This is a genomic window from Mesorhizobium sp. ORS 3428 (assembly GCF_001854785.1).
GTDB lineage: Bacteria > Pseudomonadota > Alphaproteobacteria > Rhizobiales > Rhizobiaceae > Mesorhizobium.
The window spans coordinates 1-44,618 of sequence record NZ_MDFL01000142.1 but is presented as its reverse complement, the minus strand read 5'-3'; the positions used below and the strand labels follow the sequence as shown (position 1 = coordinate 44,618).

Genomic DNA, 44,618 nt, shown 5'->3' with positions numbered 1-44,618 from the left:
TCAAGAAATGCGCCTGGAATGATGACTATCTAATCCACGCCCTGACCCATATGCGATAGCCCTGCCTCGTGGGGGGGAGATACCCGGCAGGGCGGAGGGGGGCGCGAAGGATCGCGGCCCTGTCAGAATCGCCTGATAAGCTGCCTGTCAGAAGGCCCCGACCTGCGCTAGACTTGCGCAAACAGGAAGTGCCGGCGCCATGATCGTCCAGGCCTGCATCAACGGCGCCCGCCCCGCCGATTTCCATCCGGCCCTGCCGCTCGACGCGCAGGCCATGGCGCGCGAAGGCGCGGCCTCGATCGCCGCAGGTGCGGCCGAACTCCATGTCCATGCGCGCGGCGCCGATCGGCAGGAAAGCCTGGCACCGGAAGCGATGGATCGGACGGTGCTGGCACTGCGCCGCGCCTGCCCCGGCACGCTGATCGGCGTTTCCACCGGCGCCTGGATCGAGAAGGACGACAGGCGCACCCTCAAGGCCATCGCCGGCTGGAATGAATTGCCCGACTATGCCTCGGTCAATCTCAGCGAGGCGGCGGCGCCCGAGGTGATGGAGGCCTTGCTGAGCCGCAGCGTCGGCATCGAGGCAGGTCTGGCGTCGATCGGCGATGCCCTGCGGCTGGCCAGCCTCGACCACGGCAGGCGGGTGCTGCGCGTGCTGATCGAGATTTCCGAGCAGGAGCTGGACGAGGCGTTCTCGGTCGCCGAAGGGATCCAGACGGTGCTGCAGCGCGAAGGCATCCACCGCTCCGTCCTACTGCATGGCGAGGACGCGACGGTGTGGCCGTTCGTCGAGCGGGCGGCGGGGCGGCGCTTCTCAACCCGCGTCGGGCTGGAGGACGGCAAGGAACTGCCGGACGGGACGGTGGCGGACGGGAATGCGGCGCTGGTGAAGGCGGCGGTGGGGATTTATCGCAGGGCGTGACTTGGTTCCTCGCCCCCACGAAGTGGGGGAGAGGTGGCTCGGCAAAGCCGAGACGGAGAGGGGGAGCGCCCTACGAAGGCCCCCTCTCCGGCCGCTTCGCGGCCACCTCTCCCCCGCTTCGCGGGGGCGAGGAAAGAGAGTTATTGCGTGTCCGCGTGGGCCCTGATCTCAGCGCGCTTGTCGTCGGACACCACGGCGAGGTCCAGCACCTTCTGCAGGCCAGCGGCGTGGCGGAAGTTCGGCTCGGTCTGCACGCCGCTCTTCACCGCATCGACGAAGCGCTGGTAGTTGGAGGGCACCGTGCCGGCGTCGAGCTCCTCCCATTTGGCATCCTCGATATTGGTGCCGACGCAGGCCTTCAGCAGCGAGCCTTCCCGATTGTGCACAACCTCGATGGCGCCCCTGTCGCCATAGATGCGCAGCCGCAGCTCGTTGATATGGCCGGTGGCCCAGCGGCTGGCATGCACCACGCCGAAAGCGCCGTTGGCGAAGTCGAGCGTCATGGCGAAACTGTCATTGGCGTCGAGCTGGTATTCGCCGATGCGGTTGCCCGGCGCCTTGTCGAAAGCGCGCAGCCGGCAGAACACGTGGTCGATATCGAGCGCCGCGCCGTAGCTCGCGAAATCGAGGATGTGGATGCCGACATCGCCGAGCACGCCGTTCGAGCCGTGGCCGCGCGACAGCCGCCACAGCCATTTCGGGTCGGTGCGCCAGTCGCCCCAGAATTTCGACACCAGCCAGCTCTGCAGGTAGGAGGCCTCGACATGGCGCACGGTGCCGATCTCGCCCGCCTGCACCATCTGGCGCGCCTTCTGCAGCGGCGCGACATTGCGGTAGGTGAGGTTCACCATGTTGACGATGCCGGCGGCTTCCGCCGCGCTGGCCATCTCGATGGCCTTGCCGAAATTCTCGGCCAGCGGCTTCTCGCAAAGCACCGGCTTGCCGGCCGCAATCAGCGCCATCGTCGTCGGGTGGTGGATGCGGTCGGGCGTGACGTTGGCGACCGCGTCGAACTCGTTCCAGTCGAGCGCCGCCTCCAGCGAGGTGAAGCGCTTCGGGATCTTGTAGTTATCGGCGAACTCGCCGACGCGGGCCGGATCGACATCGACCGCGCCGACAATGTCTACGCCCTCGATGGCGCTGAAGCGGCGGGCATGCTCCTGCGCCATCCAGCCGGTACCGAGTATCAAAAGCCGCATTTGCTCCTCCGAGCGAAGTGTTCGGTTGAAATTCTGYGATGCGAGACGAAGAACCGTTTAAGTTTTGTTTGTCGCAATTCCGGACGGAAAACCGCTGCGCACTTTTCCTGAAATTGCTTTAGCGAAAGCCGCCCTCACCCGGCTTGTGGAGCTTGCCGCCCCGCTCGACGATCGGCTCCAGCGCTTTCTCGACCGGCACGTTCGGCGCGTTGAGGATTGCGGAGTTTTTACCCTGCGGGTTCACCRCCCATTTCACCGCGTTGCGCAGCACCTTTTGCACGGTGGCGTCGTGATAGGTCGGATAGGTTTCGTGTCCAGGCCGGAAATAGAAAACATTGCCGGCACCGCGCCGGTAGGTGAGCCCGGAACGGAACACCTCGCCGCCTTGGAACCAGGAGATGAAGACGGTCTCCAGCGGCTCCGGCACGGCGAACTGCTCGCCATACATCTCCTCATTCTCGAGCTCGAAATACTCGCCGATGCCTTCGGCGATCGGATGGCTGGGGCTCGTCACCCAGAGCCGTTCGCGCTCGCCGGCCTCGCGCCATTTCAGCGTGCAGGGCGTGCCCATCAGCCGCTTGAAGATTTTCGAGAAATGACCGGAATGGAGCACGATCAGCCCCATGCCTTCGAAGACGCGGCGGGCGACGCGATCGACCACCGCGTCGGCCACCGCGCCATGGTCCTTGTGGCCCCACCAGACCAGCACGTCGGTCTCTGCGAGGCGGGATTCCGGCAGGCCGTGCTCGGGCTRCTCCAGCGTCGCGGTCGAGGCGGAGATCGCCTCGTCGGCGTTCAGCGCGTTGGCGATGGTCGCGTGCATCCCTGCGGGATAGATGCCGGCGACCACCTCATTGGTCCGCTCATGGATGTTCTCGCCCCAGACGACAGCGCGTATTGTCATGGATAGCCTCGTGAATGATTGTGAGGGTGGAGCCGCCCGGCGGTGATTCATAAAGGCTTCGGCGGGTATTGGAAGCGGTTTTCGCCCTTCGCCTTCGCCAAGTCGATAAAGCCCAAAGCGCTGGCGGGACGGAACGCCAACGTCAGCCGGAAAGCTTCCTGCCGAAACAAAGACATAGACCCTTATGCCGCCAAACTGATTCAGCCTCTTGAACCAATTGGCAAGTTCCTTTTCCCATGCGCAATATTGGCCATGGGCGAAGTTCTTGCAGGGGTAACGATCTTTGCTTGTCTGGCCGGGGCCGCGCTGGTCAGCCTGATGATCTATGAGCGCTTTCCCGCCCATCACCGCCAGGAAGACACCACCGCCGTAGTGCGGCTTGCCGCGAACCTCTTCGTGGTGATGTCCTCGCTGGTGCTTGGCCTGATGATCAACTCGGCCRAGAGCTCGTTCGAAACCATCGACCACAACGTCCATAGCTTCGCCACGGAACTGATCCTGCTCGACCGCTCGCTCAGGCAGTACGGACCGGAGACCGGTGCCGCGCGCGCGTCGCTCACCGCCTACCTGCAGCGGCTGGTGGACGCTGCCTCGGACACGCAGAGGACGCCGGCGGTCGCCAACCGGCTGTCGGAGCTGCTGCTCAACCAGGTCGGCGACCAGCTGACGGCGCTGAACCCACCCGAAGCGAGGCATGCCGCGACATTGCAGGTCGCGCAGCAGCAGCTTCAGAAGGTGATCGAGCAGCGCTGGGTGCTGGTCGAACAATCCGACGGCACGATCCCGGTGCCGCTGATCGTGCTGCTTGTCGCCTGGCTGATGCTGATCTTCGCCAGCTTCGGCTTCCGGGCGCCACGCAACGGAACCATCGTCGCAACGTTCCTCATTTCCGGGGCGCTGGCGGCCGCGGCAGTCTACCTGATCCTGGATATGGACACGCCCTTCTCCGGCCCGATCCAGGTCTCGCAGGCGCCCCTGCAAAGAGCGCTGGCGGAACTGACGCAGTGAGAGATCACGGCCGGCTCAACATATCGACCAAAAACTTCGCCGCCGCCGCCGCTCCATCGGCGCGGACCGAGCGGGCGACCTCGCTTGCGCGGAGGCGGGTTTCTGGCGCCAGGGCCGTTGCCAATGCCGCCGACAATGACTGCGCTGTCGGCGTCGGGCCGTCATGCGCGGCGCCTATGCCGAGCTCGGCCACGCGCCGCGCCCAATAGGGCTGGTCGCCGATCTGCGGCACCACCAGCTGCGGCGCCCCTGCCCGCGCGGCGGCGAYGGTCGTGCCGGCGCCGCCGTGATGCATGGCTACGGCCACGCGGCCAAACAGCGCCTGCTGGTTGACATCGCCGACGGCGAAACAGTCGTCGCGGTCGTCGATCAGGCCGAGTTCGGCCCAACCATGCGCGATGACCGTGCGAAGACCCCTGGCGCGGATCGCCTCTATGGCCGGGCGCGCGGCTCCCTTGGCGACCGCTATCGAGCCGAAGCCGACATAGACCGGCGGCGGCCCGGCTTCGAGGAACGCTTCCAGTCCTTCAGGGAGCGGCCGTTCGTCCGGCAGGATCCAGGCGCCTGTCTGCACGGCCTCGATCAGGTCCGAGGGCAGCCATGGCCCCAGCGCCGGGTCGCAGGCAAGCAGCACGGGATTGCCGAAGACATAGTCGCGGACATTGTCCAACGCAGCCAGGCCGAGCGACGCGCGGAGGCTGTTGATCGCGCCGCCGAACAGCGCGTTCTTGGTCCGGATATCCATGTCCCACAACAATCGATTGTCGGTTACGCCGGCGGGAAGCGGATGGCCTGGATATTCAAACGGCCCATGGTGCGCCGACGGCAGCCAGATCGGACAGAAGGTGCCGAGGATGTAGCGCATGCCCCGTTGCTCCGCGACCAGCCGCGCGGCAGCAGCGGACGGAAACAGGCCGCAGGCGACCACGGCGTCGCAGCCCTCGGCGGCCGACGAAAGCGCATCGTATTGCCTGGCGACGATCTCGGCCGCCTGGCCGGAGATGAGCTCGGCCCGGCTCTCGGGCGACGCCGAAGCTMTGCGCCGCATCATCTCCTTCACCCATTCGCGCACCGAGGCGAAAGCCGGCGCAAAGGGCACGCCGGCGCGGGCAAGAAGTGCCGCGAACTCATCGTCGCCCGGCGCGCTCACCCTCACCTCGACGCCCAGCGCCTGCAGCCCCGCGCCAAGAGCGGCCAACGGCTCGACATCCCCACGAGAGCCATAGGTCGACAACAAAATCCGCATTCCGCAATTCCCTTTCCTAAAAGATGAGGCCAAGGGCAGCGTTCATACGACATGGCGGGGGTCTTGCCGCAAGTCCGGGGGGCGCCATATATGCATTCTGGGAGGGGAAGGTATCGCCGCGCTGCGGCAAATCCCACAAGTCGATGTTTCCGCCGCCGGCAAGGCCGCCGGCGCTCCGCAATCCCGTCGCTGGAGGTAAACTCCGGACTCGTCGGCCATGCCACAAGCGCGGTCACGACAAGAGGCGTTTCCACCCCGATCGGCTTCGCGGCCATCCTGTCGGTCGTGGCGCTGCTCACCTTCCGCTGGTCTCTGGGCCTGGCCAGCGCGCTCATCATGCTCGGCACTGACCGCGGCAAAGGACATGATCCGGCCGAAGCGAAAGAAAGTTGTGCCGGCCTGAAATGGATCAGCCGTCGCGGCCTTCCTGAGCGACCTGAGTGAGCGACCTGGTCAGGCGCGGCACCACCACGAGGCGCGTGACCTTGCCCCTCTTGTAGGCGGCGAGGAAGCGCTTGTAGTCCTTGAAGACGACGCAGCCATTGGATTCGGCGCGGCCGCCGCRCAGCATGTAGGTGTGGGCGAGCAAGCCGTCGCGGCCATATTTGTTCTTGCCGCTGGTCGGCGTCAGCCGGATCGCCTCGACGCCGTGGAAGCGCGATTCACGCAGCGACAGATTGTAGGTGTCGGGCGGCGTCGGGCCGACATTCTTGCGATTGACGAAACGCGGCTGGTCGACCATCGAGCCGAGGCCGGAATGCGCCTCCAGCCGCGAGCCGTCCGGCATGTAGACGGTCTTGGCCGAGATGTCGTAGACGGCGACGCCATTGCCCATCGAAGGCGCGTTGAACAGGTTCCTGAAGGCATTGCCGAGGCCGCCGCGCTCGGGCGTGTCCGGCTTGGCGTAAGCGAGCATCTCGGAAGGCTGGGCCTTGCTGCGCTTGGCAGGCTCGGCGTCCAGCGGCTTCGAGCCCTGCACGCCCGGTAGGGCCTRGTCGGAGCTCCTCGGCGAGCGCGGCGCTTCGGCAGCGTTGGTCGCCGCCGGCTCCGGCCTGGCAGCCTCCGACCTTGCAGACTGGGGCTTCGCCGGCTGGGCTGCCTGCGGCTTGGCCGGCTCTGGCGTCACGGCCCTGGCGGCATTCTTTTCCGGCGTTTCGACCGCGCGGTCGAGGGCCGTGCGCGGCCTCAAGCCCGGCACGGCGATGCTGTCGGGCAATTCATTCTGCGGCGGCAGCGAGGCGACCTGCACTTCGCCCTGGTCCGCGCCGGCCTGTCCGGCTGCCTCGGCGTTCGCCGCCGAGAGCGCGGCCGCGGCCGGAATGTCGGCCGTCTCGTCAGGCATGACATTGGCCAGCGCGAGCGCCAGTTCAGATGCACGCTGGACGTCGACCGGGTTTGAGCCGAAGCGCGCTTCGGCCGGGCTGCTCAAGATCGGGCCGCTGTCGGCCGCACCGCCGAAGCGGCTCGCCGACGGCAGGCTCGCAAGCAGGACAGGCGCATTCTCGGCGCGACGGAAGGCTTCGGCAAGTTTCTGCGGCGACAGCCCGGCGCGCTTGATGACGCTGTCGAAACGGTCGGCGACGTCCGCCGCGGAGGCCATGACCACGGCATTCTCATGCGCGGCGCCGATCTTTTCGAACGCGACGGTGTCCGGCGCGGCCGGCTTCAGGCGCGCTGCCTTGCCGTCATGGGTTGTGGTGGAGGAGGTCGGAGTGAAGGGAGGCGGGTTGGAGGGAGTCGGGGTGGATGAGGTTGCGGTGGAGTAGGCAAATCTGGTGGCGAGGCCGAGACAGCCGGCATCGCATCTGCCGGTAAGCGAGCCGGTTTTGTYGGCGGCGATCGCGGCAAGGCGCGGCGACCAGGTATTGGCAAGCTTGCGGCGCTGGTCGGCGAGCGCGATGTTGCGCGGCGCAAGCAGGCTCTGCGGCAAACCAGTGGAAGCGGCGGTGAGCGAGGTGCCCACCGAACAAAGGCCAGCCATGGTCGCGACCGACCATAGAACGAGCGCCCCGCTGATTGCGGGCACAACGACCCAGCGCTGGCCGGATCTCTTCGAAGTTGAACCCCTCTCTGGAGTGTCACCCCGGTACTTCAAACGCAAAAACGCCATACGACCACTCTCAATCGGCGTRCAGGTCTGCGGACCTGGCACCCGTCACGATCACAGCTCGCCTGGTGCCCCCTGCACCTTCACGCGTCTGTTGCCGATTGATTCAAAAGATGGACAAAGATGGTTAACCAAACCCTCCACCAGCCGCCGAAACGACGACCGTCCATACGAAAAAGAGCCCTCCATGGTCTCCGCCACGGTAAAATGCTCTCCCTCGCCCGCTTTTGCTGCCCGTTTTTGCGGGCCGAGTCAAGCAAACGAGAAGGCTTAACCCTTTCGGGTAGGGCGCCAGCTAAAAGCCGATTGAGGTCAAAAAACGGCAGCAAGGGCCTGCCGCGCGAGGGTGCGACATCGCAGCCCGAGGGGAAGCGCCGCGCGAACTCCGGCGCAAGAAGGAAGCGCCCTGCCGCCGGATCGAAAATCGACGGCAGGGCCGTCACCCCAGCTCTCGGGCCAGCATCCTGCGGCCTGCAAAGCGCGCGGAGCCGTTCAGCCTTTGAATCGCCGAACGGCTCCAACTATTTGTTTTTGCGCGATTCCGTGCGCTCCGGCAAACGTCCTGCGGTCACCGCGTCTCGTCCGGTCCGTCGGCGACGCCCACATGATACCGATAGACCATTCCCCAGCCCTTCCAGCCTGTGAACAGAAGGATGATGACGACGATCAGCGACAGAACAAGGCCGACCGGTTTTACCGCTGCCTCGCCATGAGCATATCGCGTGTACCAGTTGTAAAGCTCGATCAGGACGACAATGACGTTGCCGCCTGCGTGAAGCCATACGTCCCGAAGGCTGCGGATCTGAGCATCGCCCAGTATATCTGTCAGGCCGGCAAGAGCGGCCAGCGCGGCCATGACCAGACCTGCCCCGAGGAGCCAAAGCGAGGCGGTGACCCAGGCCGGATTGCCGGTTCGCCAGAAGACAAGGTCGCAAACGAAGGTCGCGACGAAGAAGGCGATCGGGAACGGTATCAGCATTGCATGGACAGGATGGCCGGCAATGCTTGCCGTGCTGTGCGGATTGTGGCTCATCGTTTGGTGGGTCATCGTAATGCCTCCCGGAGGCGTGGCGAGCGCCGCCTCAGGCCACAGCACAACTCAATCACGGGCTTGGCGGCAAAAGCCGGATATATGCAAACTCCGGTTACCTGCGATTGTTCCATAACCGAGCACGCCCGCGCGGGCGCATCAAAGGCGCTGCAGCAACACACGATATAGCGGCATATGCAGTTGTGCGCCCGCGGCCGAAAACGATCGGAAACAAGCAATTATGTGCTAGGCTCGCCAGCGTCCAACCGAACGCGAGTGCTGGCGATGCTGGAGACGGACAAGGTGTTTACCGGCTCGGTTCCGGAAAACTACGACCGCCACATGGTGCCGTTGATTTTCGAGCCATACGCCGCCGATCTTGCACGACGAGCGGCGTCCTTCTCACCCGGCGCTGTTTTGGAAACCGCTGCGGGCACCGGGGTTGTCACCCGCGCATTGGCGCCGAAGCTGCCCCTCGGCGCGAGCTACATGGTGACCGACCTCAACCAACCGATGCTCGACTACGCTGCCTCGCGACAAGGTCCCGACGGCCRCATTCAATGGCGCCAGGCGGATGCCCTGGCGCTGCCGTTCGAAGATGCGGCCTTCGATCTCGTCTGCTGCCAGTTCGGCGCGATGTTCTTTCCYGACCGCCCCGCTGCCTACCGCGAGGCAAAGCGGGTGCTGAAGCCCGGCGGACGTTTCTTGTTCAGCGTATGGGATCGCATCGAGGAGAACATATTCGCGGATGATGTGACGAACGCTCTCGCGCAGATCTTTCCGGAGGATCCGCCGCGCTTCCTGGCTCGCACGCCGCACGGCTACCACGACAGGGAGATGATCCGCGGCGATCTGGAGAGCGCGGGCTTCTCCCGCGTTGCGATCGACACGAGAGCCGAACAAAGCCGTGCATCCTCGCCGCGCATTCCAGCAATCGCCTATTGCCAGGGAACGCCTCTTCGCGACGAAATCGTGGCCAGAGATGCGGCCAAGCTGGAAGCCGCAACCGACTATGCCGCATCGGCGATTGCCGACAGACATGGCCGCGGCGAGGTCGCCGCCAAAATCCAGGCGCATGTGATCGTGGCTGTGGCCTAGAGCGCTTCAACTTCGTGCAAGGCGCCTGTCCGCCAAGCCGGGGACGGGTTTCGTCTTGCCGCTGAGCCGCGCGCCCAGGGTGAGCGCCCGCGGAAAATTGCGAACGACCGCCTCCATCAGTGCGGCGCCGCCGGGGCCAAGGGCCAGCCGGGCGATGCCTTCGGCGGCAAGGACCCGTGTCGAGAACAAGTCTCTCCAGGCCGCCTCGTAGCGCCTGCCGGCCGCTTCGCGCCCCGCCTGCCCTTCTGCCGCTTGGCTGAGTTCCTGCGCCAGAAGCCAGCCGGACTGAAGCGCCATCGAGATGCCCTCGGCGATGATCGGATGCGACTCGCCGGCGATGTTGCCGGCGCGGAAGATGTCACATTCATAGCCGGCGCGGATGCCTGGCCGGATCGGGCCGGCGGCGAGCCACGCACCGTCTCGGCGGGCGTCCTCCAGCGCGTCCCGCGCGCCCCGGCATGTCGTCCTGATATGAAGCTCGACGGCCTCGGCCGCCGAGACATGGCCGCCGCGCTTGGCGGCCAGGCTGGCGCGCAGCCGGGTGAGCATGTCGCGCCTGATGCAGCATGAGATGGACATGCGGCCGTGGTCGGCAAGCACCATGCCGCCATAGCCGCCGGGAAAGGTCAGCAGCGGCATCAGGTCGGGCGGCAGCGACGAGTTGGTGAAATGCGCCTTGAAGCCAAGCAGGTCCGGGGGACGGCTGGATTTTTCGAGTTGGCTCGGCAGCGGCCCCGGCTCCCACGAGCCATGCGCGGCGACGATCACCGGCGCACGTAGGATCATCTCCGCGTCGCCGGAGCTCCCGCTTGTTGCCTGGATTTGCACCACCTGGCAGTCGCCGTCGCGTGCGATGGCGACGGCGCGGCAGGGTTGGAAAACCTCGGCGCCGGCCGCGCGAGCCGCATCGAGCAGCAGGGTGTCCAACACGTCTCGGCCCAGCGCGCGGCCGAAGCCGTCTTTCGCAGCAGGCCCGGATCGCGCGCCCGGCATCGGCGCCTCGATGTCGGCGTCGCCGGAAAACAGCCCGACCCGGCGGATTTCAGGCCCGGCCTCGGCGCGCCAGGCATCGCCGATCTCCAGCCGGTCGAGAAGGGCAAGGTTGCTTGCCGAGATGTATTCGCCGCATACCTTGCGGCGCGGAAAGGCGCTCTTTTCCACGATCGCCACGGCCCAACCGCGCTGGGCAAGCGCCAGCGCCGCTGACGAGCCCGCCGGACCGGCGCCGATGACGATCGCGTCGTGCGTGGATGCACGGCTCATGGCGTATTTCCGGCCGGCATCTGCGCAGCGCCGACGAAGACATGGGAGAAAGGACCGGCGCGCCGCTCCTCCAAGGGCCTGCCGCCGGCGGCGCTCCAGAGGTCGGAAAGCTCCGGGCCGCGGAAGCCGGCGCGCACGCTCTGGGCGGCGTCGTGCCGGGTCACGTCATTGGCGCCGATCACAGCAAGAAGGCGGGTCGCGGCCAGCGCGAAGCCCGCCCGCAGCGGTTCGGTCGCCACGATGAGCGGAGCCTTGCGCCGCAGCAGCGTAAAGAGACGCAGCAACCCCTCGTCGTCGAAATGATGCAGGAACAGGTTGACCGTAATCGCGTCGAAGGACCTGCCCTGCGCCTGCTCCGCCCAGTCGAAGACGTCGGCGGTGACGGTGTCGACCGTCCACCCCAGCCTGGCGAAATCCGCGACGAGCGACGGCGTGACGAGACCGACGCGGTCGAGCATCGTCAGCTCCACGTCCTGCCAATCGCTTGCCATGCGCCGGGCCACCTTGAGCATGAAGGTGCCGTCGCCGGCGCCGATTTCCAGGATGCGGCCGGGCGGCGTGGCGATGAATTTCCGCAGGAGCGAAGCCATGATCGGCGCCTGGAACATCAGCGCGTTGATGCGGGCGAGATCGCGGCGCGAGCGCTGCGCCCGGAGGTCGTCGGCACCGAGCTCGTCGAGGACTTCCGGGATAAGGCTGCGTTGAGCGAGCGCATTCATGAGACGGTCCTGAACAGCATGGTCTCGGCCGTCAGCCCGGGTCCGAACGACATGCCGCAGCCGAGCAGACCGCCCGGCGCCTTGAGCATCTTCTCCATCACGAACATGATGGTCGGCGACGACATGTTGCCGTATTGGCGCAGCACCTCGCGCGACGGCTTGAGCGCGGCGGGCGCGAGGTCGAGCGCCCTCTCTACGGCGTCGAGAACGGTGCGCCCTCCCGGATGCACGGCCCAGAGGTCGATCGCTTCCGGGGCCCGACCGTCGAGGATGGCGTCCCGGTTGTCGCGGATAGCTTCCTGGACCGCTGCGGGCACCTTGCCGGAAAGCACCATGTCGAAGCCGTGGTTGCGGATATCCCAGGTCATCAGTTCCCGCTGCTCGTCTGCGACGGCGCAGCGGAAGGAGTGGAGCTCGATGCCGGGCGGCTCGGCGGTGACCAGTGCCGCGGCGCAACCATCGCCCCAGAGGCAGAAGGACAGCAACTTTTCGAGCTCGCTGGTTTCCCGCAGATGCAGCGTGCAGAGCTCGATATTGACCAGCAGGACCATGGCCTGCGGATCGGACCGGACGATGTGGCGGGCAAGCTTGAGGCCGTTGAYGGCCGCGTAGCAGCCCATGAACCCGATCATCGTGCGTTCGACGCCGTCCGGCAGGCCGCAACGTCGAACCAGATCGAGGTCGATGCCGGGCGCGGAGAAACCGGTGCAGGTGGTGACGATAAGGTGAGTGATGCGCGATGCCTCATCACCAAGTCGCAGTCCGTCGACGGCCTTTTGCGCCAGAATGGGCGCGGCTTCGCCGAACATCGCCATTCTGGCGGCCGTTCCGGGAAAGGCGCCGCGCTTGAAGGCGCCGGCAAGGTCGGCTGACGGCCCTTCGGGATCGCGAGCCGGGGCAAAGCAGGAAAAGCGTTGCTCGATGCCGGCCAGGCCGGCCATGCGTTCGAATATCCTCCTGCGATCGCCGTCCAGCATGGAGGCCGCATAACGCAGGTAGAACTGGTGGACTTCGTGCTCCGGAACTGCCGTCGCGATCCGGTTGATGTAGGCGTTGACAGRCATATTCCGTCTCCTTGGGCGTCGGACACGGGAGAACCGTGGCGCTGCTGTCGGAGGATTTTTGCTCATTGCAGCCCTGCGCCTTTCGGGCGCGCAGCGCGGACGCGGGCATTGAGCGTTGCCTGTTCGATAACGTTTTGGAGGCCGATTTCGTCCCAGGACATGGCTGGACAGGCATAGGATCGGCATCAAAACAGCGTGGCCTCGGCTGAGACTCGATGCCGYGCCCAGGGGGCGCCCAGGGGGGATCACGGGCCTGCGACTTGCAAAAGCGGGACTTTGGCGTCAGCCTGAGAGCGCAATGGCTCGACTGTCGCCAAAACACCTCCTGGTCGTGTTCCTCGCGGTCTTCTTGACCGCAGGTTTCAGCCTGTCGGCCGCGCAGGCCAGCGTCATGTCGGCCAGGATGGCGGGCGAGCACACCATGGCGAGGCCTGCCTCCGAGGGCATGGGCAAGATGGCCGGCGCCATGGACAGTGACTGCAAGGCGTGCCTCAAGGATTCGGACGGCAATACCGGGCCGATGCATTGCCTACCGGATTGCATCGCACCCGTTCTCGCGGTTCTGCCGCAGGGTCCGGTCATGGCGATCGTGCCGCGGATGCAGCGGCCATCGGCATTGCCCACCCCGTTGCTGCGCGGGCGAAGTTCCCTGCCCGACCCATCCCCTCCCCGACCCACAGATTTCGTCTGACGCCGCATCGGCTGCGCAGCAGCTGATGCGGCGTCTGATCGTCCGCGTCGCGCGCCGTCGCGCCGCGGACGCGCACGGCAATCCGGCTCATGCCGGAATATCCGTCGTCGATCGAGATCGCAGAGAGAAAAATGAATTCCGGTTCCAATCGTTTCCTGTCGCGCCGCGGCTTTCTCGCCGTGGCGGCGGGAGCCGCTGTGTCGCTGCCGTTGCGATCCGCCCGCGCGTCCGCCGTCGATCAACGCACCCTCAGGGCCGCGCCAAGCCAGGCGCAATTTGCCGGGCCCGATCGCGCGCCTACCCCGACCTGGGCATACAACGGCACTGTGCCCGGTCCGGTGCTGCGCCTGCGGCAAGGCCAGCCGGTTCGCATCACCGTTGAGAACGGTTTGGCCGAGGACACCACGGTCCATTGGCACGGGATCCGCCTGCCGAACGCCATGGACGGYGTGCCCGGACTGACCCAGCCGCCGATCGCGCCGGGAGCGAGTTTCACCTATGAGTTCACGCCGCCCGACGCCGGCACCTTCTGGTACCATCCGCATGCCGACAGCCTCGTGCAGCTCGGCCGCGGCCTTGCCGGCGCGCTGATCGTCGAGGAGGCAAAGCCTGTCGCCTTCGACCGCGACGTGCTCTGGTTCCTCTCGGACTGGCGGCTTACCCGCGACGCCAAAATCGCCGGCGGCTTCGGCAACATGATGGATGCGGGGATGTCCGGTCGGGTTGGCAACACGGTCACGTTAAACGGCCGCGTCTCCGGTGCGGAACCCGTGAGGGCCGGCGAGCGGATCCGGCTGCGCCTGGTTAACGGCGCGCTCGCCCGCATGATGGCCCTCGGCTTCGAAGGGCATCGTCCGACGATCATCGCGATCGACGGTCAGCCCTGCGAGCCGCACGAGCCGGAGGGCGGCCGGCTGCTGCTGGGCCCCGCCATGCGCATCGACGTCGTGCTCGAGATGCAGGGCGAGCCGGGACGTCTGTATGCGGTGACCGACGATTTCTACGACGGCCTTGCCTACACGCTGACGCAGCTGCGCTATTCCGGGGAGCCGCCGCTGCGCGCTCATCCTGCCGATGCGCCGATCGCGCTGCCGCTCAATCCGCTGCCGGAACCCGACCTGACATCGGCCGAACGCCACGAGCTGACGCTGCAGGGCGGAATGATGGGCGGCGGCATGATGCAGGGCATGGGAGGCATGGGCGGAATGGCGATGCCCGGCATGAACGGCGGCGCCGTCTGGGCGATCAACGGCATGTCGATGACGGGCGACGGCGACGCCCATATGGAACCCGCCCTCACCTTCAAGCGGGGACAGAGCGTCGTACTCACGCTCAGCAATCAGACGGCCTGGTGGCACCCGATGCACGTCCACGGCCACAGCTTCCGGGTGCTTTCCCGCAACGGCGAGAGCGTGCCGCACCGCCAGTGGCAGGACACGGTTCTTATGCAGCCCAAGGACAGGGTCGAGGTAGCGTTCGTCGCCGACAATCCCRGCCGCTGGATGCTGCACTGCCACGTCGCCGACCACCAGATGAGCGGCCTCATGACCGTCTTCCGGGTGACCTGATCCCTTCGCCTAGCAACCCTCAAAAGGAGAAATGACATGAAACTGACTTATGCCCTGACCGCCATCGGCCTCGTGATCGCAATGCCGCTGCCGACACTCGCCGCGACAATCAATGCGGTGATGTACAAGAACCCGCAATGCAGCTGCTGCGAGGCCTATGCCGCCTATCTCGAACAGAACGGCTTCAAGGTCGACATCAAGCCGGTCAACAACCTCTCCCAGATCAGCAGCGACGCCGGCGTGCCCGCCGACCTGGAAGGCTGCCATACGATGATGGTCGACGGCTATGTCGTCGACGGCCTGGTGCCTGTCGAGATCGTCAAGAAGCTCTTGGCTGAACGGCCGGCCATCGCGGGCATCACGCTCGCCGGCATGCCGACCGGCGCGCCCGGCATGGGCGGCGAGAAGGACGGAACCTGGACCATCTATGCCTTCACCAAGGACGGCAAGGCGCCGACCGTCTATGCGACGAAGTGAGGCTGGCTGGCAAAGATTGCGAAATTTGCTGTGAGGAAAGGGTAAAGCCGCATGTTCATCATGGCAAGGCAGACAGCCCCCCTGTCGCGGCGCCCTCCGCATGCTGCTCATCGCTCGCCTGGCGGGATGGTTCCTTTTCAATCCCGTCACTCGGGAAGCGGCGGTAGTGGCCGGCGAAATGTCCCAGGACCAGCTCGACCAGCGGATACACGACTACATACTGGCGCATCCCGAAGTGCTCATGGAGGCGCTGCAGATCGTGGATGTCTGGAACCTGTCCGACGGTTGCGGCGGGAATGGCTAACTGCTGCGGGCCGGCGGGCTGGGCCTGACCGCCTTGACGCAAATGCGTGAGGAGCTAGTTCCCCTTTTTCGACGATAAGCATCAGCGAAAAGCCTGCCTTCGCCTTCGCAAGGATGATTGGCGATGATGGACGGTTCAAACAGCATGTGGATGATGGGCGGCATGGCAATTGTCTGGGTGCTGGTGATTGTTGCGCTCGTGCTCGCGATTGCCGCGCTCRTCAAATACCTTCGGGCATGACGATCTGCACCCGCGACCTCAAAACGGGAAGCGCGAGGGAAGCATCAGCTCGCCGGGTCCGGTCCTGTTGGAGGTGCCGCAATGCTTGGAAATGCGCTGAGAGGCRCAGGCGCTTGAGGGCTCACGGTGACCCATCCGCTGGTGTGCTCAATCCCGCTTGACCTTCCAGCCACTGGAAGCCTTAGCTGAGCAAAAGGATCGCCTCGCGGCGTCCTTCCCAATCACGATCGAGGAGAAAAGGATRCATCGACGCGGCTTTCTGGCAGCGGGTCTCGCGACGGTCCTGTCGAGCTCGCGCGCGCTGGCGCAGATGAAGATGGACGGCATGTCGGACATGCCGGGCATGGACATGGGCGGCCATGCGGGTCATGACATGGGCGCCATGACGCATGGCCCCGCCGCGCTGCCCGAAGGTGAGGCACTGCGGGCATTGCCACCGCTTGCCAACGAGGCGGGCCGGCGGCCGGGTCTGTTCAAGGCGAGGCTGATGGCCCAATCCGCCACGGCGCGTTTTGTCGCCGACCGGGACACGTCGATCCTCGCCTATAACGGCATGAGCCCGGGCCCGATGATCCAGGCTTATGAGGGCGATAGTGTCGAGATCACCTTCGCCAACCGGATCGAACGCGAGCAAAGCACCATCCACTGGCACGGCATTCCGGTGCCGGCCGACCAGGACGGCAATCCGATGGATCCGGTTGCGGCCGGTGCCGACCGCGTCTACGCCTTTGAACTGCCGGAAGGCAGCGCAGGCTCCTACTGGTATCACCCGCATCCGCACGGCCGGACGGCCGAGCAAGTCTATCGCGGCCTTGCCGGCGCCTTCGTCGTGAAGGCGAAGGACGATCCCGTCCCGGTCGAATATGGCGACACGGTTCTTATGTTGACCGATCTTCGCCTTGCCGCCGACGGCTCGATGCCCGACAGCACCATGGCCGACCTGATGAATGGCCGCGTCGGCGACCATGTGCTGGTCAACGGCCAGAAGAACCCGCGGCTCAAGGTAGCGATGGGCGCGAAGCGGCGCCTGCGGCTCTACAACGCCACCAATGCGCGCTTTCTCAGGCTCGCCTTCGCCAACGCCGCGATGACGGTGATCGGCAGCGACGGCGGCCTGCTGGAGAAGCCGGTGGCAACCGACGAGATCCTGCTCAGCCCGGCCGAGCGCGTCGAGGTCGTCGTCGCCTTCGACCGGCCGGGCGCCGCCACCCTCACCACGCTTGACTATGACCGCGGCTGGATGGGCGCCGGCCGGCCGGCGGATGCCGGGCTGACGCTGCTAACCGTCGATGTGTCGGAAACCCCGGGAGAGGCGATGCCGCCCCTGCCCGAGCGGCTGAGGCCGATCGCGCCGCTTGGGGCTCCCACGGTCAGCCGCCGCCTCGTCCTCACCGAGACCATGGCGATGAACGCCAACGGCATGGAGATGGACTTCCTGATCAACGGCAAGGCGTTCGACATGGCGCGCGTCGACATCGTCGCCAGGGCCGGCGAAACCGAGCTGTGGGAAATCGTCAACAAGGCCGACATGGACCATCCGTTCCATGTCCACGGCACGCAGTTCCAGGTGATAGAGCGCGAGCGCGGCGGCAAGGTCGCGAAACCGCCCTATCTCGCGTGGAAGGACACGGTCAACGTCGCGCGCGGAGAGACGGTGCGGCTGCTCATCCGACAGGAGCGGCCGGGGGCGCGCATGTATCACTGCCACATCCTCGAGCACGAGCAGCTCGGCATGATGGGGATTGTCGACGTGCAGGTATAGGAGGTCTTCCATGAACATCAGCATCGCATCGGAACAGAGCGGCCTGCCTTCGAAGACGATCCGCTATTACGAGGATATCGGCCTGGTGCGCCCTGCCCGCACCGGCAACGGCTATCGCAACTACTCGGGAACCGACATCCACGAGCTGCGCTTCCTGCAGCGCGCACGCAGCCTCGGCTTTTCGGTCGACGAATGCCGCCAGTTGCTAGCGCTCTACCAGGACCGCAACCGGGAAAGCGCCGACGTCAAGGCGATCGCCGAGGCCAAGCTGGCGGAGATCGACCGAAAGATCGCCGAGCTCGCCAGCCTGCGCCGCGTGCTCAATCACCTCGTCGAGCACTGCCAGGGCGACGACAGGCCGGACTGCCCGATCATCGACGAGCTGGCCGGAGAGGGCATGGCGCATTGAAACGACGAACACTCGCCGCAGCGCTGGTGGCGTTTGCCTCGGCGTCCTTGCCGGCAGCCGCTGGCGGCACCGACACGCTCGTCAAGGCGCGCCAGGCCTCGATGAAGGAGATGGCGGCCGCCGCGAAGGCGATCGCAGAAATGTTTGATGGCAAGCGCGCCTATCAGCCGGAAGCCTTCAAGGCAGCGGCGAACACGCTGAGCGCCCGCACCGGTCCTGCCCTGATTGCCCAATTCCCTGAGGGCACGCTTGGCCCGCCGTCAGGAGCCAAGCCGGAAATCGACCAGGCCCGGGCCGATTTCGAGGCGCTCGCCGGCCATATCGGCCGGCTCGCCGATGCGCTCGCCGCCAAAGCCGAGAGGGCGCCGGCCGAGATCACCACTGACATGCTGATGGGCGCCGATCTGCCGATGGATGGCGGCAGCCTGCTCGGCAAGCGCCCAGGCGCCGCGCAAGACGATCCCGCCGGGATGCCGCCGGAACATATCCTGCACCTGGTCCTGCAGGATTGCACGAGCTGCCATTCCAGGTTCCGGCAAAAGCAGCAGTAGGGCTGTCGTCGGCTCAGCCGGCCATGTGGCGACGCACCGCTTTCCACTCCTGCCAGATCAGCCACATGACCACCGCATCGAACACGGTCAGCGCCAGCAGGCCCGGCGAATGCGTGTAGGAGTAGCGATAGACCTGGTAGACCATGAAAGCTCCGAGAGCCATGAGCGAGGCCGGATRGGACCACAGCTTGCCGCGCAACAGGCCGATGACCAAAAGCAGCTTAATCAGGCCATGGCTGAGCAGGTAGAAGGCGTAGAACTCTTTGCTCGCGACGGAGAAGTGGCTCGCCATCTGCGACAGATAGCCAGCTATGAAATCGTTCGGGTCTTCGATCAACTCTTCCTGGGTAAGGGCATTGACCCATGAGGCAATGGTATCGGTGGTGACGACATAGAGCAGGATGCCGCCGACGCATTCGATCAGCGCATGTGCCCCCTTCAGCCACACGCCGATCTCGAAGAGCTGATGGATGCGGCGCTCATCGACAGGCTTCAAGACCCAGCCCTCACAACAACCCAGGGAAATCAGATCGCATGGACGCAGCCTTAACCCATTGGATCAATGCCGCCGCCGGCGTCAGTCCGTTTCTTGATAGGACAATGATTGCCGTCTCGCAAATCGGCGTGCCGCTGATGGTGCTGGCGGTCGCCCTGCAATGGTGGTCGAGGACCGACCGCGCCCATGTGCGCCATGCCTGCCTGTCCGCCGGCCTCTCCTTCCTGCTGGGCCTCGCGATCAACCAGATCATCCTGCTGTTCGTCCATCGCGTCAGACCTTACGACGCCGGCGTCACACATCTTCTGATCGCCCCCAGCGCCGACTGGTCCTTCCCGTCCGACCATGCGACGGCGAGCATGGCGATCGTCGCCGCCTTCGCCATGCAGGCGCTGCCGCGCCGAACGCTTGCCCTCCTCGCCATGGCGTTGCTGATCTGCTGGTCGCGGCTGCATATCGGCATCCATTATGCCGGCGACGTCGTCGGCGGCGCCGGCACCGGGGCCGCGGCCGCCCTGGCGGCGCGGCTTTTCTATCGCGAGAATTCGCGGCTGGATGCCTTCGCGACGAGGATCCTCTAGGATGACCCCGCCGCGATTTTGACCGGTGCGCATCACAAAAGTGACGTTCTGGCCAAGCTATATTCCAGGTTCATGCAGCCAACATGGGGTTCCGGTCATGGATGCCAGCGAACTGCAGGCCATAGGCGACACGCTGATGCGCCTCGTCACCCCCGATATGACGCCGAAGGAACTGGTCAAGGCCGTCCGCAAGGTGCATCCCGACACCAAGAAGAAGGACATCGCCCGCGCCGCCTTCCACGCTATTATCGCCAATGCCGACCAGGACCTCGGCAAATCGAGGAACCTGCAGGCCTTCGCGCTTGCCGAGCGCACGCAGCAATCGGATTAGGACTGCCGACGATCGCTGCAAATTGCATCGATTGCATTGTGAGAAAATTAATCAGAGATTCCTAATGTTACGGGTCACCCGGCGACAATTTCCGGTGACGGCCCATGACCAAGAACCTCGGCAACGCCAAGCCCCTCGCCCCTGCGCGAGAGACCAAATCCTCGCCGCTCGGCAGGATCACGCCGGCGCTGTTCCCGCTGGCGGTCGCGGCGCTGGGCTATCTCGTCGGCAAGCAGTTCTTCGGCTTCTGACCCGCGGCCGGCCTTCGGCACCCACCGCTTCCCGCCAAACCGGTTGCAAAACGCAATCGTGCATGCATCCTTGGCGCCAGCAGATTGGAGGCGCCGATGGCGAGGATTGTCTATTCGATGCTGGTGTCGCTCGATGGCTACATTGCCGGGACCGACGGGAATATCGACCTGCCGATCCCTGAGGAAGAACTGCACCGGCATTTCAACGAGGAGATGCGGCGGACTGTGATCGCGCTCTGCGGGCGGCGCATGTATGAGACGATGCGCTTCTGGGACAGTCCCGACCGGGAGACCAGCGACCACGAGGTCGAGCGGGATTTCGCCCTCGCCTGGCGGGAAACGCCCAAGATCGTGTTTTCGACGACGCTCGGCGCCGTCGGCGCCAATGCCCGCCTGGTGGACCGCGACGCCGTGGGGGTGGGAAGGTCGCTCAAGGCGGAGACGGAGGGCCAGATCAGCGTCGGCGGCGCGGAGCTTGCCGGGCACCTGTCCCGCGCGGGGCTGATCGACGAATACCGGCTCTACATGCATCCGGTGGTGCTGGGCGGCGGCAAGCCGTATTTCCAGTCCGGCCTGTCGTTCGCGCTGACGCCGCTTGGCGCGGAGCGCCTTTCCCAGGGCGTGACACTGCTGCGCTACGCGCCGACCTGAGCATTCCAGGGAAAGTGTGCTGCGCAGTTTTAGGCGCCATGCATTAGGTTCGGCCGTTTGCGCCGCCCTCGCTGCTTTGGTCCTAGGGCCTAGGTCGTTCTTGCCCTTGCATGAGCATGAGCGCATGTTCGATGCAGCCGGCAGGCTCGCAAACTCCGGTCAGGCCCGGCCGCCGAACCCAATACACCCCCCCAGGCTGCCGGGCCGCCGGTGTCGCTTGCGTCCAGGACGCTGGCACTCTCCCCCTTAGCCTCGCCCTTTCAGCGATGTTCAGTGCTGTCTCCGGTTCGCTCTGACGCTTTCGACACGCRCTGCCGCATCGTTTCGCAAGAGAGCGCTCGTCATATCGAAGTCGAGTTCTGCCGAAACCGTCGACCCCAGGTTTCGAGGCCCGGCCTTATCCAATCCGGGCGGCCCTCGCCGGAATTCTGTATTTTCGATTTCAAGTCTGCCCGCATCCCGCGACTGTGCTCGTACTAAAGGCAAATCGGCGGAAGCTTGCTGCAACCCATCGGGGGTAAATCGTATTTATTGTTCAAGGATGCAAATTCTCGGGACAAGAGAGCTGCAACTGCACATGGTGGTAGGCGAACCTGACAGTGTCCGCGTGAAATTCATCAACGGCCAATGGCTGGTGCGGGTCGTCGAAGGCGGCCGGCTGACCCATCAGCTGTTCGACATCCACGAGGAAGCCGAAGCCTTCGCCGAGGAAGAACGCCTCCGGCTGGGGCTGCCCGGCGAGCCGCCGGCCGCGGAGCCGGTGGAGACAAAGCGGCGCGGCGGGCGCGGGCGCTGACAAATCCGACGGCCAAGCGACCGGCGCGGTTCATCCCGCCACGGGATGGTTTGCGCTTTCTCGCAAATTGCGGGTAACAATCGGGCACGGGGAATGCTGCCGATGTGCAATCTTTACAACATCACCACCAGCCAGGAGGCGATCCGCCAGTGGACGCGGACCTTGCGCGACATCTCCGGCAATCTCGAGCCTTCGGTCGATATCTATCCCAACCAGCCGGCGCCGGTCGTGCGCAATGCTGCCGACGGCAGCCGCGAGCTCGCCAGGCTGCGCTGGGGCATGCCGACGCCGCCGGAGCGGATGCGCGGCAACGCCGATTCCGGCACCACCAACATCCGCAACCCGCAATATGCCCACTGGCTGCCCTATCTCGGCGTAGAGAACCGCTGCGTGGTGCCGGTGACGAGCTTTGCCGAGCCCTCGCCGAAGCCGGGCGACAAGGATCCCGAAACCGGTGTGCAGAAGAACTTCTGGTTCGCGCTGAGCGAGGACCGGCCGCTGTTCTTCTTCGCGGGCCTGTGGACACCCTGGCACGGCGTGCGCAAGGTGAAGGAAGGTCCGGGCGACCACGAACTCTATGGCTTCCTGACCACCAGACCCAACGCGCTGATCGCACCGATCCACGAGAAGGCGATGCCTGTGATCCTGACCACTGAGGAGGAAACCGAATTGTGGCTGACCGCGCCATGGTCGGAGGCGAGGAAGCTGCAGCAGCCGGCGCCGGACGACGCGCTGGTGATCGTCGAGAAGCCGGCGACGCAGATCAAGTTTCCCGCAGAGCCGCCGGCGCAGGGGTCGTTGTTTTAGCAAGAACTATCGCGCCAGCAACCATTCCTTGTGGCGGCGGTCGAGTATCGGCTGGATCGTCGCGTAAGTTTCCCACCCATCCGCAACGGAATAGAGTGATTCCCCGTCGGGAAAGGCATAGCTGTAGTCGGCGATGTACGAGACAGGATCCCCATCGGGAGCGTCGTAGTAGCTGGCTGCGAACAAATTGCCGTCGTCACTCAAGTCATCGTCAGTGAACTTGCCGTCGCAAACGTCAAGGAACCACTGTCGTGGGGTTAGGCGTCTCGATCTCAGACTTTCCAGCTCGGCCGGAAAATCGCCAGTATGCATCTCCCCGGCCAATCCGTTCAAAGCTGCCCAGGCAACAAACATCGCAATATGTGTGGCACCAGCTTCGGACGGTAGCTCGCGTGGAAAGTCTCCTCCGAAATGCCAAGATGCATCATCATACTTCATAACGAAGCCCCCACCTCCTGGCAGGCTATGCCCTTCATGACCGGTGGGCACAACACAACTGTGCTCGTCTCCTCTGCCCACCGCCTCACCCCCTCGCCTTCTGCAGCACCCAGATATAGCCCTTGGGCGGACGGTCCTCGTGGATGAACTGCGTCTTCACCTCGGTGTCCTTGCGGCCGCAGCGCTTGCAGCGGAAGCGGATGGCTTCGAGCGGCTTGTTCCAGCCCACCGCCTTGGCCACGTCGTTCGCCTTGAAGCGGCCGACATGGCAGCAGTGGCGGCATTCGACGATGAGCAGCATGTTGGCCTTGGCCGCCCGGCCAACGCTGTCCATGGGTCCGGCCATCTCATGTCCGGTCGCAATAGTCCTCGGGCAGCGGCAACAGGCCGAGCCAGGCGGCGCGGAAATCGGGTTCCCTGCCCGCCACCGCGCCCATCACTTCGTGCAGCCTGTCCACCAACCCGTTGAGCCGCCAATAGATTTCGCCATTGGCCTTGAGGTGCAGCTGCGCCTCAAGCACGGTCTGACGCAGTTGCAGCGCGTCACGGATGATCGCCTCCGCGTCCGACTGGAACAATCTGTCAAAACGGCTCTTCCGTCTGCCCAATGCGGCTCTCCCTGATTTCGAGCAACCGCCCCACCTGCTGACAAAATAGGAACCCATTCCTGCGGGAGTCAATTCGTCCTTGACATTTTTGTTCCCTTTTTGTTCATATCCACACGACAGCCACGGAGCGACCGCCATGGATCACATCGTCAGGCTCGACAGTCGCCAGGAAGCGGCGCTCCAGGTGATCGCCGAGCGCTTCATCGCCGAGCACAAGGGCGATGCGGTGAAGGCGCTGAAGGAGATGATCGTGCTCAACGGCCATCTGCAGGAAAGGCTCGATGCGCTTGGCGCGCAGCGCAGAGGTGGGCTCTGATTTTGCCTGGTAACGTGGGATAGGTCGGCGCTCTACGGCGCCCCCCTCTGTCCTGCCGGACATCTCCCCCACTTGGGGGGAGATTGGCAGCTTCGGCGCCCCGCTCAGTCATGCTACGTCGGCCATTGGCGAAAGCCAGTGCGCGGGCTGATCTCCCCCAAGTGGGGGAGATGGCCGGCAGGCCAGAGGGGGGCGCGAGGGAATGCGACCTCGGCGATTGGCGGAAGCCGAAAATCCTACGCAGGTACGCGCTTCAGCGCCTGGGCCATGCAGTGGATGCCGCCGCCGGTCTTGGAGATCTCGCTCATGTCGACCGCCGCGACCTCGAAGCCGCGCGCCTTCAACTGGCCGATCAGCGTCTTGCTCGAGGTCGGCGCGATCACCCTGTCCTTGCCGAGCGACATGAAGTTGCAGCCGAGCGCCATCGTGTCCTGGAAGGRCACGTCGATGATCTCGTGGCCCTTGCCCTTCAGCCAGTCGACGGTGCCGGGCTCGGTGCAGGCGAGGCAGACGGCGGTGAGCTTTTCGGCGATCGGCACCACCATCAGGTCGATGTGGACATAGTATTCGTCGATGAAGGCGATGCGCGTCTCCCAGCCTTCCTTGTCGAACCAGTCCTTGACCTGGCGCGCGCCCTCTTCCTGGGTGCGGGCGCCGCCGCAGCCGATCAGCACCACGCCTTCCTCGATGACGTTGAAGTCGCCGCCCTCGAAGGTGCCGGCCGTCACCATGTCGTAGATCGGGATGCCGAGCTTCTCATAGGTGCRGATCGCGGCATAATTCTCGCCGCGTCGCCACCAGTTGGCCATGGCGGTGATGAAGGCGCCGTATGGCGTCATGACGCTGGAGTCGCGCGAATAGACCTGCATGGGGAGTTCCGGCGTCGGCTCGTGCCAATGGATATTGACGCCGAAATGCTCATAGGCGGCGACGAGGTCCTTGTGCTGCGCCTGCGCGATCTGGATGTTGCAGGGCGCCTCGCGCAGGTGTTTTCGGGACAGCGAGCTGGTCGAGAGATGCCTGAGGAAATTGGGCGAGCCGAGCAGCACGTCGGTCAGAACATCGGTCTCGTTGGCGAAGCCCCAGGCAGTCAGCGGGTTGGTGYCGCCATTGGGATTGCGGCGCTGCAGCGAAAAGGGCTCGGCGACGATGCGGTCATGGACGGTCATGGGATTCTCCTCGAGCTGATATTTGTCATGCGGTGGAAGTGGCCGGAATCCACCAGTCGCGCCCGCGCGGCGTGGTGACATATTCMGGCCAGCGGAAGTTGATCGGGGGTTCGTAGTCGCAGAGCGGCGCGATCCAGTTCGAGCCGCCGATGCCGCCGCCTGTGCGGGCGACGAACTCGTCCATCGCGGCGTCGCGCGCGGCCTTGTCTTCCAGCAGGCGAAGCGCGGTCAGCGCGACCGTCTTCGCGGCGCAGATGACCATCGGGTCGATGGTGGCGGGAATGCCGCCCAGCGCATTCATCACCCAGGCCGGGTAGGCGTGGCCGTTCGCCGAACGCAGCGCCGGACGCGCGACGTAGAAGCGCGACGTCGGCGCGTGCCAGCTCATGTCGGTGTAGTCGTCGGAGGTCGAGTTCACCTGCGAGGGCGGCAGATCGCGGCGCAGGATCGCCTCGGCCTCCTGCGGGGTGATCAGCCGCTCCAATTCGTCGATGAACGGGTTCTCGGTCGCCTCGCCGCCGGCATTGACCTGAACCTCGCGGGCGATGCTTTTGGCATGCTCATCCCAGCGCGGCGGGCCGACCGCCGCGAGCGCTTCATAGGTGATCCCCGCCATGGCGTGGTTGGCGAGGCCCTGCCGCGACTTCGACACCCAGTGACGCTCGTAGCGGCAGCCGCTCATCTTTGCCGCCGCATCGGCGTTGCGGTCGAGCACCGCCGTCACCTGCTCGGCCATGGCAATGGTGGGCACCCGGATCATGTATTGGATTTCGGCGAGGCCCGCCGGCAGGTTGTCGGCGGTCGCCTGCCCGGCGGTCAGGATCGCCTCGCTGATCGACCAGCCGCCCTGGTGCGTCAGCATGGAATCGCGCAGCGCCTTGGAGGCCATGTACATCATCATCAGCGCGTCGTTGGCGCCGGGCGCCCTCACCGCCGAATGCGCCTGCGGGATGGGCGCGCCGCCGCTTGCGCGCGCCCAGTTTTCCGGCTCGTCGCAGATGAAGCGGTAGATCATCGCGTAGGCGGCGCCGCAATGCGTGTCCCAGCGCGCCGTGTTGCAGAGCGGCAGCATGTAGAAGGGATGGAAGGAGATCATGCCGGCAAGGCCGTCATAATAGCCCTTGGCGGCATGGATCGGCTTGGAGCCCCTCACCTTCTCGGCCGGCTCGCCGGTGAAGCGCAAGGTGCCCTTTATGCCGTGCTGCTGCATCGCGGCCTTGGTGGCGAGCAGCCCGCCGAGGCTGCCGATGCCGAGGCCCGAATGCGGATCGGTGTGGCCGCCGGCCTCGACGCCGAGCCCCGCGCGCGGCCGCTTCACCGTCGCGGCGTCCTGGCAGTTGCCGGGAACGGCGTCATATTCGGCATACATGCCGATGGTCGGGCCGTCGCCGTTGGTCCAATGGGCACAGAAGGCGGTCGGCATGCCGCCCGAGCCTTCCTCGACCGAAAAKCCTTCGCGCTTCAGCCGGTCGACATACCAGGCGGCCGACTGGTACTCGCGCCAGGCCGTCTCGCCGAAATCGAAAATGGTGCGGGTCCAGGCCGACAAAAGCGGCTGGATGCCGTCGATGCAGGCGAGCGCGGTTTCTTGTGCCGAAGTCGTCACCGGTTCCTCCATGCCTCAAAGAAAGCAGTGAAGCGGCTCATCAAAAAGTGATATGTTTTCCCGGCTCGTGCAAATTCGGTTCACCTGAGGCCTCTTGCGAATACCTTCCACGCAGGCGCTGCGCGCCCTCGACAGCTTCGCCCGTCACGGCAGCGTGTGGCGCGCCGCCGACGAACTCCACCTCACCCGCAGCGCCGTCTCGCATCAGCTTCGGCTGCTCGAGCGCGAGCTCGGCTTCGATCTCCTGCAACRCATCGGCAAAGGGGTGGCGCTCACCCCGCGCGGCCAGCGCTATGCGGCGGACGTGCGCAAGGCGCTCACCGTGCTCGGCGATGCGATGACGCAGAATTCCGGCACCGGGGTCGGCGGCTCCTTCGCCATCTCCTGCCCGCCGGGCTTCGCCTCGATGTTCCTGTGCACCCATATCGGCGAGTTCCAGCAGATGTATCCCGACGTTGCGCTCTCGGTGCTGACGCCGCGGCGGCTCGACGATGTCAGCAATCCGGAGGCCGACGCCTTCATCGCCTTCGGCGTCGGCAACTGGCCGAACCGGGCGGTGGAACTGCTTTGCGAAGTCTCCTTCACGCCGCTCTGCAGCCCGACGCTGCTCAACAAGGTCGGCGGTTTTTCCAAACCCGCCGACGTGCTGCGCGCCAACCTGCTGCATCTCAGCGACACCGAGGACTGGGCGCGCTGGCTGGCGCTGTCCAAGGTGGAAAACCCCGATACAGAAGGCGGCATCTTCTTTTCCGACATGAACCTCGTCTTCTCGGCGGCGATTGCCGGCCAGGGGATCGCCCTGGGCGACGAATTGACTGGCCGCCGGGCCCTGAGCGAGGGCCGGCTGGTCAAGCCGTTCGAGGCGTCGGTGCCCTCGCCGCGCTCCTATTACCTGGTCTTCGAGCATGCGAAGGCTGGGCATCCGGTGCTCAATGCCTTCAGCGACTGGCTGAGGGCCACGCTGTCGGAGAGCCAGCTAGCGAAGTACTGAGATTAGCCGATCTCCCCCCTTGTGGGGGAGATGTCCGGCAGGACAGAGGGGGGCGCTGTCCCGCCAGCCTATCAGCCATTTTTGAACGCGCCCGTCGACGGATTGTCCCGACAACCGATCATTGCAAAGGCAGCGTTCCGTCGCGCCCCCCTCTGCCCTGCCGGGCATCTCCCCCACAAGGGGGGAGATCGGCAGCGGCAGCGTCGCCTCCCTCCCCCATCCGTGAATCAAATTTGCCGATCAGGCGAAAACTATTCGGTTGCGGTGAGCCGCCGGCGTGCCTACGATTTCGCCCGAGACTGAGGAAGAGGCAGGATGCAGCAACCCGGCCGGGCCGCAGAAATCAAGGCGAAGGGAATCGGCAAGAGCTTCGGCTCGTTCCGGGCGCTGGACAATCTGACGCTCGACATAGGCCGCGGCGAGTTCCTGACGCTGCTCGGGCCATCGGGTTCCGGCAAGACCACCTTCCTGATGATCCTTGCCGGCTTCGTGCAGCCGAGCGAAGGCCGCCTCTTTAGCGACGGCACCGACATCACCGACCGGCCGGCCGAGCAGCGCGCCGCCGGCATGGTGTTCCAGGGCTATGCGCTCTTCCCGCATATGAGCGTGGAGCAGAACATCGCCTTCCCGCTCAAGGTGCGCAGGAAGACGGCTTCGGAGATCAAGCTGCGCGTCGGCGAGATGATCGAGCGCGTCGGGCTGAAGGGCCATGAGAAGAAGCTGCCGGCGCAGCTTTCGGGCGGCCAGCAGCAGCGCGTGGCGCTGGCCCGCGCGCTGGTGTTCGAGCCGGGCGTGCTGCTTCTCGACGAGCCGTTCTCGGCGCTCGACAAGAGCCTGCGCGGCCAGATGCAGGCCGAGATGAAGCGCCTGCATCAGGAGACCGGCACCACCTTCGTCTTCGTCACCCACGACCAGAGCGAGGCGCTGGCGCTGTCGTCGCGCGTCGCCATCTTCAACCAAGGCAAGCTCTTGCAGGTTGGCAAGCCTGACGAGGTCTACGACCGGCCGGCCAACCGCTTCGTCGCCGAGTTCCTGGGCGAGATCAACATGCTGCCGGTAAAGGGCGTCAAGCCCGCCGACAATGGCGCGACGGGCCTGTGCGAGGATCGCGCGGTCAACATGCGCTGCAAGGCGGAAGCGATAAAGGGCGACGCCATCCTCGCCATCCGCCCCGAGCACATGTCGATCGCACGCGAAGCTTCGGCCGGCGAGAACGGCATTGCCGCCACTGCGGTCGCCTCGACTTATCTCGGTGCGGCGACCAAGCTCGACCTCACCACGCGCCACGGCTCGAAGGTCACCGTCTCGGTGCCGAACGAGGTCGCGGCCGCGGCCTTGAGCAAAGGCAACTCCGTCTGGCTGACCTGGCCGGCGGAAAAAGGTTTCCTCCTTCCGGACGGAGGACAATGAGCGCCGGCGCGGCCTGAACCGGCCGCACCGGCTTCCGGATCAGATCAATGAAAACAAGGGGAACTGACATGAACGACGATACGAACAACACCCGCAAAYGGGCGATCGAATCCCTGTCCGAAAGGGCCAGGCGCGGCGAGATCTCGCGCCGGCAGTTCGCGCAACTCGCGGGCCTCGTGCTTGCCGGCACGCCGATGCTGCTGCGCTCGACCAGCTCTTTCGCGCAGACGAAGGGGCTGGTGCTGGTCAACTGGGGCGGCGATGCCATCACGGCTTWTGATGCCGCCTATGGCCAGGCCTTCACCAAGGACACCGGCATCCCGGTCAAGATGGACGGGTCCGGCCCGACCGAAGGCGCGATCGCTGCGCAATTCAAGAGCGGTGCGCCGACCTGGGACCTGGTCGACGTCGATCCGTTCTCGGCGATCACGCTCGGCGGCCAGGGCATGCTGGAGCCGATCGACTACAAGATCGTCGACAAGAGCAAGATGCGGCCAGGCTTCGGCTGGGAGTATGCGGCGTCCACCTACTTCTTCTCATATGTGATCGCCTACGACTCGCAGAAGTTCGGCTCCAACGCGCCGACCGGCATGGCCGACTTCTTCGACGTCAAGAAGTTTCCCGGCAAGCGCTCGCTCTACAAATGGGGCGTATCGAGCTGGGAGGCAGCGCTGCTTGCCGACGGCGTCGCGCCGGCCTCGCTCTATCCGCTCGACCTCAAGCGCGCGCATGACAAGATCGCCGCCTTCAAGGAAAACGTCGTCTCCTATTGGGGCGGCGGCGCCGAAAGCCAGAGCGTGCTGCTCAACGGCGAGGCCTCGATGGCGATCGTGTGGTCGACGCGCGCCTCGCTGATCGAGCAGGACTCGGGCGGCCAGATCAAGTTCATCTGGGACCAGGGCCTGATCTCGCCCGGCGCGCTGGCAGTGCTGAAGAACAATCCCGGCGGCAAGGAAGCGGCGATGAAGTTCATCGCCAGCACGCAGGATCCGCAGAAAGRGCTGGTGATGTTCGACAAGCTCGGCCAGGGCCCGGCCAACCCGGCGGCCGACGCGCTGATCCCGGCCGACAAGAAGCGCATCAACCCTGTCGATCCGGAGAACATGAAGAAGCAGATCCCGCTCGACATGGAGTGGTACGCCAAGAACTACGGCGCGGCGCTCGACGAATACACCAAGATCATCTCCGCCTGATCGGGCGGAGATCTTCGGACCGATGAGAGACACCCTCTCCGACAGGATGGGCGCGGTGCTTTTGATGGCGCCGCTGCTCCTGTTCCTTGTCCTTGCCTATGCCTGGCCCTTCCTCGGCGTGGTGAAGTGGAGCTTCACCTTGCCGACGCCGGGTCTCGGCCAATATGGCGCGCTGGTCAGCGACCCGCTGGTGCAGTCGGTGTTCAYCCGCACACTGCGCATCGCGGCAATCGTCACTGTGGTGTCGGTCACCGCCGCCTATGCGATCACGGTCGTCTGGGTGCGCGGCAGTCCGGTGCAGCGCGTGCTGGCCGAGTTCTGCATCCTGGTGCCGTTCTGGATCTCCGTGCTGACGCGCGCCTTCGGCTGGGTGGCGCTGCTTTCCAACCGCGGCCTGATCAACACCTGGCTGCAATCGGTCGGCTTCATTTCCGAGCCGCTGACCCTGGTGCGCAACGAATTCGGCGTCATCGTCGGCATGTCGCATTTCCTCATTCCCTTTGCGGTGTTTCCGCTGGCATCGGCCATGCGCAGCCTCGACGAGCGCGTGCTGCTTGCGGCGCGCGGTCTGGGCTCCAGCCGCATGCGCACCTTCTGGACGGTATTCGTGCCGATGACGCGCTCCGGCATCATCGGTTCAGCGCTCATCACCTTCGTCTTTTCGCTCGGCTTCTTCGTCACGCCAGCGATCCTCGGCGGCGGCCGCAGCGTGATGATCGCCGAGCTCATCTATCTCAGGATCTTCCAGAGTCCGGACTGGGGGTTGGGCGCGGCGATCAGCGTCGTGCTGGTGGTGTTCGTCGGCGCACTGATGGGGCTGCTGTTCCGCTACGTCAAACCGAAGCAGTTGGTGTAGCGCGATGCCCACATACCGCCCAGGTCCCGTCTCGCTTGCTCTGGCCGTGCTTGTCGCGCTGTTCCTGCTGTTGCCGCTGCTGGCGGTCGTCCCGGTGTCGCTGACGCCGAGCCGCATGCTGACCATGCCGACCGGAGAACTGTCGCTGCGCCACTACCGCTCGCTCATTGAGGATCCGCGCTGGCTGGATTCCATCCTGCTGTCGATCAGGATCGGCGTGGTGAGCAGCGCGCTCTCCACCGTGCTCGCGCTCACGTTCAGCCTCGGCGTGTGGATGTTCCAGCCGCGCTTTACCGCGGCGCTTGTCGGCTTCGTGCTGCTGCCGATGGTGGTACCTCCGGTGGTCTCGGCGGTGACGCTCTATTTCCTGCTCACCTCGGTCTCCGGGGTCTCGTCCTTCTTCGGCTACGACACCTGGCTGGGTGTCGCCATGGCGCATTCGGTGATGACAGTGCCTTTCGCCACGGTGCTGATTCTCGTCTCGCTCAGCCAGCTCGACCGGCGCATCGACCTTGCCGCGCGCGGCCTGGGCGCGAGCGTCTGGGAGCGCGCGACGCGCGTCATCATGCCCAACATCAAGTTCGGCATCGTCACGGCGGCGCTGCTTTCCTTCGTGCTTTCCTGGGAAGAGATCGGCGTGACCCTGTTCATCACCTCGGTCAATGCGATCACCTTGCCGCGACTGATGTGGATGGGTCTGYGCGACAATATCGATCCGGCGATCGCGGCGCTGTCGGTGATCCTGATCATCATCACCGTGCTGGTGCTCATCCTGCGCAGCGTGATCACCCGGCGGCGCGCCGCGGCGTAAAGCCTGGCTCCAATCCTGCCGCTGAAATGAAAGAGGCCCGCCGGGAGCGACGGGCCTCGTGAGGCGCCGAAGTGGAAGTTCGACCCATCACGTGATCCGGGGGTGTGGATCGCCGGAAAATCTAGCCAACCGGGACCGCGCGGGCCATTTACAAATCCGTAAACTTCACGCCGCCGGAGCGCGCGACGTCGGCAAAAAGAGGTTTATTATCATTGTCTTGCGAGCGGCCGCGGTGTCATCGGCGCGACGTCCTTCAATCAAAYGTGATGGGAACGCGCCGGCGAGACTTTGGAGCCAAAACCAGCGCAACAACGAACGGACCTTCCGACGTCACGACCTGGACTGGAGGGAGCCGGCCGGCGCCCTACCGATTGCCGGGAAGCATTCGGGTCATGACCGCGTCCCGGCGAATGAAGTGATGATAGAGCGCGGCGAGGCCATGCAGGCCGGCTACGATCAATATGCCGTTTGCGCATAGCGAATGAAGCTCGCGGATGGTCCGCGCAGTCGCCCTGTCAGGGGCGAATGGAGCCGGCACCGTGAACAGACCGAAGAAGCTCAACGCCTCGCCCCTGAACCATGTCAAAAGGATGCCCAGGACGGGAATGGCAACAARCAGCGCGTAGAGGACGAAATGTCCGACCTTCGCGGCTGCCCGCTCCGGCGCCGACATGTCCGCCGGTAGTGGCGGCGCGCCTCTCCTGCCGCGCAAAACCACCCGCCAAAGGACGAGGCCGGCGAGCAGAAGGCCGAACGAAATGTGCAGCCGCCAAATCGCGTCGATCGCGGGATCGCCGCGCGGATAGAATTCTTCGCCGAAGGTTAGACCATAGAGGAGGATGACGAGGGCGAAGAGCGCCCAATGCAAGAGTTTCTGAGTAGAAGAATAAGTGGTGATGACGGCCATCGCACGCCTCCATTGAACACCCCCCTTCCTTATGGAGTGTTCCTGGCAGACCTGTGGCCGCTAAATTAATAATTGGTAAGACTTCGACATTGGGCCGGCGTACGCGCGGCCCAAAGCTGGTTTACATTCCGCGCCATTCAAGCCGCCCGCGCAGGCGAAGGCCCCCCGGCCTCGCCCGCGTCGTGGCCGATCAGGCAGCCTGCGGACGCCGCATCCTCTCGACAAGAGCCTGCCGGGCCGGGCCGGCGAGCGGCCTGTCCGTGGTCAGCAGACCGTCGAGCAGAGCGAGCAGTTCGCGCGCTGCGGACGACTTGCAGGAGTAGTAGACCATCTGGCGGTCGCGGCGGGTTTCAACAAGGCCAAACCTGCGCAGCTTGGCCAGATGCTGGGAGAGTGCAGACTGGCTGAGTTCGACCTTGTCGGCGAGCGCGCCGACAGACAGTTCGCCCTCTGCCAGGTAGTTCATGATGAGCAGACGCTTTTCGTTGCCCATCACCGCAAGAAAGGCTGCCGCGCTTTCTGCGTTGGCGGTAAGTTTCTTCGTGACCATCGATATCCCCATGTTCATGCTCTTCCGAGGCCATGGGGGCAAATGGCTTCAGAATTCCAGAGCATTTGGTGGGCCTGCTCCGACACGGAAGTCGGAACCTGCCCTGCTTCTTTGTTCGACCAAAGCCCTCCGTAACACGGTTGCCACCACGTCGGGACATTGGCCTCGGACAGCGTGCGYCGCGTTGTTACGTGACGCAAGTTGGCGCAGACTCGGAATAATTCTGCGCCGCTAATGAGTATCAGCGCTTCCTTGCTTCGGCAACTATATAGCGAAGATAGGTACATCAGCCGCCAAATCCAGACTCGCGCTTGGAGGAAGAACTTGTGTCGCACGGACGCGCGTCAGCATTTCCAAGACTCACCCTCCCTCCGGAATTCGTGATAATATTAGCCGGAATACAAAAAGGGGGACGGCAAGGCTCGAGGAGAAGGCCATGTCCGCTACTTCACGAAACACGTTCACGCCCGCCGAGACGGCCATGTTCGGCCGCGTCTTCGAGAGCGGCCGCGTCGCCGGAGAAACCGAGGAGCAGAAGGAGGCGCGCGCATCGCGCATCATCGCGAACTACATGGCCGGCATCACCGACGAGGTGGAACTCGTGGAGTTGTCCCGCAGGCCGCTCGGACGGTAGCGCAGGAGCGATGTCCGCTGCCGGCGCGCCGCTCACATCCTGTTGAAATATCGGGATGAAACCAGCCGGGCAGTTGCGCGTTTCTGATCCGCTCACAACGCATTGGGGGTTCGAAATGACCCAGGGATGGTTTTCCAGGCCGGTAGAAGTCGCCGTCGGCGTGGCCGGTTCGATCCGGCATATTTCCAACGCGCAGCAGGCCGTGGAATTGCTGACGGGCCAATGGCGCGACGCAGGCAGCGTGCTGCATGGCGCGGCGCTGCGCGCCTGCCGCCGGGCAATGACCGGCGACGTCCCGGCCGACAACGCCAGGGAAGCCTTCATCAGCGCCGCGCGCGAAGCGCATGTTTTGATTGAATAGGCACTCACTTTTCTACCGACCTGCTGGAGCAGTTCAGCGTTTTATGAATGCTGAACTGCGCTGATTGCTTGCTTTACGCAATTCCGGATGGAATACCGTTGTATAGTTTCTTGGAATTGCTCTAAAGCGCGGCGTGCCGAACCTATTCAGGCGGCGCGCCCAAGTCTTTATATTTGCACATGTCGTTTTCCCCAAACCGCTGCGACTAGCGTTAGCGATAGAAGAGCCACAAAAGCACCAGCATCGCGAACGCTGCCGGCGAGAGCAGGATTGCGGCCCGTACAATGCACATGACCAGGTAGAGCGGAACGGACATGCCTGGCGGCGGCRCTTACTGTCTGCGCAGATTGACCGGAAGCCGGCGCGCAGGCCGAAACGGATTCTCGAGATCCGCCTCGGCGTGCAGGCGGCTAAGCCGCGCCTCCTCGTAGAGTCCGAAAGCGGTCGCCATCAACGTGGCCACTGTCATGGTGGATGCAAGCACTGCGATCAGCATGAGAGGTCTTCCCGCGTTTTCATCAGCCTGCCGGATTCATTAGCGCTGCAGGCGACAGCGCCGCCAGTGACTTTGGTCACATGTTTTTTAGGCCGCGCGGGCGCGTTTTTTAGGCCGCGCGGGCGCGTGTGCCGACGGCATAAACCCGACCCCGGAGCGGCGCATCGCCGCTCTCAAAATTCTTCGGAACATTATCGGCGCTGGATGGTTAATGCGCGGGTCCGCGATAGTCCTGGACCCGCATCCCACCGAGCGCCACCCGGCGCCGGCTGCTGACCAAAAGACTACCATACCAACGGAGGATGTCATGAACGACGTCTGGTTTTCAGAGCCGGTCGTGATCGATTTCGAGCCAAGCGGACAACGCAAGGTCTCGAGCTGCTTCGAGGCAATCGAATGCCTCAACCATCGCTGGCCAAGACGGGCGCGCGATCGCGCCTGGCGGTCGGCAAACCGTGTCTGCCGCGACGCGCTCGACGGACTGAGAAGTCCCGTCGACGCCCGCAAAACCCTGCGCAAGGCGGCGAAGGCCGCCGGCCTGCTGGCCTAAGCAGTTCAACATTTRGTAGCCACAGCATCCGGCGTCCGAAAGGACACCGGCGCTGCAGAGCCCTCAACGCGATCAGGGACGGAAAACCTCACCCGGATCGTCTGGAGTTGTTCCCCGGCATTGCCCTTGGCGGCCGCAATCAGGAAAATATCGGAACATTGCAGCCGCCGAGCTGTTACTTCGCTGTAGTCTCCTGACTACGGGGTTCCCAGACCCAAGCCGAGCCCGTTCCGGCCTTGCCGGGGCGGGCTTGATTTTGCGCCGCGCCATTCCGGACGGGAAACCGCTGCGCACTTTTCCTGGAATTGCTTTCTTGTTGTCGCAATTCCAGACGGAAAACCGTTACGCACTTTTCCTGGAATTGGTTTCTTGTTGTCGCAATTCCGGACGGAAAMCCGCTACGCACTTTTCCTGGAATTGCTTGGGCCAAGCAGCGGCCGACGTATACTCGAGAGCGCTCACAGCGCATCTCGTGGGGTACATGAAAACGTCGGCCGCTGGGCTTTGGGGCGCCTCTTGTTCAGGCCCTCTCATTTCGGCGAGTCGGGCGTGCGCCTTCAACGCGAAAACCGGGTCGTGGTGAACAGGAGGTTACTATCCACAGGGCTGGCCCGGCGCCCCAAACCGATCGCGCGGACAAGCGTCGAAAGCCCCTGTCAAGCGTTCAGTTCTTCGGCGGCGGCGATGACTTCGGGAACGATCGCTTCCACGTCGTCATCGCCCGTCCGGTGGTTGACGAAACAGGCGCGCAGCGCGAAGGCACCGCCGATCGTCGCGTTCGACAGATAGACGCGGCCGCGCGCCGTCATGCGCTTGAGGATGGCGGCATTGTCCTTGGAGCGGTGGCGGAAGCAGACCGCGCTGAGCGTCACCGGGGCCAGAAGTTCCAGTTCGGCACGCGCCTCGACGGCCCTCGCCAGCGCGATGGCGTGGTCGAGATCGCGCCGGATCGCGGCGCGAAAGGCCCTGCGCCCGTGATATTGCAGCGAGAGCCAGAGCTTCAGCGCACGGAACCGCCGTGACAGTTCCATCGACTCTTCGAAGAAGGCGAAGCTCTCCACCGGGTCCTCGCGAAAGCTGCGGACATAGTCGCCGCTATGCGAAAAGGTCGCGCGGGCTATGTCGCGATGGCGATGCAACAGGCAGCCGCATTCGGCGGGCTGATAGAGCCATTTGTGCGCGTCGAGGGACAACGAGTCGGCGCGTTCTAGGCCGAGGAACTTCTCCGCCTCCGCCAGAGCCGCAAGGCCGCCATAGGCGCCGTCGACATGCAGCCACAGGTTTTCGCGAGCGGCGAGATCCGCAATCTGCTGCAACGGATCGACGGCACCGGTGTTGACCGTTCCGGCCGTGCCGACGATGGCGATAGGCGTGCGCCCGGCGGCGCGATCCGCAGCGATGGAGGTCTCGAGGGCGTCGAGGCGCATGCRCAAAGCCTCGTCGACCGGGATCAGCCGAAGATTGTCGCGGCCGATGCCAAGCAGCGCGACCGCCTTCGGGACGGACATGTGGACCTCCTGCGAGGCGTAGACGATGCCCGGCCGGGCGCCGGTCTCGTTGGCCGGCAATCGCGATTCCCGCGCCATTGCCAGCGCCATGAGGTTCGCCGCCGAGCCGCCGCCGCACAGGCTGCCGATGTGGTCCGGGCAGCCGACGGCCCCCGCCAGCCAGCCGACGACGCTTCGCTCGATGGTGACCGCGGCCGGCGCCGAGCGCCACGCGGTGACATTCTGGTTGAGCGCGGCAGCGAGCAGTTCGCCCAGCGCGCCCACGGGCTCGCCCGAGCCGAAGACATAGGCGAGGAACTTGCCGCCGGAGGGGCGGGAATGGTCGGTGATGGCGGCAAAATCATCGAGCACCGCGCGGCCGATGCCCTCCTCGCTCCAGGGCCGAGAGAACAATGCCTCCGTCGCCCTGGCGCTGGTTGCAGGAAAGGCAGGCCGCTCCTCGACGGTCGACCAGTAATCCGTCGCGAGCTTCACGGCCTCGTCCGCCAGCCGGGACAATTCCTGCGCGGAAATCTTCAGGTCGCTCACGGCTCCTCCCGACAGCACCAGACCAGCATGCCAGGACTATCCGGACGGCGGCAGGAGGTGTCAATCGACGGGCGCGTTGTGGTTCGAACCTGCGATCGTCGGCTTAGAAGACCCGGATCGCAGCCTAAACCGACCTAGCAAGACATAACATCGCACCTCGTTATAGCCCTTATATTTCCTTGTATCTCAAAGATTTTCGGCCTATGTTTCTAACATTGGGTAACGGCGAATAACACGCTATTTTCGTTACCCTTGTGTTACCCGGACAAGCGGTTGGGAGCATCGGACGATGGCAAAGGCGCTAACAGGTGCATCACTAACGAAGTTCAAAGCGGACGCTTCAAAGAGGCTGGAAATCCCGGACGGCGTTCTCACCGGCCTCTATTTCATCGTGCAGCCTACCGGTCGAAAGTCGTGGGCGGTGCGATATCGYTACAACGGCAGGCCCGTGAAACAAGTTCTGGGCAACTACCTTGCCGGCGACGATCAGGCCAAGGCCGGCGAAGAGCTTWAGAAGGTTCGAGGGCAAGCTGCAGACATCCTGTCGCGCGTCCAGGCCGGCGAAAATCCGGCGGCCCAGAAGCAAGAGGCCAAGAAGCATGCGAAGGAAGACGACGGGGCTAAGCGCGATCAGTTCCGTACCATCGTTGAGCGCTACCTTAAGGAATACGCATCGAAACGGCGCAACTATCCAGAAAAGGCGCGGCTGCTCGGCATGCGCCGCAAGGATGAAGAGTGGGAAGTCATCAAAGGCCGACCGGTCGCGATGTGGGGCGAGAAGCGCATTCAGGAGATCACCCGGCGCGATATCCGCGAGCATCTAGAGCAACTCGCTAAAGACGCGCCTATCGGGGCCAATCGCTCATTCTCGGAATTGCGCAAGTTCTTCAATTGGACGGTGGGAAAGGACATCCTGACCGCCTCCCCTATTGCTGGCCTGCAACCGCCGTCGGAAGAAAACGCCAGCCGTAATCGGGTGCTGATCCAGCGCAAGGAAGTTCCCGGTTCCAGCGACAACGAATTGCTGTGGCTCTGGCAGGCCTGCGAGGTATACGGCAGAGACGAGCCGGACGAGGGCAAGGGTGGCATCGGCAAGAAATATCGCGGACCCTTTGGTCCATATGTGCAGACGCTGATCCTGACGGGTCAGCGACGCACGGAAGTTGCTGCGATGACCTGGCCCGAGATCGACGTGGATGCGCGCGAGTGGGTTATTCCCGRCAGTCGCACCAAGAACGGCGAGCCGCATGTTGTGCCGCTGTCGGATCAGGCAATGGCGGTCCTTGAATCACTGCCACGCATCAAGGGCGCAGGCTTCGTGTTCACCACGGACGGCAACCATGCCGTTAGCGGGTTCTCCCGGATGAAACAGCGCATCGATAAGCTGATGGCCGAGTTGGCTGAGAACGTGGCTATTCCTGACTGGACGATTCACGACATCCGCCGCTCCGTCGCGGCAGGAATGCAGCGCTTGGGTGTGAAGATGGAAGTCACCGAGAAGGTGCTGAACCACACGTCCGGTAGTTTCGCCGGGATCGCGGGCGTCTATCAGGTATATGACTATGCCGACGAGAAGCGGGCGGCCTTGGAGGCGTGGGGCCGCTTCGTCGAAGCGCTGGTCACGGGCAAGAAGACCGACAACATCACCGATCTGGCCGAACGGCGGCTGGAGCGGGCGTGAATGGTGCGCGGCGGCATGAGAGATCGTGCGGGGCGCAAGTTGGTCGGGGGTTCGAGTCCTTCAGGCGGCACCATCTCGCAACGCTGCGTCCATTATGGCGATTGCATGCCCGTTCACCACATTGTTAACTCCCAGTGCTACGCTAAATGTGGACACTAGTGGGGAATAGCGATGCGGATTGAGCCGGACATTGGTGGCGCGTCGGTCGTTGTGGTTGGGAATTTTAACCCTGCCATTTTCACCCCACATTGGCTGAGTACCCAGGGCCTGATTACGACCGCCGAAGCGGACGCCGCAAACGTTGTCCTGATACACCCTGAGGTGGCTCAGATCGAGTTTGCCAACACGATCATGAATGCCCACCCCAATCAATTCTCCCTTGAAACCACACAGGCTCCATGGGTGTCGTTAGTTGATCTGGTCGGCAGGATTTTCGGYGAGATGYTGCCGCACACCCCGATCTTTCAGTTCGGCATAAACAGAAATGTGCATTTCAGTGTTGAGAAAGAGGCAGTCAGAAACCAAATCGGAAGGATCCTAGCACCGCTTGATCCATGGGGTGAATGGGGCCAGGAAATTGCTAGTCAAGATGTTCCATACAGAGGCGGCGTTTCGCATTTGACTATCCAGCAAAAGTGGTCAGACGGTGCATTCAAGGGGTCTTTGAACGTTACCGTCGAACCGTCAGTTAAGATAGCGGGGAATACCGGCATATACGTCCGGGTGAACGACCACTGTGAACTTGTTGATCGGGAAGAGATTGACGGAACAGCAAAACTGTTAGCTTTTATGCGAAATCGATTTGACGATTCCATCCGCAAATCGGAACAGATAGTAGACCAAGTGATGTCGCTGAGAGAGCGCGTTTCCTGACATGCTGAATGCGAGCGCARCAAAAACCATCGACAATCGCCCTTCCGAGCGCCCCACCGCGTGGAACTGGGGTTCGGTTGGACGAGATTTGACGGTACCGCTTCCCGAACCGGATGCCGGCGTGGTGAATCTGCCGGAGAAGGAACARGAAGAAATTCACGACAAAGCGGCGCAGCAGCTTCCCGTTCTCGCCACACACTTTAGCCGTGGAAACAATAAGCAGCCGAACGTTCCGCAGATAATCGCTACCGGGCGTCCGACGCAGCGCTCCTTTTTGCAACCCCTCCAAGAATGGGAGGGCTATGTGGTCACAATTTCCAAGGAAACGTTTACCGCACGGTTGCTCGATGTCACTGCCGGTAGCGAAATTGAGGAAGAGCAGGTCGAATTTATCAAAGATGACCTGTCCGACACGGACCTCACGCTGCTGCATGTGGGCGCGGTCTTCCGCTGGGTAATCGGATATCACAGGGATCCGGGTGGCTCAAAGCGGCGCGTCTCGCAAATTGTTTTTCGCCGGCTGCCGGCTTGGACAAAGATGGACTTGCTGTCGGCCCGCCAACGCGCCCTCGAACTAAAATCGGCTCTTGTTTGGGAAGACTAGATTATGGACGCGCCGGGGGTGGGCGAGGTCGAGGTGTGTCTGCTTGGGCCGGGGTTTGGCGAATCCTGCGTTGTTCATTTGGGCGACGGCAAGTGGGTGATAGTTGACTCCTGCATTGATCGCGACACTCGGCAGCCTGCCCCACTCGAATATCTAAAATCCATCGGCGTGCCCCTTTCGGCCGTTGAGTTGATCATCGTAACGCATTGGCACGATGATCACGTGCGAGGCCTTACACAAGTCGTTCAGGAGTGCACCGAGGCGCGAGTCTGCCTGTCTTCCGCGTTCAGAAATCAAGAATTTTTGAATTTCGTATCGGTCTACTCTCGGTCGCGGAATGCTGTTACGACTTCAGGTGTTGACGAAATCGGCGGAACAATCAGGGCGATTATAGAAACGGGTCGCAAACCAGTCCCGGTAACGGCAGCCAAATGCCTTCTGCAAAGAAACTCCCTGGTGGGGTCAAACGACATTGCAGTTTGGGGGCTTTCGCCTTCTGACGCACAATTCGGATTGGCCATGGCTCAAATCGCTGCACAAATTCCGGGTGTGATGCAGCCGAAGAATAGAGTACCGGAGCCGGATCAAAATGACCTCTCTATCGCGGTGTGGATTCGAATCGGAGAGGTAGCGGTTTTGCTTGGAGYCGATCTGGAAGAATCCGGAAATCCCGACCTTGGGTGGAGTGCTGTGCTGAACAATCCTGGCCGGCCGCCGGGTAAGGCAATTTTGTTCAAAATACCACATCATGGTTCCGCTAATGGCCATCATGAAGGGGTCTGGGCGGAAATGCTCGAAAGTGAGCCGACCACTATGCTTACGCCGTGGAATAGAGGGTCCGGTCTCCCGAGGGACACGGACGTTGACCGCATTTTGCAGTACGCACCACAAAGTTTTACAACGGCCAAGCTGCCAGCCRGAAAGTTCCGCAAACCGCGCATCCGAGCTGTGGAAAAGACCATGGCCGAAGTGGCTAAAAACATAACCGCAACACTCTCTGCTGTTGGCAGGATACGCGCGCGCTTTACGCCGCCAAATACCAACATTACTGTTGACCTCGCCGGACAGGCCACCCACCTTTCAGAATACGTGTACGCACCGGGAGATTAGCAGGATTATCGGTCCGTCAGGGCATCGCAACAATCAGAAAGCAATTTACCCCTGCAATTACCCCTGCCGCCTTTGATGGGCCTAACGGTCATCGTTGATCGTTGAATCAGTTGCGAATTTGATTCCGTTCTATCGGGCTAGCGTCTGTTTGAATGTTTGCTGCTCAAACACGACCCGTACAACAACAGATTCGACAATAAAGTGCGGAGAGCGCATCATAGCACTCGGGATTGGGGATGCCTCCATGTATTTCCGTTTGTATCTCGTCGCAACGGCTGCGGTAGGTGTGGCTGCGGCCATGTTGAATTGTCCGGCTAACGCTGAAGGCAATTCGATACAGCAGTTGTTCGAAATGGCAGATCAGCTTTGTTTGCATAGGCACCAGAGCGCGGAAAGTGACGCCTACAAGCAATGCCGGGCGACGCAGTCGATTGCAATTGCACGGCTTATGCAGGGCATGGCGGCGCTGCCTGATCAATCCGCTTTTGAAGCTCTCTATAAACGATGCTTGATGAACGGCCCGGACATGGCCGCCGGCCTTCCCGACTTTGACGACGGTCTGAATTGTGTCGTTGCACAAGACCCAGCCACGCGAAAAGTGTTCTTCAGTGACGAGCAATAGCAGGCGCGGATTTGGATAGGTCCCGTCACCGCAATCGGTCAAGTCAATGGCGGCGGCGCACCGGAGGAAATCGCTCACGCGCCAGACGACRGGCAAACGTGCCGCTTCGTCTCGTACTGGTGACTGTGGCAGCGGCTTCCGCTTTGGTGACGCAGTTCGTCATGCACAACAGCGGATCGATGCCGGAAATCAATCTGACCGCTACGGGCGCTTTGTCGGCGATTGCGCGCGGGCTGACGGCACCAGCGTGGGCGCGTGGATGGTCGAGAACGGGCAAGCGCTCGATTGGCCGAAATACAGCAATGGGGTCTATGCGGCACGACAGGCGAAGGCGAAGGCTTCGAAGATCCGTCTATGGGTCGGATCTTTTCAGACACCATGGGATTGGAGAGCGGAGCATAGCGACGACGAGCAAACCATGTCGACACCGCTTTTTGCACTCGGCAGCGGCAACGCTGGCTGGCAACATCAAAGGCAACATTTCGGCAGACGGTGGGTGCCTGGACAGAAGTATTATAGCGTCACAATCATCAACCAAGCCAACGGCGAAAGGTGGTTCTGCTCAGGAGMGGAAGCAGTTGCGGCAGGCTGGCGGCGTTCGAAAAGATAGAGGGAAACATCCTTGACCGACAGCATATCCGGTTTCAGAAAATTAGTCGAATTCTCGGCGACCAACTTTGCCGCCCTTTCAGCCATCGCATTCGTTTTGATGGTTATTAGTGCCGCGATCCTAACATCAGGTTATTTGTCCGTGTTCGATCCAAGCCTAATATGGCTAATCGATTACACAGACCTGATTAAGGTTGGAATAGTTGTAACGGTTTTTCTGGCTGGTTTTCTATATCTTGCCAACAACACGCTCGCCCCACTCTTGACATTATTCGATGATAATCGATCAACGCGCTCTCGTGTAATTTCCACCGCGCTTGTTGTTATTCTACTCGCTATTTCATTTGGCGGATTGATATACTCAGATCACCTAGACGGAAAAGATAGGTTAACGGAACGCATTGCCTCGCTTCTCGTGGTCATTTGTCTTATATTCCTAACATTGCGCATCCATTTTCTGAATAAATACGGGCTTTCAACGGTGACTATCGAAAGGACTTTTACTGATATCTCGGCTGTCGTTATCTTTTTGACCTTTGTCGGCATAATGTTCGGTCAGTATGTTAAGAACTCCGCGCGACTTTCCGAAGACGTTTATCTGGATGACGGGGTTTTGTACGGCGCAACCGTTGTGCTTGTCACAGRCAAGTTTGCCGTTTTGTATAGCAGCGACAACTCGGTCATAACCGTAGCCTCCGATCGAGTTCGCGAAATAYGGAAAAAAATGAAGCCCCAGGAAAAATAAGGCGATTAGGCGGACGGCCACTCCGCCAAGCAGATTCGAAATCACCCCCTGCGATTACCCTAGCCGGAGATTGYCGGTGCTGTGGAGTCGTTGACCGTTGAATTCATCGRCAGTTCACCCGCTGTTTGCCTCGGCCGGCGTCTGTTCGGGTAACCGATGCTCCCCTACATCCACACTGCTGCTGTCACGCGGTTTCCCAAGTTTCCCGAGTTCCCCAGTTCTAAAAGTCGCAAAATTTGTTTCCCATAACGTTGCCCGACGCTCTTCCCCTGCGGTTACCCCTATCTCGCCGCCGGCGGCATGACGTGTATTTCGCCGCCTTGGCCCCCTTTTTCCATTTGGTCACTCGCCTCACGACCCTTTTGGTGAGAGCATTGCGCGAGGAGCGAGGATCCCCGCCAGGAAAAACAGGAAGGCAAGCTACAGCTAATATATGCCTCGACACGCTCAGATTGTCGGAATAGGCTCGTTGCCTACTTTGGACAGTTGTCAGGAGGAGCGAATGTACGAATTAGCCAATACGCCGGCCGAATTCGACGCCCTCGGTGAGGCGGCGGCAAACCATGACTACATTACTGACAAAAGGCGTTGGGAGGCTGCTCGCAGCGCCAAAATAGGAGTGCTGGCAAAACTCTCAGAAGAAGCATTGCGACAGTTCGATGCATCTGCGCTTTTCTGGAGAGGTTGCTTAATTAGCGCTCACTTTGAAAAGGTTGAGCTGGAGCTCACGGCCGATGAATTAGCCAGTTTCTGGGCACTTTTTGGCCTCGGCGCTGGCGTCCTAGCCTATGCTAGCGGCTACGTTTGTGCCGGGAGGTGTAAGCCATTGCGGACCCACTATTGTTACTTCAACGGCAAGAAAGGTAGCGAGGGGTACGCCTCCGGCGAAGGCCGCCTTGCGCGAGCATGGCACGGTAGCGAGGCTGCGCTCTTAAGGTCGTCCTTACGAGCGTAGTTTGCAGCACAG

The 44,618-nt window shown here is 63.3% G+C and carries 51 protein-coding genes; 33 read left to right on the top strand and 18 right to left on the bottom strand.

What is annotated here, in order from left to right; translation table 11 throughout:
* Window positions 1-199 precede the first annotated feature (199 nt).
* Entirely contained in the window at window positions 200-922 is a 723-nt protein-coding gene (locus ORS3428_RS24500; protein ID WP_071100871.1) for a 3-keto-5-aminohexanoate cleavage protein, read from the top strand.
* Window positions 923-1,062: 140 nt separating this feature from the next.
* Here the strand turns inward: ORS3428_RS24500 and ORS3428_RS24495 are convergent, their stop codons facing one another.
* Window positions 1,063-2,121 (bottom strand): Gfo/Idh/MocA family protein, encoded by a 1,059-nt coding sequence (locus ORS3428_RS24495; RefSeq protein ID WP_071100870.1) that lies wholly within the window; start codon window positions 2,119-2,121, stop codon window positions 1,063-1,065.
* Between the two features lie 118 nt (window positions 2,122-2,239).
* Window positions 2,240-3,025, bottom strand: coding sequence for a ThuA domain-containing protein (locus tag ORS3428_RS24490; protein ID WP_071100869.1), 786 nt, complete (start codon window positions 3,023-3,025; stop codon window positions 2,240-2,242).
* Between the two features lie 252 nt (window positions 3,026-3,277).
* Between ORS3428_RS24490 and ORS3428_RS24485 the strand changes: the two genes are divergently transcribed.
* Window positions 3,278-4,033 (top strand): bestrophin-like domain, encoded by a 756-nt coding sequence (locus ORS3428_RS24485; RefSeq protein WP_071100868.1) that lies wholly within the window; start codon window positions 3,278-3,280, stop codon window positions 4,031-4,033.
* 4 nt (window positions 4,034-4,037) lie between these two features.
* Here ORS3428_RS24485 and ORS3428_RS24480 read toward each other — a convergent pair whose 3' ends face one another.
* From ORS3428_RS24480 to ORS3428_RS24470, 3 genes are all read right to left on the bottom strand, one after another.
* Window positions 4,038-5,279, bottom strand: coding sequence for a glycosyltransferase (locus ORS3428_RS24480; protein WP_071100867.1), 1,242 nt, complete (start codon window positions 5,277-5,279; stop codon window positions 4,038-4,040).
* A gap of 409 nt (window positions 5,280-5,688) precedes the next feature.
* Window positions 5,689-7,260 carry a tlde1 domain-containing protein gene (locus tag ORS3428_RS24475; RefSeq protein ID WP_172833726.1) on the bottom strand — a complete coding sequence of 524 codons (1,572 nt, stop codon included), beginning with the start codon at window positions 7,258-7,260 and terminating at the stop codon, window positions 5,689-5,691.
* A gap of 694 nt (window positions 7,261-7,954) precedes the next feature.
* Window positions 7,955-8,419: a DUF2231 domain-containing protein gene (locus tag ORS3428_RS24470; protein ID WP_071100866.1), complete on the bottom strand. Its 465-nt coding sequence runs from the start codon at window positions 8,417-8,419 to the stop codon at window positions 7,955-7,957.
* A gap of 282 nt (window positions 8,420-8,701) precedes the next feature.
* Between ORS3428_RS24470 and ORS3428_RS24465 the strand changes: the two genes are divergently transcribed.
* A complete protein-coding gene (locus ORS3428_RS24465; RefSeq protein WP_071100876.1) occupies window positions 8,702-9,514 on the top strand; it encodes a class I SAM-dependent methyltransferase in 813 nt (270 codons plus the stop codon).
* A gap of 6 nt (window positions 9,515-9,520) precedes the next feature.
* Here ORS3428_RS24465 and ORS3428_RS24460 read toward each other — a convergent pair whose 3' ends face one another.
* Genes ORS3428_RS24460 through ORS3428_RS24450 form a run of 3 tightly spaced genes read right to left on the bottom strand, consistent with a single transcriptional unit; the run spans window position 9,521 to window position 12,560 of the window.
* Window positions 9,521-10,777 (bottom strand): NAD(P)/FAD-dependent oxidoreductase, encoded by a 1,257-nt coding sequence (locus ORS3428_RS24460; RefSeq protein ID WP_071100865.1) that lies wholly within the window; start codon window positions 10,775-10,777, stop codon window positions 9,521-9,523.
* Window positions 10,774-11,496 carry a methyltransferase domain-containing protein gene (locus ORS3428_RS24455; protein WP_071100864.1) on the bottom strand — a complete coding sequence of 241 codons (723 nt, stop codon included), beginning with the start codon at window positions 11,494-11,496 and terminating at the stop codon, window positions 10,774-10,776. Before ORS3428_RS24455 ends, ORS3428_RS24460 begins: the two co-directional genes overlap by 4 nt.
* Entirely contained in the window at window positions 11,493-12,560 is a 1,068-nt protein-coding gene (locus tag ORS3428_RS24450) for a type III polyketide synthase (RefSeq protein ID WP_071100863.1), read from the bottom strand. Before ORS3428_RS24450 ends, ORS3428_RS24455 begins: the two co-directional genes overlap by 4 nt.
* Before the next feature lie 298 nt (window positions 12,561-12,858).
* Between ORS3428_RS24450 and ORS3428_RS24445 the strand changes: the two genes are divergently transcribed.
* The 7 genes from ORS3428_RS24445 (at window position 12,859) to ORS3428_RS24415 (ending at window position 18,562) form a co-directional block, all read left to right on the top strand.
* Entirely contained in the window at window positions 12,859-13,251 is a 393-nt protein-coding gene (locus ORS3428_RS24445; protein WP_071100862.1) for a hypothetical protein, read from the top strand.
* Window positions 13,252-13,382: 131 nt separating this feature from the next.
* Window positions 13,383-14,819: a multicopper oxidase family protein gene (locus ORS3428_RS24440; RefSeq protein WP_083355277.1), complete on the top strand. Its 1,437-nt coding sequence runs from the start codon at window positions 13,383-13,385 to the stop codon at window positions 14,817-14,819.
* A gap of 36 nt (window positions 14,820-14,855) precedes the next feature.
* A complete protein-coding gene (locus tag ORS3428_RS24435; RefSeq protein WP_071100860.1) occupies window positions 14,856-15,296 on the top strand; it encodes a DUF411 domain-containing protein in 441 nt (146 codons plus the stop codon).
* A 100-nt stretch (window positions 15,297-15,396) separates the two neighbouring features.
* Entirely contained in the window at window positions 15,397-15,600 is a 204-nt protein-coding gene (locus tag ORS3428_RS24430; protein ID WP_071100859.1) for a hypothetical protein, read from the top strand.
* 556 nt (window positions 15,601-16,156) lie between these two features.
* Complete coding sequence (locus ORS3428_RS24425) at window positions 16,157-17,602, top strand: multicopper oxidase family protein (protein ID WP_244508085.1); 1,446 nt, start codon at window positions 16,157-16,159, stop codon at window positions 17,600-17,602.
* Window positions 17,603-17,612: 10 nt separating this feature from the next.
* A complete protein-coding gene (cueR, locus tag ORS3428_RS24420; RefSeq protein WP_071100858.1) occupies window positions 17,613-18,011 on the top strand; it encodes a Cu(I)-responsive transcriptional regulator in 399 nt (132 codons plus the stop codon).
* The gene (locus ORS3428_RS24415) at window positions 18,008-18,562 is read left to right on the top strand and encodes a cytochrome c (protein ID WP_071100857.1); all 555 of its coding nucleotides are present in this window, start codon (window positions 18,008-18,010) and stop codon (window positions 18,560-18,562) included. Before cueR ends, ORS3428_RS24415 begins: the two co-directional genes overlap by 4 nt.
* A 13-nt stretch (window positions 18,563-18,575) precedes the next feature.
* On the opposite strand, the gene ORS3428_RS24410 is transcribed toward ORS3428_RS24415, so the two are convergent.
* Entirely contained in the window at window positions 18,576-19,058 is a 483-nt protein-coding gene (locus ORS3428_RS24410; protein ID WP_071100856.1) for a DUF2127 domain-containing protein, read from the bottom strand.
* A gap of 38 nt (window positions 19,059-19,096) precedes the next feature.
* Here ORS3428_RS24410 and ORS3428_RS24405 point away from each other — a divergent pair, with 38 nt between their 5' ends.
* The 6 genes from ORS3428_RS24405 to ORS3428_RS24385 all read left to right on the top strand — a co-directional run bounded on the left by ORS3428_RS24405 (window position 19,097) and on the right by ORS3428_RS24385 (window position 22,475).
* Window positions 19,097-19,639 carry a phosphatase PAP2 family protein gene (locus ORS3428_RS24405; protein WP_071100855.1) on the top strand — a complete coding sequence of 181 codons (543 nt, stop codon included), beginning with the start codon at window positions 19,097-19,099 and terminating at the stop codon, window positions 19,637-19,639.
* 97 nt (window positions 19,640-19,736) lie between these two features.
* Window positions 19,737-19,970 carry a hypothetical protein gene (locus tag ORS3428_RS24400; protein WP_071100854.1) on the top strand — a complete coding sequence of 78 codons (234 nt, stop codon included), beginning with the start codon at window positions 19,737-19,739 and terminating at the stop codon, window positions 19,968-19,970.
* Window positions 19,971-20,074: 104 nt separating this feature from the next.
* On the top strand, window positions 20,075-20,221 hold the full coding sequence (locus tag ORS3428_RS33580) for a hypothetical protein (RefSeq protein WP_172833725.1): 147 nt from the start codon (window positions 20,075-20,077) through the stop codon (window positions 20,219-20,221).
* A 96-nt stretch (window positions 20,222-20,317) separates the two neighbouring features.
* Window positions 20,318-20,872 (top strand): dihydrofolate reductase family protein, encoded by a 555-nt coding sequence (locus tag ORS3428_RS24395; protein ID WP_071100853.1) that lies wholly within the window; start codon window positions 20,318-20,320, stop codon window positions 20,870-20,872.
* A 607-nt stretch (window positions 20,873-21,479) separates the two neighbouring features.
* Window positions 21,480-21,668, top strand: a complete 189-nt coding sequence (locus ORS3428_RS24390) for a hypothetical protein (RefSeq protein ID WP_172833724.1) — start codon at window positions 21,480-21,482, stop codon at window positions 21,666-21,668.
* Between the two features lie 102 nt (window positions 21,669-21,770).
* Window positions 21,771-22,475, top strand: coding sequence for an SOS response-associated peptidase (locus ORS3428_RS24385; protein WP_071100874.1), 705 nt, complete (start codon window positions 21,771-21,773; stop codon window positions 22,473-22,475).
* A 6-nt stretch (window positions 22,476-22,481) separates the two neighbouring features.
* On the opposite strand, the gene ORS3428_RS24380 is transcribed toward ORS3428_RS24385, so the two are convergent.
* From ORS3428_RS24380 to ORS3428_RS24370, 3 genes are all read right to left on the bottom strand, one after another.
* The gene (locus ORS3428_RS24380; RefSeq protein ID WP_071100851.1) at window positions 22,482-22,913 is read right to left on the bottom strand and encodes a DUF7832 domain-containing protein; all 432 of its coding nucleotides are present in this window, start codon (window positions 22,911-22,913) and stop codon (window positions 22,482-22,484) included.
* A gap of 85 nt (window positions 22,914-22,998) precedes the next feature.
* Entirely contained in the window at window positions 22,999-23,259 is a 261-nt protein-coding gene (locus tag ORS3428_RS24375) for a hypothetical protein (RefSeq protein WP_071100850.1), read from the bottom strand.
* A gap of 1 nt (window position 23,260) precedes the next feature.
* Complete coding sequence (locus ORS3428_RS24370; protein ID WP_131802944.1) at window positions 23,261-23,521, bottom strand: hypothetical protein; 261 nt, start codon at window positions 23,519-23,521, stop codon at window positions 23,261-23,263.
* A 136-nt stretch (window positions 23,522-23,657) separates the two neighbouring features.
* Here ORS3428_RS24370 and ORS3428_RS24365 point away from each other — a divergent pair, with 136 nt between their 5' ends.
* Window positions 23,658-23,837 (top strand): hypothetical protein, encoded by a 180-nt coding sequence (locus ORS3428_RS24365; protein ID WP_071100848.1) that lies wholly within the window; start codon window positions 23,658-23,660, stop codon window positions 23,835-23,837.
* A gap of 236 nt (window positions 23,838-24,073) precedes the next feature.
* Here ORS3428_RS24365 and ORS3428_RS24360 read toward each other — a convergent pair whose 3' ends face one another.
* Window positions 24,074-25,006 (bottom strand): dimethylarginine dimethylaminohydrolase family protein, encoded by a 933-nt coding sequence (locus tag ORS3428_RS24360; protein WP_071100847.1) that lies wholly within the window; start codon window positions 25,004-25,006, stop codon window positions 24,074-24,076.
* 25 nt (window positions 25,007-25,031) lie between these two features.
* Window positions 25,032-26,624 (bottom strand): peptidase M20, encoded by a 1,593-nt coding sequence (locus ORS3428_RS24355; RefSeq protein ID WP_071100846.1) that lies wholly within the window; start codon window positions 26,622-26,624, stop codon window positions 25,032-25,034.
* A gap of 82 nt (window positions 26,625-26,706) precedes the next feature.
* Here ORS3428_RS24355 and ORS3428_RS24350 point away from each other — a divergent pair, with 82 nt between their 5' ends.
* The 5 genes from ORS3428_RS24350 to ORS3428_RS24330 all read left to right on the top strand — a co-directional run bounded on the left by ORS3428_RS24350 (window position 26,707) and on the right by ORS3428_RS24330 (window position 31,873).
* Window positions 26,707-27,603, top strand: a complete 897-nt coding sequence (locus ORS3428_RS24350) for a LysR substrate-binding domain-containing protein (protein ID WP_071100845.1) — start codon at window positions 26,707-26,709, stop codon at window positions 27,601-27,603.
* Between the two features lie 315 nt (window positions 27,604-27,918).
* On the top strand, window positions 27,919-29,013 hold the full coding sequence (locus ORS3428_RS24345) for an ABC transporter ATP-binding protein (RefSeq protein ID WP_071100844.1): 1,095 nt from the start codon (window positions 27,919-27,921) through the stop codon (window positions 29,011-29,013).
* 68 nt (window positions 29,014-29,081) lie between these two features.
* Complete coding sequence (locus tag ORS3428_RS24340) at window positions 29,082-30,206, top strand: ABC transporter substrate-binding protein (protein ID WP_071100843.1); 1,125 nt, start codon at window positions 29,082-29,084, stop codon at window positions 30,204-30,206.
* A 22-nt stretch (window positions 30,207-30,228) separates the two neighbouring features.
* Window positions 30,229-31,062, top strand: coding sequence for an ABC transporter permease (locus ORS3428_RS24335; protein ID WP_071100842.1), 834 nt, complete (start codon window positions 30,229-30,231; stop codon window positions 31,060-31,062).
* Window positions 31,063-31,066: 4 nt separating this feature from the next.
* Entirely contained in the window at window positions 31,067-31,873 is an 807-nt protein-coding gene (locus ORS3428_RS24330) for an ABC transporter permease (protein ID WP_071100841.1), read from the top strand.
* A gap of 364 nt (window positions 31,874-32,237) precedes the next feature.
* Here the strand turns inward: ORS3428_RS24330 and ORS3428_RS24325 are convergent, their stop codons facing one another.
* Window positions 32,238-32,780 (bottom strand): cytochrome b, encoded by a 543-nt coding sequence (locus ORS3428_RS24325; RefSeq protein ID WP_071100840.1) that lies wholly within the window; start codon window positions 32,778-32,780, stop codon window positions 32,238-32,240.
* Between the two features lie 190 nt (window positions 32,781-32,970).
* Complete coding sequence (locus ORS3428_RS24320) at window positions 32,971-33,330, bottom strand: ArsR/SmtB family transcription factor (RefSeq protein WP_071100873.1); 360 nt, start codon at window positions 33,328-33,330, stop codon at window positions 32,971-32,973.
* Between the two features lie 436 nt (window positions 33,331-33,766).
* On the opposite strand from ORS3428_RS24320, the gene ORS3428_RS24315 reads away from it, so the two are divergent.
* Window positions 33,767-33,964, top strand: a complete 198-nt coding sequence (locus tag ORS3428_RS24315; RefSeq protein WP_071100839.1) for a hypothetical protein — start codon at window positions 33,767-33,769, stop codon at window positions 33,962-33,964.
* Window positions 33,965-34,019: 55 nt separating this feature from the next.
* Window positions 34,020-34,325, top strand: a complete 306-nt coding sequence (locus tag ORS3428_RS24310) for a DUF982 domain-containing protein (RefSeq protein WP_443136874.1) — start codon at window positions 34,020-34,022, stop codon at window positions 34,323-34,325.
* Between the two features lie 331 nt (window positions 34,326-34,656).
* Here ORS3428_RS24310 and ORS3428_RS33390 read toward each other — a convergent pair whose 3' ends face one another.
* Window positions 34,657-34,821 (bottom strand): hypothetical protein, encoded by a 165-nt coding sequence (locus ORS3428_RS33390; protein ID WP_157895987.1) that lies wholly within the window; start codon window positions 34,819-34,821, stop codon window positions 34,657-34,659.
* 307 nt (window positions 34,822-35,128) lie between these two features.
* Here ORS3428_RS33390 and ORS3428_RS24305 point away from each other — a divergent pair, with 307 nt between their 5' ends.
* The gene (locus ORS3428_RS24305) at window positions 35,129-35,371 is read left to right on the top strand and encodes a DUF982 domain-containing protein (protein ID WP_071100872.1); all 243 of its coding nucleotides are present in this window, start codon (window positions 35,129-35,131) and stop codon (window positions 35,369-35,371) included.
* Window positions 35,372-36,027: 656 nt separating this feature from the next.
* Here the strand turns inward: ORS3428_RS24305 and ORS3428_RS24300 are convergent.
* On the bottom strand, window positions 36,028-37,407 hold the full coding sequence (locus ORS3428_RS24300) for a pyridoxal phosphate-dependent decarboxylase family protein (RefSeq protein ID WP_071100837.1): 1,380 nt from the start codon (window positions 37,405-37,407) through the stop codon (window positions 36,028-36,030).
* Between the two features lie 289 nt (window positions 37,408-37,696).
* Between ORS3428_RS24300 and ORS3428_RS24295 the strand changes: the two genes are divergently transcribed.
* The 8 genes from ORS3428_RS24295 (at window position 37,697) to ORS3428_RS24260 (ending at window position 44,606) form a co-directional block, all read left to right on the top strand.
* A complete protein-coding gene (locus ORS3428_RS24295; RefSeq protein ID WP_071100836.1) occupies window positions 37,697-39,088 on the top strand; it encodes a tyrosine-type recombinase/integrase in 1,392 nt (463 codons plus the stop codon).
* Between the two features lie 171 nt (window positions 39,089-39,259).
* Window positions 39,260-39,961 carry a hypothetical protein gene (locus tag ORS3428_RS24290; RefSeq protein ID WP_071100835.1) on the top strand — a complete coding sequence of 234 codons (702 nt, stop codon included), beginning with the start codon at window positions 39,260-39,262 and terminating at the stop codon, window positions 39,959-39,961.
* 1 nt (window position 39,962) lies between these two features.
* Window positions 39,963-40,565 (top strand): hypothetical protein, encoded by a 603-nt coding sequence (locus ORS3428_RS24285; RefSeq protein WP_071100834.1) that lies wholly within the window; start codon window positions 39,963-39,965, stop codon window positions 40,563-40,565.
* Window positions 40,566-40,583: 18 nt separating this feature from the next.
* Window positions 40,584-41,675: an MBL fold metallo-hydrolase gene (locus ORS3428_RS24280; protein WP_157895986.1), complete on the top strand. Its 1,092-nt coding sequence runs from the start codon at window positions 40,584-40,586 to the stop codon at window positions 41,673-41,675.
* A 244-nt stretch (window positions 41,676-41,919) separates the two neighbouring features.
* Window positions 41,920-42,297 (top strand): hypothetical protein, encoded by a 378-nt coding sequence (locus ORS3428_RS24275; protein ID WP_071100832.1) that lies wholly within the window; start codon window positions 41,920-41,922, stop codon window positions 42,295-42,297.
* A gap of 46 nt (window positions 42,298-42,343) precedes the next feature.
* A complete protein-coding gene (locus ORS3428_RS31810; RefSeq protein WP_244508084.1) occupies window positions 42,344-42,907 on the top strand; it encodes a thermonuclease family protein in 564 nt (187 codons plus the stop codon).
* A 12-nt stretch (window positions 42,908-42,919) separates the two neighbouring features.
* Complete coding sequence (locus ORS3428_RS24265; RefSeq protein WP_131802942.1) at window positions 42,920-43,651, top strand: hypothetical protein; 732 nt, start codon at window positions 42,920-42,922, stop codon at window positions 43,649-43,651.
* A 502-nt stretch (window positions 43,652-44,153) separates the two neighbouring features.
* A complete protein-coding gene (locus ORS3428_RS24260) occupies window positions 44,154-44,606 on the top strand; it encodes a hypothetical protein (protein ID WP_071100829.1) in 453 nt (150 codons plus the stop codon).
* Window positions 44,607-44,618 lie beyond the last annotated feature (12 nt).

What these genes read in the sequence shown, in the direction of transcription:
- ORS3428_RS24500 (WP_071100871.1), top strand. Translation starts at nt 200, where the DNA reads ATGATCGTCCAGGCCTGCATCAACGGCGCCCGCCCCGCCGATTTCCAT.
- ORS3428_RS24495 (WP_071100870.1), bottom strand. Translation starts at nt 2,121, where the DNA reads ATGCGGCTTTTGATACTCGGTACCGGCTGGATGGCGCAGGAGCATGCC.
- ORS3428_RS24470 (WP_071100866.1), bottom strand. Translation starts at nt 8,419, where the DNA reads ATGAGCCACAATCCGCACAGCACGGCAAGCATTGCCGGCCATCCTGTC.
- ORS3428_RS24460 (WP_071100865.1), bottom strand. Translation starts at nt 10,777, where the DNA reads ATGAGCCGTGCATCCACGCACGACGCGATCGTCATCGGCGCCGGTCCG.
- ORS3428_RS24455 (WP_071100864.1), bottom strand. Translation starts at nt 11,496, where the DNA reads ATGAATGCGCTCGCTCAACGCAGCCTTATCCCGGAAGTCCTCGACGAG.
- ORS3428_RS24445 (WP_071100862.1), top strand. Translation starts at nt 12,859, where the DNA reads ATGGCTCGACTGTCGCCAAAACACCTCCTGGTCGTGTTCCTCGCGGTC.
- ORS3428_RS24435 (WP_071100860.1), top strand. Translation starts at nt 14,856, where the DNA reads ATGAAACTGACTTATGCCCTGACCGCCATCGGCCTCGTGATCGCAATG.
- ORS3428_RS24430 (WP_071100859.1), top strand. Translation starts at nt 15,397, where the DNA reads ATGCTGCTCATCGCTCGCCTGGCGGGATGGTTCCTTTTCAATCCCGTC.
- ORS3428_RS24425 (WP_244508085.1), top strand. Translation starts at nt 16,157, where the DNA reads ATGGACGGCATGTCGGACATGCCGGGCATGGACATGGGCGGCCATGCG.
- cueR (WP_071100858.1), top strand. Translation starts at nt 17,613, where the DNA reads ATGAACATCAGCATCGCATCGGAACAGAGCGGCCTGCCTTCGAAGACG.
- ORS3428_RS24405 (WP_071100855.1), top strand. Translation starts at nt 19,097, where the DNA reads ATGGACGCAGCCTTAACCCATTGGATCAATGCCGCCGCCGGCGTCAGT.
- ORS3428_RS24400 (WP_071100854.1), top strand. Translation starts at nt 19,737, where the DNA reads ATGGATGCCAGCGAACTGCAGGCCATAGGCGACACGCTGATGCGCCTC.
- ORS3428_RS33580 (WP_172833725.1), top strand. Translation starts at nt 20,075, where the DNA reads ATGACCAAGAACCTCGGCAACGCCAAGCCCCTCGCCCCTGCGCGAGAG.
- ORS3428_RS24395 (WP_071100853.1), top strand. Translation starts at nt 20,318, where the DNA reads ATGGCGAGGATTGTCTATTCGATGCTGGTGTCGCTCGATGGCTACATT.
- ORS3428_RS24385 (WP_071100874.1), top strand. Translation starts at nt 21,771, where the DNA reads ATGTGCAATCTTTACAACATCACCACCAGCCAGGAGGCGATCCGCCAG.
- ORS3428_RS24380 (WP_071100851.1), bottom strand. Translation starts at nt 22,913, where the DNA reads ATGAAGTATGATGATGCATCTTGGCATTTCGGAGGAGACTTTCCACGC.
- ORS3428_RS24375 (WP_071100850.1), bottom strand. Translation starts at nt 23,259, where the DNA reads ATGGCCGGACCCATGGACAGCGTTGGCCGGGCGGCCAAGGCCAACATG.
- ORS3428_RS24365 (WP_071100848.1), top strand. Translation starts at nt 23,658, where the DNA reads ATGGATCACATCGTCAGGCTCGACAGTCGCCAGGAAGCGGCGCTCCAG.
- ORS3428_RS24345 (WP_071100844.1), top strand. Translation starts at nt 27,919, where the DNA reads ATGCAGCAACCCGGCCGGGCCGCAGAAATCAAGGCGAAGGGAATCGGC.
- ORS3428_RS24320 (WP_071100873.1), bottom strand. Translation starts at nt 33,330, where the DNA reads ATGGTCACGAAGAAACTTACCGCCAACGCAGAAAGCGCGGCAGCCTTT.
- ORS3428_RS24315 (WP_071100839.1), top strand. Translation starts at nt 33,767, where the DNA reads ATGTCCGCTACTTCACGAAACACGTTCACGCCCGCCGAGACGGCCATG.
- ORS3428_RS24310 (WP_443136874.1), top strand. Translation starts at nt 34,020, where the DNA reads ATGAAACCAGCCGGGCAGTTGCGCGTTTCTGATCCGCTCACAACGCAT.
- ORS3428_RS33390 (WP_157895987.1), bottom strand. Translation starts at nt 34,821, where the DNA reads ATGCTGATCGCAGTGCTTGCATCCACCATGACAGTGGCCACGTTGATG.
- ORS3428_RS24305 (WP_071100872.1), top strand. Translation starts at nt 35,129, where the DNA reads ATGAACGACGTCTGGTTTTCAGAGCCGGTCGTGATCGATTTCGAGCCA.
- ORS3428_RS24275 (WP_071100832.1), top strand. Translation starts at nt 41,920, where the DNA reads ATGTATTTCCGTTTGTATCTCGTCGCAACGGCTGCGGTAGGTGTGGCT.
- ORS3428_RS24260 (WP_071100829.1), top strand. Translation starts at nt 44,154, where the DNA reads ATGTACGAATTAGCCAATACGCCGGCCGAATTCGACGCCCTCGGTGAG.